Annotated in this window: 51 protein-coding genes and 1 pseudogene (1 of these 52 running past the window's edge); 23 read left to right on the forward strand and 29 right to left on the reverse strand. The window is 62.9% G+C overall.

What is annotated here, in order from left to right:
• The first annotated feature begins 11 nt into the window (after positions 1-11).
• Together nrdE and nrdF are read left to right on the forward strand one after the other, a co-directional pair.
• Entirely contained in the window at positions 12-2,159 is a 2,148-nt protein-coding gene (gene nrdE, locus ACSVHC_RS19920) for a class 1b ribonucleoside-diphosphate reductase subunit alpha (protein ID WP_437770348.1), read from the forward strand.
• A 118-nt stretch (positions 2,160-2,277) separates the two neighbouring features.
• A complete protein-coding gene (gene nrdF, locus ACSVHC_RS19925) occupies positions 2,278-3,252 on the forward strand; it encodes a class 1b ribonucleoside-diphosphate reductase subunit beta (protein ID WP_059389329.1) in 975 nt (324 codons plus the stop codon).
• A 261-nt stretch (positions 3,253-3,513) separates the two neighbouring features.
• Here the strand turns inward: nrdF and ACSVHC_RS19930 are convergent, their stop codons facing one another.
• Positions 3,514-3,822 carry a hypothetical protein gene (locus ACSVHC_RS19930; protein ID WP_437770347.1) on the reverse strand — a complete coding sequence of 103 codons (309 nt, stop codon included), beginning with the start codon at positions 3,820-3,822 and terminating at the stop codon, positions 3,514-3,516.
• A gap of 90 nt (positions 3,823-3,912) precedes the next feature.
• Positions 3,913-4,746 (reverse strand): sulfurtransferase, encoded by an 834-nt coding sequence (locus ACSVHC_RS19935; RefSeq protein ID WP_437770346.1) that lies wholly within the window; start codon positions 4,744-4,746, stop codon positions 3,913-3,915.
• On the opposite strand from ACSVHC_RS19935, the gene ACSVHC_RS19940 reads away from it, so the two are divergent.
• From ACSVHC_RS19940 to ppgK, 10 genes and pseudogenes are all read left to right on the forward strand, one after another.
• On the forward strand, positions 4,714-5,133 hold the full coding sequence (locus tag ACSVHC_RS19940) for a hypothetical protein (protein WP_437770345.1): 420 nt from the start codon (positions 4,714-4,716) through the stop codon (positions 5,131-5,133). The genes ACSVHC_RS19935 and ACSVHC_RS19940 overlap by 33 nt on opposite strands.
• Before the next feature lie 498 nt (positions 5,134-5,631).
• Positions 5,632-5,784, forward strand: a pseudogene (locus ACSVHC_RS19945) (MarR family transcriptional regulator); the annotation flags it as partial.
• 21 nt (positions 5,785-5,805) lie between these two features.
• Complete coding sequence (locus ACSVHC_RS19950; RefSeq protein ID WP_437774032.1) at positions 5,806-6,846, forward strand: ROK family protein; 1,041 nt, start codon at positions 5,806-5,808, stop codon at positions 6,844-6,846.
• Positions 6,843-7,808 carry a carbohydrate ABC transporter permease gene (locus ACSVHC_RS19955; RefSeq protein WP_437770344.1) on the forward strand — a complete coding sequence of 322 codons (966 nt, stop codon included), beginning with the start codon at positions 6,843-6,845 and terminating at the stop codon, positions 7,806-7,808. Before ACSVHC_RS19950 ends, ACSVHC_RS19955 begins: the two co-directional genes overlap by 4 nt.
• Positions 7,801-8,616, forward strand: coding sequence for a carbohydrate ABC transporter permease (locus ACSVHC_RS19960; RefSeq protein ID WP_437770343.1), 816 nt, complete (start codon positions 7,801-7,803; stop codon positions 8,614-8,616). The genes ACSVHC_RS19955 and ACSVHC_RS19960 overlap by 8 nt, the downstream gene beginning before the upstream one ends.
• A 41-nt stretch (positions 8,617-8,657) precedes the next feature.
• Positions 8,658-9,908: an ABC transporter substrate-binding protein gene (locus ACSVHC_RS19965; RefSeq protein ID WP_437770342.1), complete on the forward strand. Its 1,251-nt coding sequence runs from the start codon at positions 8,658-8,660 to the stop codon at positions 9,906-9,908.
• A gap of 96 nt (positions 9,909-10,004) precedes the next feature.
• A complete protein-coding gene (locus ACSVHC_RS19970) occupies positions 10,005-11,192 on the forward strand; it encodes a glycoside hydrolase family 15 protein (protein ID WP_437770341.1) in 1,188 nt (395 codons plus the stop codon).
• On the forward strand, positions 11,189-13,441 hold the full coding sequence (locus tag ACSVHC_RS19975; RefSeq protein ID WP_437770340.1) for a glycoside hydrolase family 31 protein: 2,253 nt from the start codon (positions 11,189-11,191) through the stop codon (positions 13,439-13,441). The genes ACSVHC_RS19970 and ACSVHC_RS19975 overlap by 4 nt, the downstream gene beginning before the upstream one ends.
• A gap of 39 nt (positions 13,442-13,480) precedes the next feature.
• Complete coding sequence (locus ACSVHC_RS19980; RefSeq protein ID WP_437770339.1) at positions 13,481-14,479, forward strand: aldo/keto reductase family protein; 999 nt, start codon at positions 13,481-13,483, stop codon at positions 14,477-14,479.
• 77 nt (positions 14,480-14,556) lie between these two features.
• Positions 14,557-15,348: a polyphosphate--glucose phosphotransferase gene (ppgK, locus tag ACSVHC_RS19985; protein ID WP_437770338.1), complete on the forward strand. Its 792-nt coding sequence runs from the start codon at positions 14,557-14,559 to the stop codon at positions 15,346-15,348.
• 16 nt (positions 15,349-15,364) lie between these two features.
• Here ppgK and ACSVHC_RS19990 read toward each other — a convergent pair whose 3' ends face one another.
• The 9 genes from ACSVHC_RS19990 to ACSVHC_RS20030 form a co-directional block, all read right to left on the reverse strand.
• Positions 15,365-16,036 (reverse strand): DNA alkylation repair protein, encoded by a 672-nt coding sequence (locus ACSVHC_RS19990; protein WP_439181243.1) that lies wholly within the window; start codon positions 16,034-16,036, stop codon positions 15,365-15,367.
• 121 nt (positions 16,037-16,157) lie between these two features.
• The gene (locus ACSVHC_RS19995; RefSeq protein ID WP_439181244.1) at positions 16,158-17,765 is read right to left on the reverse strand and encodes an HNH endonuclease signature motif containing protein; all 1,608 of its coding nucleotides are present in this window, start codon (positions 17,763-17,765) and stop codon (positions 16,158-16,160) included.
• Positions 17,766-17,841: 76 nt separating this feature from the next.
• Positions 17,842-21,027: an efflux RND transporter permease subunit gene (locus ACSVHC_RS20000; protein WP_437770335.1), complete on the reverse strand. Its 3,186-nt coding sequence runs from the start codon at positions 21,025-21,027 to the stop codon at positions 17,842-17,844.
• A 1-nt stretch (position 21,028) separates the two neighbouring features.
• Positions 21,029-21,493 carry a hypothetical protein gene (locus ACSVHC_RS20005; protein WP_437770334.1) on the reverse strand — a complete coding sequence of 155 codons (465 nt, stop codon included), beginning with the start codon at positions 21,491-21,493 and terminating at the stop codon, positions 21,029-21,031.
• Complete coding sequence (locus ACSVHC_RS20010; protein ID WP_437770333.1) at positions 21,490-24,645, reverse strand: efflux RND transporter permease subunit; 3,156 nt, start codon at positions 24,643-24,645, stop codon at positions 21,490-21,492. The genes ACSVHC_RS20005 and ACSVHC_RS20010 overlap by 4 nt, the downstream gene beginning before the upstream one ends.
• A gap of 273 nt (positions 24,646-24,918) precedes the next feature.
• Positions 24,919-25,911, reverse strand: a complete 993-nt coding sequence (locus ACSVHC_RS20015; RefSeq protein WP_437770332.1) for a hypothetical protein — start codon at positions 25,909-25,911, stop codon at positions 24,919-24,921.
• A 419-nt stretch (positions 25,912-26,330) separates the two neighbouring features.
• A complete protein-coding gene (locus ACSVHC_RS20020; protein ID WP_439181245.1) occupies positions 26,331-28,922 on the reverse strand; it encodes a response regulator in 2,592 nt (863 codons plus the stop codon).
• A gap of 1 nt (position 28,923) precedes the next feature.
• Positions 28,924-29,094: a PAS domain-containing protein gene (locus tag ACSVHC_RS20025; protein ID WP_439181246.1), complete on the reverse strand. Its 171-nt coding sequence runs from the start codon at positions 29,092-29,094 to the stop codon at positions 28,924-28,926.
• Positions 29,095-29,234: 140 nt separating this feature from the next.
• A complete protein-coding gene (locus ACSVHC_RS20030; RefSeq protein ID WP_437770329.1) occupies positions 29,235-30,125 on the reverse strand; it encodes a ribonuclease Z in 891 nt (296 codons plus the stop codon).
• A 104-nt stretch (positions 30,126-30,229) separates the two neighbouring features.
• On the opposite strand from ACSVHC_RS20030, the gene ACSVHC_RS20035 reads away from it, so the two are divergent.
• Positions 30,230-31,204, forward strand: a complete 975-nt coding sequence (locus ACSVHC_RS20035; protein ID WP_439181247.1) for a dienelactone hydrolase family protein — start codon at positions 30,230-30,232, stop codon at positions 31,202-31,204.
• A 33-nt stretch (positions 31,205-31,237) separates the two neighbouring features.
• Here the strand turns inward: ACSVHC_RS20035 and ACSVHC_RS20040 are convergent, their stop codons facing one another.
• Positions 31,238-32,791, reverse strand: a complete 1,554-nt coding sequence (locus tag ACSVHC_RS20040) for a polysaccharide deacetylase family protein (RefSeq protein ID WP_437770327.1) — start codon at positions 32,789-32,791, stop codon at positions 31,238-31,240.
• 117 nt (positions 32,792-32,908) lie between these two features.
• Entirely contained in the window at positions 32,909-34,039 is a 1,131-nt protein-coding gene (locus tag ACSVHC_RS20045; RefSeq protein ID WP_437770326.1) for a PDDEXK nuclease domain-containing protein, read from the reverse strand.
• A 188-nt stretch (positions 34,040-34,227) separates the two neighbouring features.
• On the opposite strand from ACSVHC_RS20045, the gene ACSVHC_RS20050 reads away from it, so the two are divergent.
• The 5 genes from ACSVHC_RS20050 to ACSVHC_RS20070 are packed head-to-tail and all read left to right on the forward strand — an operon-like array spanning position 34,228 to position 38,947.
• The gene (locus ACSVHC_RS20050; RefSeq protein ID WP_236811241.1) at positions 34,228-34,422 is read left to right on the forward strand and encodes a DUF1918 domain-containing protein; all 195 of its coding nucleotides are present in this window, start codon (positions 34,228-34,230) and stop codon (positions 34,420-34,422) included.
• 37 nt (positions 34,423-34,459) lie between these two features.
• Positions 34,460-34,978, forward strand: coding sequence for a DedA family protein (locus tag ACSVHC_RS20055; RefSeq protein WP_437770325.1), 519 nt, complete (start codon positions 34,460-34,462; stop codon positions 34,976-34,978).
• A 32-nt stretch (positions 34,979-35,010) separates the two neighbouring features.
• The gene (locus tag ACSVHC_RS20060; RefSeq protein ID WP_437770324.1) at positions 35,011-35,814 is read left to right on the forward strand and encodes a thioesterase family protein; all 804 of its coding nucleotides are present in this window, start codon (positions 35,011-35,013) and stop codon (positions 35,812-35,814) included.
• A complete protein-coding gene (locus ACSVHC_RS20065) occupies positions 35,814-36,590 on the forward strand; it encodes a lipoate--protein ligase family protein (RefSeq protein ID WP_437770323.1) in 777 nt (258 codons plus the stop codon). Before ACSVHC_RS20060 ends, ACSVHC_RS20065 begins: the two co-directional genes overlap by 1 nt.
• Positions 36,591-36,646: 56 nt before the next feature.
• Positions 36,647-38,947: an FdhF/YdeP family oxidoreductase gene (locus ACSVHC_RS20070; protein ID WP_439181248.1), complete on the forward strand. Its 2,301-nt coding sequence runs from the start codon at positions 36,647-36,649 to the stop codon at positions 38,945-38,947.
• 16 nt (positions 38,948-38,963) lie between these two features.
• On the opposite strand, the gene ACSVHC_RS20075 is transcribed toward ACSVHC_RS20070, so the two are convergent.
• Both ACSVHC_RS20075 and ACSVHC_RS20080 read right to left on the reverse strand, forming a co-directional pair.
• A complete protein-coding gene (locus ACSVHC_RS20075; RefSeq protein WP_236811230.1) occupies positions 38,964-39,221 on the reverse strand; it encodes a mycoredoxin in 258 nt (85 codons plus the stop codon).
• A gap of 124 nt (positions 39,222-39,345) precedes the next feature.
• Complete coding sequence (locus ACSVHC_RS20080; RefSeq protein WP_437770321.1) at positions 39,346-39,735, reverse strand: hypothetical protein; 390 nt, start codon at positions 39,733-39,735, stop codon at positions 39,346-39,348.
• 205 nt (positions 39,736-39,940) lie between these two features.
• Between ACSVHC_RS20080 and ACSVHC_RS20085 the strand changes: the two genes are divergently transcribed.
• Positions 39,941-41,140, forward strand: a complete 1,200-nt coding sequence (locus ACSVHC_RS20085) for an MFS transporter (protein ID WP_437770320.1) — start codon at positions 39,941-39,943, stop codon at positions 41,138-41,140.
• Here ACSVHC_RS20085 and ACSVHC_RS20090 read toward each other — a convergent pair.
• From ACSVHC_RS20090 to trxB, 3 genes are all read right to left on the reverse strand, one after another.
• Positions 41,130-42,377 (reverse strand): APC family permease, encoded by a 1,248-nt coding sequence (locus tag ACSVHC_RS20090; protein ID WP_437770319.1) that lies wholly within the window; start codon positions 42,375-42,377, stop codon positions 41,130-41,132. The genes ACSVHC_RS20085 and ACSVHC_RS20090 overlap by 11 nt on opposite strands.
• A gap of 4 nt (positions 42,378-42,381) precedes the next feature.
• Positions 42,382-43,632, reverse strand: a complete 1,251-nt coding sequence (locus tag ACSVHC_RS20095; protein WP_437770318.1) for an Nramp family divalent metal transporter — start codon at positions 43,630-43,632, stop codon at positions 42,382-42,384.
• A gap of 169 nt (positions 43,633-43,801) precedes the next feature.
• The gene (trxB, locus tag ACSVHC_RS20100; protein ID WP_437770317.1) at positions 43,802-44,779 is read right to left on the reverse strand and encodes a thioredoxin-disulfide reductase; all 978 of its coding nucleotides are present in this window, start codon (positions 44,777-44,779) and stop codon (positions 43,802-43,804) included.
• A 66-nt stretch (positions 44,780-44,845) separates the two neighbouring features.
• On the opposite strand from trxB, the gene ACSVHC_RS20105 reads away from it, so the two are divergent.
• The gene (locus ACSVHC_RS20105; RefSeq protein ID WP_437770316.1) at positions 44,846-45,364 is read left to right on the forward strand and encodes a GNAT family N-acetyltransferase; all 519 of its coding nucleotides are present in this window, start codon (positions 44,846-44,848) and stop codon (positions 45,362-45,364) included.
• A gap of 38 nt (positions 45,365-45,402) precedes the next feature.
• Here the strand turns inward: ACSVHC_RS20105 and ACSVHC_RS20110 are convergent, their stop codons facing one another.
• A complete protein-coding gene (locus ACSVHC_RS20110) occupies positions 45,403-46,095 on the reverse strand; it encodes an NUDIX domain-containing protein (protein WP_437770315.1) in 693 nt (230 codons plus the stop codon).
• Between the two features lie 46 nt (positions 46,096-46,141).
• Between ACSVHC_RS20110 and ACSVHC_RS20115 the strand changes: the two genes are divergently transcribed.
• On the forward strand, positions 46,142-46,900 hold the full coding sequence (locus tag ACSVHC_RS20115) for a DeoR/GlpR family DNA-binding transcription regulator (protein ID WP_437770314.1): 759 nt from the start codon (positions 46,142-46,144) through the stop codon (positions 46,898-46,900).
• A 22-nt stretch (positions 46,901-46,922) separates the two neighbouring features.
• On the opposite strand, the gene ACSVHC_RS20120 is transcribed toward ACSVHC_RS20115, so the two are convergent.
• The 6 genes from ACSVHC_RS20120 to ACSVHC_RS20145 form a co-directional block, all read right to left on the reverse strand.
• Positions 46,923-47,519, reverse strand: a complete 597-nt coding sequence (locus ACSVHC_RS20120; RefSeq protein ID WP_437770313.1) for a TMEM175 family protein — start codon at positions 47,517-47,519, stop codon at positions 46,923-46,925.
• Positions 47,516-48,532, reverse strand: a complete 1,017-nt coding sequence (locus ACSVHC_RS20125; RefSeq protein ID WP_437770312.1) for a nucleoside hydrolase — start codon at positions 48,530-48,532, stop codon at positions 47,516-47,518. The genes ACSVHC_RS20120 and ACSVHC_RS20125 overlap by 4 nt, the downstream gene beginning before the upstream one ends.
• Positions 48,516-49,553 (reverse strand): LacI family DNA-binding transcriptional regulator, encoded by a 1,038-nt coding sequence (locus tag ACSVHC_RS20130; RefSeq protein ID WP_439181249.1) that lies wholly within the window; start codon positions 49,551-49,553, stop codon positions 48,516-48,518. The genes ACSVHC_RS20125 and ACSVHC_RS20130 overlap by 17 nt, the downstream gene beginning before the upstream one ends.
• A 47-nt stretch (positions 49,554-49,600) precedes the next feature.
• Positions 49,601-50,920, reverse strand: a complete 1,320-nt coding sequence (locus ACSVHC_RS20135; RefSeq protein WP_439181405.1) for an MFS transporter — start codon at positions 50,918-50,920, stop codon at positions 49,601-49,603.
• 276 nt (positions 50,921-51,196) lie between these two features.
• Positions 51,197-52,240, reverse strand: coding sequence for an NAD(P)-dependent alcohol dehydrogenase (locus ACSVHC_RS20140; RefSeq protein WP_437770310.1), 1,044 nt, complete (start codon positions 52,238-52,240; stop codon positions 51,197-51,199).
• Between the two features lie 123 nt (positions 52,241-52,363).
• Entirely contained in the window at positions 52,364-53,926 is a 1,563-nt protein-coding gene (locus ACSVHC_RS20145) for a CehA/McbA family metallohydrolase (protein WP_437770309.1), read from the reverse strand.
• A 233-nt stretch (positions 53,927-54,159) separates the two neighbouring features.
• Here ACSVHC_RS20145 and ACSVHC_RS20150 point away from each other — a divergent pair, with 233 nt between their 5' ends.
• Positions 54,160-54,402, forward strand: coding sequence for a hypothetical protein (locus ACSVHC_RS20150; RefSeq protein ID WP_439181250.1), 243 nt, complete (start codon positions 54,160-54,162; stop codon positions 54,400-54,402).
• Positions 54,403-54,509: 107 nt separating this feature from the next.
• On the opposite strand, the gene ACSVHC_RS20155 is transcribed toward ACSVHC_RS20150, so the two are convergent.
• The 4 genes from ACSVHC_RS20155 to ACSVHC_RS20170 all read right to left on the reverse strand — a co-directional run bounded on the left by ACSVHC_RS20155 (position 54,510) and on the right by ACSVHC_RS20170 (position 57,038).
• Positions 54,510-55,124, reverse strand: a complete 615-nt coding sequence (locus ACSVHC_RS20155) for a DUF305 domain-containing protein (protein WP_437770307.1) — start codon at positions 55,122-55,124, stop codon at positions 54,510-54,512.
• A 136-nt stretch (positions 55,125-55,260) separates the two neighbouring features.
• A complete protein-coding gene (locus ACSVHC_RS20160; RefSeq protein WP_437770306.1) occupies positions 55,261-55,719 on the reverse strand; it encodes a hypothetical protein in 459 nt (152 codons plus the stop codon).
• Between the two features lie 93 nt (positions 55,720-55,812).
• Positions 55,813-56,643, reverse strand: coding sequence for a slipin family protein (locus tag ACSVHC_RS20165; protein WP_437770305.1), 831 nt, complete (start codon positions 56,641-56,643; stop codon positions 55,813-55,815).
• Between the two features lie 209 nt (positions 56,644-56,852).
• The gene (locus ACSVHC_RS20170; protein WP_078108763.1) at positions 56,853-57,038 is read right to left on the reverse strand and encodes a hypothetical protein; all 186 of its coding nucleotides are present in this window, start codon (positions 57,036-57,038) and stop codon (positions 56,853-56,855) included.
• Positions 57,039-57,136: 98 nt separating this feature from the next.
• Here ACSVHC_RS20170 and hrpB point away from each other — a divergent pair, with 98 nt between their 5' ends.
• Positions 57,137-57,671, forward strand: partial view of an ATP-dependent helicase HrpB gene (gene hrpB, locus ACSVHC_RS20175; RefSeq protein ID WP_437770304.1) — the start only. The gene runs 2,180 nt beyond the window's last position; only the first 535 of its 2,715 coding nucleotides appear in the window; it begins with the start codon at positions 57,137-57,139; its stop codon lies off the right edge, out of view.

A 57,671-nucleotide genomic window follows, 5' to 3' on the forward strand; every position in this document is an offset into this window, starting at 1 on the left:
CCAAGGGCGCTATGGACACCGCCAAGGTCAAGAAGCCATTGCCGGAGGCCTACAAGGGCCTTGGCTACCATGAGCTCAACGCGATGTTGAACCTCTATGGTCCGAACGGAGAGATCCAGTTCGAAGCCGACCGCGAGGCCGCGCACCAGTACTTCCTGCAGCACGTGAACAACAACACCGTCTTCTTCCACGACCTGGAAGAGAAGCTGGACTACCTGGTCAAGAACCAGTACTACGAGCGCGAAACCCTAGATCAGTACACGATGAACTTCATCCGTGAACTCTTCAACCGCGCCTATAAGAAGAAGTTCCGCTTCGAGACCTTCCTCGGCGCCTTCAAGTTCTACACCTCGTACACGCTCAAGACGTTCGACGGCAAGCGCTTCCTGGAGCGCTACGAAGACCGTGTCTGCATGGTTGCCCTGCACCTTGCCCGCGGCAACGAAGAACTGGCAAGCCGCCTCGTCGACGAGATCATCGACGGCCGCTTCCAGCCCGCCACCCCCACGTTCCTCAATGCCGGCAAGGCCCAGCGCGGCGAGCTGGTCTCCTGCTTCCTGTTGCGCATCGAAGACAACATGGAATCGATCGCCCGCGGCATCAACTCGGCGCTGCAGCTGTCCAAGCGCGGCGGTGGCGTGGCCCTCTCGCTGACCAACATCCGCGAGCACGGCGCCCCGATCAAGCAGATCGAGAACCAGTCCTCCGGTGTCATCCCGGTCATGAAGCTCCTCGAAGACAGCTTCTCCTACGCCAACCAGCTCGGTGCCCGCCAGGGTGCGGGGGCCGTGTACCTGCACGCCCACCACCCGGACATCTACCGCTTCCTGGACACCAAGCGTGAAAACGCCGACGAGAAGATCCGCATCAAGACGCTGTCCCTCGGCGTCGTGGTCCCGGACATCACGTTCGAACTGGCCAGGAAGAACGAGGACATGTACCTCTTCTCCCCGTACGACGTCGAACGCGTCTACGGCGTCCCCTTCTCCGACATCTCGGTCACCGAGAAGTACTACGAGATGGTGGACGACTCCCGGATCAAGAAGACCAAGATCAGCGCCCGCGAGTTCTTCCAGACACTCGCGGAGATCCAGTTCGAGTCCGGCTACCCGTACATCATGTTCGAGGACACCGTAAACCGGGCCAACCCGATCGCGGGCAAGATCACCATGAGCAACCTGTGCTCGGAGATCCTGCAGGTTTCCACGCCTTCCATCTACGCCGAGGACCTCAGCTACGAGACGGTGGGCAAGGACATCTCCTGCAACCTTGGTTCGATGAACATCGCCAAGACCATGGACTCCCCGGACTTCGGCCTGTCGATCGAGACGTCCATCCGCGCCCTCAGCGCGGTGTCGGACATGTCCTACATCAACTCGGTGCCGTCCATCGCACAGGGCAACGCCCAGAGCCACGCCATCGGCCTTGGCCAGATGAACCTGCACGGCTACCTTGCCCGTGAGCACGTCCACTACGGTTCCGAAGAGGGCCTGGACTTCACCAACATCTACTTCTACACGGTGCTGTTCCACGCTCTCCGCGCTTCGAACAAGCTGGCCATCGAGACCGGTCAGCCCTTCGCCGGCTTCGAGAACTCCACGTACGCGAGCGGCGAGTTCTTCAACAAGTACACCGAGCAGGAATGGACCCCGGAGACTGAGCGCGTCAGCGAGCTCTTCGCCGGCATCCACATTCCGACGCAGGACGACTGGCGCGAGCTGAAGGCTTCCGTTATGGAGCACGGCATCTACAACCAGAACCTGCAGGCCGTGCCGCCCACCGGTTCCATCAGCTACATCAACAACTCGACGTCGTCGATCCACCCGGTGGCCGCCAAGATCGAAATCCGCAAGGAAGGCAAGATCGGCCGCGTCTACTACCCGGCTCCCTACCTCGACAACGACAACCTGGAGTACTACCAGGACGCGTACGAGATCGGCTACGAGAAGATCATCGACACCTACGCTGCCGCCACGCAGCACGTGGACCAGGGCCTGTCCCTGACGCTGTTCTTCAAGGACACCGCCACCACGCGTGACATCAACAAGGCGCAGATCTACGCATGGCGCAAGGGCATCAAGACGCTCTACTACATTCGCCTCCGCCAGCTCGCGCTGGAAGGGACCGAAGTTGAGGGCTGCGTTTCCTGCATGCTGTAACCGATAACGGTTGTTTATTTGCGGCAGCCGCCGCGCCTTAAAACTGAAGAGCACGACGCCGGGTGAGCGCCCGGCGTCGTACGCTTACCTTAAAGAACACATACGTTAAGGGGACGAAATGACCGAAAAGGTCAAGCTGCTTAGCCACGTCGAAGCGATCAACTGGAACCGCATCCAGGATGACAAGGACGTGGAGGTCTGGAACCGCCTGGTCAACAACTTCTGGCTGCCGGAGAAGGTGCCGCTGTCCAACGACGTCCAGTCCTGGCACACCCTGACGCCGGACGAGCAGCAACTCACCATGCGCGTATTCACGGGCCTGACCCTGCTGGACACCATCCAGGGCACGGTTGGCGCTGTTTCCCTGATCCCGGACGCGATCACCCCGCACGAAGAGGCCGTCTACACGAACATCGCCTTCATGGAGTCTGTGCACGCGAAGTCGTATTCGTCGATTTTCTCGACCCTGTGCTCCACCAAGGAGATCGACGACGCCTTCCGCTGGTCCCTCGAGAACGAGAACCTGCAGAAGAAGGCGCAAATCGTCATGGACTACTACCAGGGCGACGATCCCCTCAAGCGCAAGGTCGCTTCCACGCTGCTGGAATCGTTCCTGTTCTACTCCGGCTTCTACCTTCCGATGTACTGGTCTTCCCGTGCCAAGCTCACGAACACGGCAGACCTCATCCGCTTGATCATCCGCGACGAAGCCGTCCACGGCTACTACATCGGCTACAAGTTCCAGAAGGGCCTGGAGAAGGTCTCCGAGGAGAAGCGCCAGGAAATCAAGGACTACACCTTCGAGCTGCTCTTCGAGCTGTACGAAAACGAAGTCCAGTACACGCACGACCTCTACGACGGCGTGGGCCTGGCCGAAGACGTCAAGAAGTTCCTGCACTACAACGCCAACAAGGCCCTCATGAACCTGGGCTACGAGGCCATGTTCCCGGCCTCTGTCACCGACGTGAACCCGGCCATCCTGTCGGCGCTGTCTCCTAACGCTGACGAGAACCACGACTTCTTCTCTGGATCCGGGTCGTCTTACGTCATTGGCAAGGCTGTTAATACCGAGGATGAGGACTGGGAGTTCTAGTTTTTGTGTGAGCTGTCACTTCCATTAAAAGAAGCGCACCAGCCAGTTGGTGGAAGTCTTCCAACTGGCTGCAACTAAGCGGCCCTGCACGGCAAATCGTGCAGGGCCGCTTCGTGCGTTGTGGCTGAGATCGGAAGCTAGCCCGCGGTCGGGCCATTACGATGCGAATGTGACCGGGAATTGGCGGCGACCGCGTTAACAGATGGTGAGTAGGCCGAGTGTTTCGTCCGGGGCCGGCGCGATCTCTGATCGGATAACCGGCTAGTACTGCAGGAAGCCGCTCTGGACGGTCTGCAAATCAGTGGCCAAGGCCACCATTCCCGGGGTGGGTGGCTCCGGTTCGCCATCGATATTCCCGAAACTGTCGCCGAACCATTTGTGCCAGACTGTGGCTACGACCGCCGGGGTGATAGGCGTGCCGGCGGTTATCAGCGCCGCAAAGTCTTCCATCTCTGGGTCGTACTGGGTCTCCGGCGCTCCGCGGTCCATGACTCCGAGTAGGTCGTGGGCGCTCAGGCATTCGGTGATGGCGCTGCGCAGGCGGCCGTACTCGGGGATTGTCGTGTCCATGGTGTCAGTCTAGGAGTATGCCGAGCCACGTCACGGCTAGCGGCGGGCGTTGTTTCTCGAATCACCGAGGTTGACACGGCTTAGGCGGCCCTAATCGACCTCGACCGGCGGTCCTGAAGCATGTTGTGTCTCGACCGGGGTGTCGAGGCTAAGACCCCATTCGGCCCAGGATCCGTCGTAGACCCGGGCTCCCTCCCGTCCGAGAATTTCGGTGAGAACGTACCACGCGGTGGCCGCGCGGCCCCCGACGGTGCAGTAGGTGATCAGCTCGTCGTTTTCCTCAAGTTCGGTCACGTGCATCGCCTGGCGTAGCTCGTCGACCGGGAGGAAGGCGCCTTTCTGGTCGTAGAGATCGCCGAGGGGCCGGTGGACCGCCGTCGGGATGTGTCCGGCGCGCCCTCCCGGTTCCATTCCACCGGAGGGCCAGAACCGCTCACCGGCGTACTCGGGCTCGGAACGGACATCCAGAATCGTTGTTCCAGGGCGCCCGATGGCCTGCCGCACCGCCGGCATGTCGGCGAACAGCCTCTGGTTCCGTTCGGTGAGCTGGTATGGAGACTCTTCCACGCGGATCGGCGACGTGCCGTAGGGATGTCCTTCGAAGCGCCAGGCGTCGCAGGAGCAGTTGAGGATGCGGACATCGGCGTGTCCGTACAGCTTGAGCAGCCAGTAGCCGAGCGCCGGGGCGTAGCCGTAGCACACGACCGTCGTGGCCGGGCCTATGCCGGATCGGGCCAACAGCCGTTCGAAGGTTTCTCTGCCGACCGGGCGATACCGGCCGTCTTTGAGGTCGGTATAGATGTTCCACAGCACGGCGCCGTCGATGTGCCATTGGTTGTAGGCGGTCGCGGAAACATCCACTTCGACGACGCGGACCGCAGGATCGTAGAGGTGATTTTCCAGCCAGATGGGTTCGATGAGCATGTCCACACTCTGCGCGTTCCCGACGCGTGGATTGACCTCGAAGCTGCCGTGGAGGCAATACACCGAGCCGAGTCTGCCGTGGCTCAGCAGGACTGGGCCCGCGCCTGGGGTCCGGTTCTGGTCGCCTTGTTCGTCGCCGAACGCGGATTCCTGCCTGGTGAGGATGCCGATTGGATCGACCAGACCGGCAATCAGCTCGCTGAGGTCCGGCTGCGGGCACTGGAATGCTACGCCGCCGCCGAGCTTGGCATCGGTGGCGCCGAACTCGCCGGTGCGCTCCGGGCCGCCCGCCGGCACGTCGCACTGGACCTTCTGCGCGACCAGCTAGGTGTCTCGCCCGGCCCGAGGACCCGCGCGCTCTACCAGCAGCTTCTCGGCCGGACCTGATCTTCGGGAAGACACTCGTCCTCGGGACAGGCGTTCACCGAGATATGGTCGGCGGCATGGATACCGTCCGGGGGAGCACGCCGACGGAATAGCCATCCAAGGCGACAACTACCTCGACTGGACCATCTACTCTTTCCAGCCGGAGGTGGTGCTTCTTTCACTCGAGGAACTCGGCTATGAGTGCCCTGCGGAAGTCCGCTGATTCCCTGTTGGAAGAACTTCCAATGGACCTACATTTCGCAATTTTTGTGGGAACGGAGGCTAGTCGGCGACGCGTCGGATGGTTGGCCAAATAGGCAGACGCACCTGGCGCCCGGATCCGCCGGTTACGAGATAGTCGCCCTAGAAAGCGGCTCGGATCACAGAAGAGCGCGCGCTGCTCCGCACGAGGGAATCTTCTGCCCGGTTCAGGATGCAGTCTTTGAGTTTGAGAGACCCCTTGACGTGAGCTACATCATAGTTCTAATCTTCATTTAGTCATAAATAAAGGAGAATACAATGGTTCGGCCGAGCGGCAACGCTGACGTTACGCGGTCTGCGATCCTAGCATTTCTTGGCACCTCCGGAGGCGCTTCCCGGGCTGACTTGGCAAGGGCACTTGGCGTCTCCCCGGCTTTGATGACCCAGCTCATCAAAGAGCTCATCGCGGATGGCCTCGTGAGGGAGCTGTCAATGTCTCCCTCAAACGGCGGGCGTCCTGCCCGGATGCTGGGCCTGGCCACCGCCGCCGGGCGCGTGGTGGGCATGAAGATCTCGAAAGACCACGTCGCCTTCGTTGAAACGGAACTTAGCGGGCATGTAGTCCGGTCAGACAACAGGGCATACGACGCTTCCTCGATCACCTCGCTTTCCGACGTCGTCTCACTCGTCCATTCATTCGTGGGCGAAGACCGTGTCACCCCTCTTCTGGGAATAGGTGTCGGTGTTCCCGGATCGGTGGACGCACAGGGTAGTGGTGTTGTTGATTCAAGCCTCCTCGGGTGGCGGCAGGTACCGCTTGGAGCGGTTCTGAGCCGGGAACTCCATGTTCCGGTCCTGGTGGAAAACAATGTCAACGCCCTCGCTGTGGCCGAACGGCTCTATGGGTCAGGCCGCGAGCATGCCGAGTTTCTGGTGGTGACGATCGGCGAAGGCGTCGGTGCGGGATTTGTCACCGGCGGCGCCGTCGTGCGCGGCAGCAGGGGCGGTGCCGGCGAAATCGGTCACATACCGGCAGTGGCGGATGGACCTCTTTGCACCTGCGGCAACCACGGATGCATTGAGGCTCTGATCGGGGAAAAGACACTCGTCGCGCAGGCACGGCAATCCGGAATCATTTCGTCGTCCGCCACCATGGCGGATCTGCAAGAGCGCGCAAACGACGGCGACCCCCTCGCCCAAGATATCTTCCGGGAAGCCGGTCAGCCTCTGGGTCGAATCGTCGCTGGTCTCGTGCAGATCCTGGATCCGGAGATTGTCATTGTCAGCGGGGAAGGAACCCGCGCATGGCGCCACTGGGCAGCAGAATTCGAGCGATCTTTCCGGGGTGCCCTGACGGCGGACCGCCGGAGCATCCCCGTGATCGTCGAGTCCTGGGACGACGAGGCCTGGGCGCGCGGAGCAGCCGCGCTCGTCGCGTCTGCGCCCTTCTACAGCGAAGAAAGCTCAGGTGAGCAGGGGAGACAGGTTCGTGCCCGGCTCACCCACGTACCGGCGGAGGTCGGAGGATTGTGACCGCACTACAAGACTCGAGGTCCGGCAATCCCGGACCCACGGCAACTACGAAGCGCTACCGGGGACCCGGGATTCGGCGCAAAGCCACCGGCCCGCGTCTCAAATACGGGCTGACTGTCGCAGCGTTCCTCATCCCCAGCGCGTTGCCACTCTTGTTCTTCACCATCATTCCCATGTTTTCCGCGTTTTGGATCAGCCTGAACCAATGGAATCTAGTCGGCCCGATGAAATGGGTAGGCCTCGGGAACTACGGCAAGCTCATCGGCGACCCGGGCACGCAGGGCGCCTTCCTGCACACCATCTACTACATCGTCGGATACCTGCCGCTTGTGTACATCGGGGGGCTGGCCATAGCGCTTGCGCTCAATTCCAGGATCAAGGGACGCAGCATGATGCGCGGCCTTTACTTCCTCCCCGTGGTGACCAGCTGGATAGTCGTTGCACTGGTCTGGCGTTGGCTACTGAATCCCAGCACGGGAATCGTCAACTGGCTGCTTGGACTCATCGGGGTGACAGGGCCGGGGTGGTGGACAGATCCGGCATGGTCCATGCCTTCGATCATTGTGGCTTCGGCGTGGAAGGACCTTGGCTTTGTCATGGTGATTCTGCTGGCTGGCCTCCAGGCCATTCCGGAGGACTTGTATGAGGCCGCGACCGTCGACGGCGCCGGCCGGTGGAGGCGGCTGTTCAGTATTACGCTTCCCATGCTTTCCCCCTCGACCTTCTTTGTCATTGTGTTGTCGCTGATCAACGGATTCCAGGTCTTTGACCAGGTCTATGCCATGACCGGAGGCGGTCCCAACAACTCTTCGCAGGTGGTGGTCGAGCAGATTTACGACCTCACGTTCCGCTACGGCAGGGCCGGCGAAGCATCGGCCCTGTCATGGCTGCTGTTCCTTTTCATCCTGGTCATCACTCTGATTCAGGTGCGCGGTCAAAAGAAATGGGTCCACTATGCGTAAGCAGCGTCCCTCGATCACCCTGAACATCCTCGTCCTCGTTGGCGCACTCATGATGGTCTTCCCTTTTCTTTGGGCGTTCGTAACGTCCATCAGCCCCGGCGCAGGCCTCTCCGCGACGCCTCAACTTATCCCGGAGAATCCTTCACTGTCCGCCTACGCTCAGTTGCTCCAACGGCTCCCGTTTGCGCAGATCGTGCTCAACAGCCTGATCCTTGCCATCCTCACGACGGTGTTCCAGCTTGTCACCAGCTCACTGGCTGCCTATGTCTTTTCCAGGATGCCGTTCAAGGTGCGCAATGCAGTATTCGCGGTGTATCTGGCCACCATGATGATCCCGATGCAGGTGCTGGTCGTCCCGTTGTTTGTGGAGATGAAAAGTCTGGGCCTTATCGATACCTATCTAGGCGTGCTGTTGCCGGGGATCGCCAGCGCCTTCGGGGTGTTCCTGCTACGGCAGGCAATGAATTCCGTGCCGCAGGACCTGGACCAGGCCGCGACATTGGATGGGGCTGGCCACTTCCGGATCTTCGGCCTCATTGTTCTGCCCTTGGTTCGTCCGGCGCTGGCCACATTGACGGTGTTCGCGTTCCTTAACAGCTGGAACAGCTTCCTTTGGCCGCTGATTATCCTGCGCACTCCCGCAATGAAAACCCTTCCCGTGGCGTTGGCAGGACTGCAAGGCCAGTACACCACCCAGTGGGACATCGTGATGGCCGGATCAGTGGTCAGCGTCCTGCCAATGCTCGCCCTCTATATCTTCACCCAGAAGTACATCATCCAAGGGGTTGCGGGCACCGGACTCAAATAGACCGGATCGGCCAGTTTCCTCACCTATCAATGGAGATACACATGAACAAGAAGCCCCTGGCATCGCTGGGTCTAGCTCTCACCGCAATCCTGGCCATGTCAGGCTGTGGAACGGCGGCAAGCTCAAATGTTGCAAGCACCGAAAAAGTAACCATCAAATACTCAAACTTCACCTCGAACGGAGGCAATGAAAAGAACCTGGACACCATCGTTCAGGCCTTCGAGAAGGCCAACCCGAACATCACAGTCCAAGTCACTACGTTGCCCTACAAGGACTACGCCACGGCGCTCCAGACAGACCTGGCCGCCGGGACCCAAGCCGATACTTTCGACATTGAGTACGCGAACCTTCGTTCCTACGTGGCCAATGGGGCCGTCGCACCTCTGGAGGGAGTTGACGGTTCCAAATACAAGCAGTCCTTGCTGCAGTCCTACCAGTCAGACGGCAAGCAGTACGCACTGCCCAGTTCCTTCTCCGACGTGGTCCTCTACTACAACAAGGGACTCTTCGACTCCGCCAAGGTCGCCTACCCGACTTCCAGCTGGACCTGGGCTGATGAAACGGCCGCCGCGAAGAAGATCACTGACAGCGCCGCGGGTGTCTATGGAGACTTCCAGAACGTGAGCTTCTACGAGTTCTACAAGGCACTGGCCCAAACCGGCGGCAAATTCCTCAATGACGACGGCAAATCGGTCGCCTTCAACTCGCCCCAAGGCATCAAAGCGGCCGAATGGCTGGCAGGGAAGAGCGGAACCACCATGCCCACACCCGCCCAAGGCGCCGGGACCCCGGACGTCGACACGAAACTGTTCAAGGACGGCAAACTTGGCATGCTCCACAGCGGCATCTGGGTGGCCAGCAGCTTCGCCGATTCACCCAAAAGCTGGGATATCGCCGTCGAACCCGGAGACACGCAGAAGGCAAGTGCGGAGTTCTCCAATGCCATTGGTGTTTCTGCCAACTCGAAGAACAAGGCCGCAGCCCAGAAATGGGCCGAATACATGACCAGCTCAGACGTCATGGCACAGACCCGCATCAGCGCAGGATGGGAACTTCCCGCCACCTCCGATGACTCAGTCCTGAAGCCGTATCTCGCAAAAGACAAGCCGGCAAACCGCAAGGCCATTTTCGACGCCCTTGACAACGTCGCCCTCCCGCCGGTCATCGGCGACAACCAGCAGAAAATGGTCGACATCATCACCAATGCTCTTGGCGAAGTCGAAGCGAAGCGCTCCAGCGCGGCCGATGCCCTGAAGGGCGCCGCGGACCGAATCAACGCTCTGCTGAAATAACCGGGCATCGCCCGAACAAGGCCGGTGAGCGGGCCGCGGTAACACCGTGAGCTGCTGGCGGCACGGCGACCCGCTCACCATCTGAAAGAGAAGCCAATGATCGACAAATCAAAGCAAGGTTCAACGGTAATGCGCAACGGAGATCCCGCGGTCCGTTCGATAGTCCAGGCCGGCATCCGGCTCATCCTGGAACAGCAGACCCCTGGTGGCGCCTACCCCGCAAGCCCGTCGTTTTCCGCCTACGCCGGGTACTGCTGGTTCCGCGACGGCTCATATATCGCTGACGCCATGTCCGCCGCCGGGCACATCGAATCCGCCGAACGGTTCTTCGACTGGTGCTCGAACGCCTTGACTTCCCGTACGGGAAGGATCCGCCGTATCGTGGCTGAAAGCCTTGCCGGCAGGCCGGTTGCCGGCGACCAAATGCTTCCCACGCGTTTCACTCTCGACGGGGCCGAAGGAAGCGATGACTGGTGGGATTTCCAGCTCGACGGATACGGTACATGGCTTTGGGCCTTGGCTGAGCATAGCGCCCGCCATGACCGGCCACTCGCACGCTGGGCTGAGGCCATTGACCTCACAGTCGACTATCTTTCTGTCTCCTGGCAACGGCCCTGCTATGACTGGTGGGAAGAGTCGGCCCAGCACGTGCACGTGAGCACTTTGGGTTGCATCGCCTCCGGATTGGCCAGCATCGCCCAAAGCGGGCTGATCGAGGAGTCACTCTCAGAACGGGCCGCCTCGACCGCGCACCAGATCCGCCGTCGCGTCCAAGACGAAGGTGTCCAGGACGCCCATCTCACGAAATGGCTGGGAACAGACACGGTAGACGCTAGTCTCGTCTCGCTGATTGCTCCGATGAACTTCCTGTCCCCGCATGGTCCCTTGAGCGCAGGGACCATCGCGGTCATCGAGGAGCAGCTCACCGTCGACAACGGAGTTCACCGGTATCTTGCTGACACCTACTACGGCGGTGGCCAATGGCCGTTGCTTAGTTGCTTCCTAGGCCTGGCCCATGCCGCTTCCGGAAACAGGACCCGAGCCCATGAGCTCCTGGAATGGGCCGCGTCGACCGCCGGCGCAAACGACGAACTTCCCGAACAGGTCGACCATCACCTTCTTGACCCCGATCATCTTCAACCTTGGAACGAGCGCTGGGGTTCCTCGGCAAGTCCGCTGCTGTGGAGCCACGCCATGTTCATCCGTCTCGCCATCGCCCTCGGCCTCCCGTACGACACCGCCGATCTGACTCCGGCTCCAACAGCGAAAGAGAGCGCTAAATGATCCGCCACAAGCCATTCGGTTCCGGCCACCCGTATGTGGACGACACCGATCAGCGCAGCCCGTCCCATCCTGCAGCGGGGGAGCCCGTCACCTTGGGCGTGCGAACCTCCCCGGAACTGACCGACGTTATCTGCGAACTCGAAGTCACCGGTCGCGACGGCGCTGTCACGAAATTGATCCAAACCCTCGAACGAGTACCGGCAGCATCCCGCGGACAGGTGATCGACGGCGGCCACCTGGCATCCGCCCAAGCCAAACTCGCACGTTCGGCCAGCGGCTGGCAGGTAACCCTCGCGCCGGCGGAGCCCCAGACAACATACAAGTACCGATTCACGGCGCAGACCCGAAGTGGGGGAACTCAAAAGACGCACTGGTTTAGCTATAGTGCCGCCACCTGGGCGGCCGCCAGCCAGGCAGTTAACGTCATTGGGGGTGACCGCGTGATCGCCGACTCCGTCGAGGTGTTGCATGACGGTGTCCGGCCTTTGCGTGTTCGTTTCGCACTCCCGTTGGCCTTGAACGAGCGTGTCACCGGCTTTGGAGAACGTTTTGATGCCCTCGACCACCGGGGGTCCAAGCTGGACGCGGTCGTTTTCGAGCAATACAAGAGCCAAGGAGCGAAGCGGAGAACTTACTTACCCATGCCTTTCGCCCATGTAGTAGGCGGAGGCGGCTGGGGATTTCACGTCGAAACTTCCAGGCGGACCTGGTACGACATCGGCGCCTCCGACGAAAACCGCCTCGTCATTGAAGCCGAAGTCGGCCCCGAACCCCTGAACGGGGACACTCTTCTGAACGTGAGGTTCTTCGAAGGAACTCCGACGGCGGTCCTGAAGTCCTTCCTGTCTGTCGCCGGCAGCGCCAAGGAGCTTCCGGACTGGGTGTTCAAGCTCTGGGCGAGCGGAAACGAGTGGAATACCCAGGCAGAAGTCATGCGACAGATGGATCGGCACCGGGACACCGGGATTCCGGTCGGGTCCGTCGTCGTCGAGGCGTGGAGCGACGAGTCTACGTTCACGGCATTCCGCGACGCTGAATACGAACCGAATCCCGATGGTTCACCGCACCGTCTCAGCGACTTCACCTTCCCGGAGCATAGTGCCTGGCCGGATCCGAAGGCCATGGTCGATGACCTTCATGCCCGGGACATCCGGGTGGTTCTGTGGCAGATTCCGCTGATCAAAATGCGACCACACCCACAAGGACAGGCCCGATTCGACGCGGAGGCGGCGATTCGTGACGGTCGGCTCATCCGTGAGGAGGCCCCGGACGGCAGCCTGCGTCCATACCGTAACCGAGGGTGGTGGTTCCCGCTCAGCCTGATGCCGGACCTGACCGATCCGGAAGCCGCCCGCTGGTGGACGGAGAAGCGACGCTATCTCGTCGAAGAAATCGGCATCGACGGATTCAAGACCGACGGCGGGGAACACGCCTGGGGCGAAGAACTCCAGTACCTGAACGGAATGCGTGGAGACGAAGGAAACAATCTCTTCCCGGTGGCCTATTCAAGGGCTTATGGCGAATTGCTTGAATCCGCAGGCAAGGCCCCGGTCACCTTCAGCCGCGCCGGATTCACCGGTTCCCAGGGACACGGGGCATTCTGGGCCGGGGACGAGAATTCCACATGGGATGCATTCCGTTGGTCCTTGTTTGCCGGACTATCCGCATCAGCATGCGGAGTCTTGTACTGGGGCTGGGACTTCGCCGGCTTCTCCGGCGACGTCCCGAGCGCGGAACTATACCTGCGGTCAGCCGCCGCAGCAGTATTCGTGCCCATCATGCAGTATCACTCCGAGTTCAACCACCACCGGAAGCCATCGAGGGATCGCACTCCCTGGAACATTCAGGAAAGAACCGGAGATCAGACTGTCATCCCGGTCTTCCGTGAACTCGTCGAACTGCGCGAACGCCTCGTTCCTTACCTGGCTGAGCAAGCGCGGAAGGCTATCGATACCGGAGCCCCCCTCATGCGCCCGCTGTACTTTGACCACATCAAAGACGAAGAGGTATGGAAGCACCCCTTGCAATGGATGCTCGGTGAGGACCTACTTGTTGTTCCCGTCACCGATGAGGCGGTCCGCACCTGGACGGCGTACCTTCCAGACGGCAACTGGGTCGACGCCTGGACGGGGGAAAAATACGCAGGCCAGCGAACGGTCGAGGTATCCGCGCCGCTGAACCGCGTTCCTGTCTTCGTCAGGGCGGAAGCCTGGAACGAGATGAAGGACGTCTTCTTTCCAACCGCGTAATCAAGAACTGAACGGGACCAACAACCACGAAGGAAATCCTTGGAATACAGAAAACTTGGCCGGAGCGGCATGTATGTCAGCGAGATCGCCTACGGCAACTGGCTAACGCACGGATCGCAAATCGAGGACGACGCCGCAGCGCAGTGCGTGCATGCTGCGCTCGACGCAGGTATCAGCACCTTCGACACCGCCGATGCCTACGCCGAGACGCGTGCAGAAGCCGCCCTCGGTTTGGCGCTTTCCGGGGTCCGGCGTGAAAGCGTGGAGATCTTTACCAAGGTGTATTTCCCCACCGGGCCCGGAAAGAACGATCGTGGACTCTCTCGAAAGCACATCATGGAGGCTGTCCATGGAAGTCTCCGCAGGCTCAAAACCGACTACGTAGACCTGTACCAGGCCCACCGGTTCGATTATGAAACACCCCTTGAAGAAACGATGCAGGCTTTTGCTGACATCGTGCGCGCGGGGAAGGCCCACTACATCGGCGTCTCCGAATGGACGGTGGATGAGATCCGGTCAGCAGCCGCCTTGGCCAAGGAACTCAACATCGAGCTGGTCTCCAACCAACCCCAGTACAACATGCTGTGGAGGGTTGTTGAACCAGAAATCATCCCGGCCTGCGAAGAGCTCGGGATAAGCCAGATCGTTTGGTCCCCGCTTGCCCAAGGAGTGCTGACCGGCAAATATTCACCAGGGAAGGGCGCACCTGCCGGTTCCCGCGCCACCGACCAAAACGGAGGCAAAGACACGATGGCTAGGTGGCTGGGCGATGACGTTCTCACAACGGTCCAACGCCTTCAGCCCCTGGCAGCAAGCGCAGGAATTCCGCTGGGAACCCTCGCTTTGGCATGGGTGCTTCAAAACCCGAACGTATCCACAGCCGTCGTCGGAGCCTCCAAACCAGAGCAGATCAAGGAAAACGCGAAGGCCGCAGGGCTGACGCTGGAGGAGGCACTCCTGAAGGAGATCGATGAAATCCTCGAACCTGTCATTGAACGTGACCCTCGCAAAGTCGATAGCTGCCACAGCAGGCCTTGAGCACCGCTAGCGGTAGTAGCGATAACAAGCTGCCGCCCTCTAACAGATCAAAGAATCGGACCAATATGCCTGTAAACATGACAAGAGCGGGCCATTTCATTGGCGTTGACATCGGTGGCACCGGCGTCAAGGGCGGGATCGTCAACCTCGAAAGGGGCGAGATTCTGGGAAGCTGCGTTCGTTTGGCCACGCCCCAACCAGCGGATCCAGAGTCCGTCGGAGATGTTGTTCGGCAGCTCGTGGAGGAACTCACCGCAGGAAGCGAAGCGGGACTTGATTCAACTGTTGGCGTCACCTTTCCGGGCATCGTCCAGCACGGCACGTCCCGATCTGCGGCAAATATGGACAGGACCTTCATCGATTTCGACATCGGCACCCATTTCTCCGACCGCATTCGGCGGCCCGTTGCCGTCCTGAACGACGCCGACGCTGCAGGACTCGCGGAAGCCCGCTACGGCGCCGGCCGGGGAACTCGCGGCACCGTTTTGGTCATTACCCTGGGCACAGGGATCGGATCAGCCCTGATTTTCGACGGAAACGTCTTGCCCAATGTAGAGCTCGGTCACATTTCCATCGATGGCTACGACGCTGAAACCAGAGCATCCGCCGTCGCCCGTGAACGCGACGGATTGGGTTGGCCGGAATACAGTGTTCACCTGAACCGCTACCTTTCTGAGCTTGAGTTCATGTTCTCGCCCGAACTCATCATTGTTGGCGGAGGCATCTCCCAAAGAACCGATGACTACCTGCCTCTCCTCACGCTGAGGACTCCGGTCGTCCCGGCGAAGCTCAGGAACGATGCTGGCATCGTAGGCGCCAGCATTCAGGCGGCATCAACCGCGTTGGGCCGAGCTGCAACGATGGGCTGAGGATAGTTAAAAATTCCTACATAGCGTGCTGTCGGCGCACCATCTCAGTGATCCAAATGGGCGCGAACGGAGAGGTGCAGTTCGGGGGAGTCGGGTAATCCTTGAGCACACCCAAGCGCTCACCGATGTCGATAGCGCGGGCGCGGTGCTCGGCATGTTCGATTCCGATCTGGGCCAGGCAGTGATTCATGGCCCATTGAAGACGATCCGGGGCGTCTTTCATCTCCGCCTCGATGACGTCGAGCAGTCCCGCGAGGTCGAGGCCCTCGGGATTCTTGACCGCGCGTTCAGTGGTCAGTGCCCATCCGGCACTCGCGACCACTGGATCCGGATCGGGGAACCAGGCAAGGCGCAGCTCCTCGCAGTGCGGGTTCTTCTTCACCACGTAGTTCACGAGCCAGTCGTGAACCTTCGGCGTGCGGGCCTGGCGCAACATGGCGTCCAGCTCATCGTGCTCGAACGCCTTCGGGCGGCAGATCAGGATCGCGAGCAGTCTAGCCGCCGTGTCTTCCGTCGCCCAGAGCTGGTGTGCGACTTCCTGCTGCGTCTTCAACCGCTTCGCGAGCGCGCGCAGTTTGCCAAGGTTCACTCCGTGATCGTCACCGTGTTTCTCGTTCACTTCGCGGGCTCTCGGGTCCTCGAGCGCGGCAAGCTCGGCCACCAGTTCGTCCACTGTCGTCTCGGTCACCATGGCCTCCTGTTGATCACACTTGTGGGGTCGAGCCTACTAGGAGGCGTGACTGCGCTGCGCCGTTTACGAGGGTGTTCAGGCGCGGCCGCTTCTGTTGCCGGCGTGTAGTTCTGGTCGATCAGGTGCCTTCGAATGCGGCGTATTCGGGGAAGGAGTCGTCCAGGGGCACGGTCCAGCCCGGATCGCCTGACTCGGCCGGGTCGTCCATGGCGTTGACGTCCATGTCGTCGGGGTCGGGCCAGGGGTGTGCGGCAGTGAAGGAGTGCCAGTCGGGGAAGGGATCCGTGGGCAGGTCTTGGTCCGGTGGAGTGTCGGTGTCCGTCTTGGTGATCGGGAGGTGGGGTGGCCAGTGGGGTGGTTCCCAGTCCTGGTGTTCGGCGGGGTAGTGCCGTTTGGATGGTGAGGTCCAGCCCGGTGGATGGTTCTTGCTGGCCGGGGTGGGGGTCCATGCGGTGCGGTGTTTGAGGCGGTGGTGTTTGGGGCAGGGTTGGGCGAGGTTGGTGATGCCGGTGGTGCCTCCGTGGGCCCAGGCCAGGAGGTGGTCTGCGTCGTTGTCCAGGGAGTGGTTGTTGCAGCCGGGGAAGGGGCATTTGCCGTCGCGGAGCCGCAGCCATTGGCGCTGGGCTTTGGTGAGGCGGTAGCTGGTGCGTCCGATTTCCAGCGGGGCCCCGTCGCGGGGGTCGGTCAGGACGCGGTGGAAGGACTCTGCGCCGTCGGCGATCAGGCGGCGTGCGATGGAGGGCGGGATCGGCCCGTATCCGTCGAGCATGGCTGGTTCCTCGGTGGCGCCGATGAGGGACAGGACCGGGACGGTGACCAGGACCTGCGCCCGCGGGGACGGTACCCGCCCCGGTTCCATTCCGCCGTCCGGCGTGCCGCCGTCGGGCGTGTCACCGTTGTGGTTGGTGAGGAGCCAGGTGGCGGTGATGTCGGCGCGGAGCTGGGCGAGGGTCCGGGTTTCGTGGGGGCCTTGGAGGGCGCGGGCGGCGGCGGTGGTCCGTTCCCAGATCCCGGCCGCGGTGTCGGCGGGGAGGTGGGCGGAGAGCCAGGCCATGCCGTCGCGGTCCGGGAGGTATTCGACGCGCCGGTCCTGGGCGCTTTGGGTGTGGCGGTTTTCGATGCTGACGGGGTGGTGGCGTTCGCGCCAGGTGCGGGCTTTGGTCCGGAACCGGGACGGGACGAGGTCCCCGGCCGGGCAGCCGCGGGCGGGGTTGGGTGCGTCGGGGTCCAGGAAGTGGGCTTCCAGGCCGGCCGCTGCGGCCGGTCCCAGGCCGTCGGTTTCGTCGATGATGATCCGGGCGTGCTGCCAGGAGATCGTCCCGGACTGCAGCGCGGCCAGGGTCAGGGGCAGGCCCGTGGTCAGGGACCGGGATGCGGAGAGGAAGGCGGCGGCGGTGCGTTCGCTGACGGTCAGGACGCAGGCGAGTTCGGCGAGCAGGGCGAGCTCGTGGGCGGTGGATTCCTGCGGTGAGGGCGCCGGCGGCGCGAGGGCCCTGGCGGCCTGGACGTAGTCCGCGGCGAGCCTCGCTTTCAGGGCGGCGGTCCGGGCTTCCAGCCGGGCGATTTCGGCGAGGCCGTGCAGGCAACCTTCGGCCAGGCTCCTTAGCGGATCGGCGCTTTCGGGTGAATCCGCGTCCCGGGTGACGGCGGCAAGCACGGCAACGGAGCCGGCGACGGCCTCCACGGCCGCCCTGCTCTCCGCACTCCAGGCTGTCCTTCGATCCATACCCACAGCATCGCAGGAGGCACCGACAATTTAACGTTGGCGCCGCTGGGGGCGTGCGCGGGGCAGACACACTCGGCTAACCAGGTTCCTGCGCTCGGGAAGGAACCATCCGCCTGAATCCCCGGAAAAGGAAGGTGAGTCCCCTCCGTGAAGCTCCGCTCGGGGTAGTCGCTGCTTTTGCGAAGCGGAGGTAGAGCGAGGGGACAATGAACAAATTGAGCAGGGTGGACGTGACGAGTCCGCCAAGGATGACCACGGCCATGGGGTGTTCGATTTCGTGGCCCGGGATATTTCCCATGACCACCAAGGGCACCAGGGCAAGTCCGGTAGCCAAGGTGGTCATGAGGATCGGGGAAAGCCGTTCCGCAGCTCCGCGCATCACGAGGGCGCGGCCGAAGGCTTCGTCCTCGTTCCTTTCCAGGTGCTGGCAGTGGCTGATGAGCAGGATCCCGTTGCGGGCTGCGATACCCATCACCGTGAGGAACCCGACGAGTGAGCCAAGCGAGAGGACCCCGCCGGTCACGTAGGCAGCGAAGACCCCGCCGACCAGGGCGATGGGGAGCGTCAGCAGCGCGAGGAGGGCCAGCCGCCAGCTCCGGAACGACGCTTGCAGGAACAGGAGGATCAGGGCCAGGGCCGCCACGGCGAAGATCGCCAGGCGTTCGGTGGCTGCCTGGCGTTCCGTGTACTCGCCGAGGAGTTGGACGCTGTAACCCGGCGGCAGCTTCATCTCTTCGAGGCGTTCCTGTAGCGTGCGGACAACGGTCCCGAGGTCCGCCCCCTGATCGATAAAGGAACCGACCTCCACGCGGCGGGATCCGTTGGTGCGGTCAATGAGGTTGGGTGTCGATTGCACACTGACAGCGGCGACGTCGGCCAGCCGGACACGCTGTCCGCTGGGGGTATCGAGCGGCAGTTCCTCGATGCTGGTGACGCTGGCACGGGTCTCCGGTGTGCTCCAGACTTGGACGTCATACGCGCGTCCGTCCCGGAAGACGTCGCCTACCTCTTCCCCGGCCACGAGTGTCGCGGCTGCCCGCCTGACGTCGCCGGGTTTCAGTCCGTACTTTTGCGCCGCGGCAAGATCCACCTTGACCGTGATCTGCGGCACCTCGACTTCCAGGGAAATGTGGGGTTCATTGGTGCCCTGGATGTGGTCAAGGATGGATTTGATCTTCTGGGCCTGATCCCGAAGCACGTTGAGGTCATCCCCGTAGACCCGGACCAGGATTGGTTCGCTGGAGCCGGTCAGGACCTCTTCGATTCTCTCTTTCAGGTAGGTCTGGACGTCGCGGTGCAGGCCCGGATAGCCGTCGACAACCTCCTGGACAGCTGCCACCGTTTTATCGTAGTCAGCGTGGCGGTCGATGCTGATCCAGTTTTCCCCGGCGTTGACGCCGACAATCTCGTCTGCGGTGAATGCTTGGCCTATGTGGGTACCGCAGTTCAGGACTCCGGGCACCTTGAGGAGCTCCTCGCAGCCCCTCTGTGAGATGCGGTATTCCTCAGCTGCCGAAGTGCCGGGCTCTGAGACCCAGTGCATGAGGAAATCCCGTTCCTTGAAGGTGGGGAACAAGGACTGGCCCAGCAGGGGAGCGATCACCAGGCCCGCCAAGGCGACGGCACCGAAACCCGCGTAGCCGTAGCGGGGCCGGTTCATGGTCCGGGACAAGGCGGCGTGATATCCGCGTTTGAGCACCCGGACCAGGGGAGGGTCACGCTGCTCCAGTTTCGCCTTGCCGAGCAGAATCAGTGCCAGCGCCGGTGTCACGGTCAGCGCGACCAGCATAGAGGCGAGGACGGCCAGGGTATAGGAGACAGCCAGCGGCCGGAAAAAGACACCAGTCAGTCCGTCGAGGAAGAAAATAGGAACGGCCGCGACGACGATGATCAGGGTCGCGTAGACAATGGGACTTCGCATTTCCAAGGAGGCCCTGAGCACCACCGAGGCCGTTGGTTCTTCGCTGCCCAGGGCCCTATGTTGTCTGAGCCGGCGCATGATGTTTTCGACGTCGATGATCGCGTCGTCGACGACGACACCGACTGCGATGACCAGCCCCGCCAGGACCATGGTGTTGATGGAGCTCGCTGTGTAGTACAGCACGAGCGCTGCCGTCAGGAGGGAGAGCGGAATGGCCACGAGACTGATCAGCGCTGTGCGCCACTGGAAGAGGAAGGCGCCGAGGATCATGACCACCAGCAGGCACCCAAGGAGCAGTGCGAGGCTCAGGTTGGAAATCGCCTCCTCGATGAAGCTCGCCGGACGGAAAATCGTGGTGTCAAAGGTGATTCCACTCAACCCTGGCTGGAGCTGGCGGAGGGCGTCCTCAACTCCTTTGGTCACATCGAGGGTGTTTCCCCAAGGAAGCTTTTCGACGATAAGCATGAGCCCGTGACCATTGTTGATGACCGCGTCGCCGATGAGCGGCTGGTGGTCCTCCACGACTTTGGCCACGTCGCCCAGATGAAGCGCAACGCCGTCCTTTTCCCTGATGGTGACCTGTGCCAGGTCCTCGGGGCTGGAAACCGCCTGGACATGCTGGACGCCCATTCTCTGGTTCGGACTGTCAATGAAGCCCCCCGTGCCGATGAACCGGCCGGGGGAATACTTCAGCAGTCCGGCGTCGACGGCTCCGGCGGTGACTTCCATGACCTGGTTGAGCGAAACGTTTTCAGCCTTGAGCCGGTCCGGCTGCACCTGGACCTGCAGCATCTGGAGCCTTTCACCCCAGATGGCGACATTGGCCACCCCGGGCACCCGGAGCAACCGGGCGCGGATCGTCCAGTAAGAGAGCATGGACATCTCGATGAGGGACCGGTTGGAGGAGGTCATGCCGATCTTCATCACGCGGCTCGTCGACGACAACGGCTGAAGCATGACCGGCGGAGCCGCCCAGGTGGGCAGGGCGGAGGTCACTGCCGCCATCCGTTCAGAGACCACCTGACGGGCATTCAGCAGATCGGTACCCTGCTTGAAGACGAGCACGATCGAGGACAGCTGGGGCACGGACTTGGAGCGCAGCTCATCCAGGCCGGGCATGCCGCTCAGGGAAGCCTCGATGGGGACGCTGACCAGCTCTTCCACTTCCTGCGCGGTCAGGCCCAGGCAGGCCGTCTGGATTTCCACGCGCGGGGGTGCGAATTCCGGAAAGACATCGATGGACGCTGAGCTCAACTGTACGGAGCCCAACAGCATCACCGCGCAGGCCAGTGCAACAACCACCGTCCTGAATTTGAGGCTGATGCCTATGATCCAACGCATCTCAGTGGGCCGTATCGAATTCCTCGCCGAACAGCTCCTCGGCCCCCAACGTCACCACAACCGTGCCGACCGGCGGACCGTCCTTCAGCAAGGCGGCTTCGCCGGCGATTCGCTCGACGCTTACGGCCTGGCGGACATACACGCGTACGTCCGGATTTGTGTAGACCCAGGTCCTGCCTTGGCTGTCGTACAGGATCGCCCCGTACGGGACGGTCAGCTTCCCCTGCGGACCCGACGCCGCCATCCCGGTCTTCAGCCCAAGGCGTTCGACGGCGCGTTCCGTCAGGGTGATGCGGTGCAGGTCCGTCCCCGGGACTTCTTCCAGGGTGGCAGGGGTGTCTGCGGCAGGCACGGCCTCGGCTTGCGGCTGGGAACAGGCGGGCAGCGACAGCGTCAGGAACGCGGCCACCACCAGGGCGGCCAGGACCTTGGTGATGTGGCCCCGTCGGGAAGCTAACTTTTTCATGGTGCGTCCTCGCTCTGTGCCCGGAGCAGCGAATCGTTCCGGGGCGCGGTGCTGGGCGCCCGTTCCGGTCCGAATCGAAGCAGCAGTGCGGGCAAGACAAATAGCAGGAAAAGAGTCGTGGTGAGCAGCCCGCCCCAGATGATAACGGCGAGCGGTTGGATGATTTCCGTTCCGACCACGCCACCGATGAGCACGAGCGGCAGCAGGCCAAGAGCCGTCATCAGGGCCGACATCAGCACGGGCATCAACCGGTCCCGCGCGCTTCGGATCACGAGCGCGGGTCCATAGGCCGCGCTGTGCTCGGACGTCAATCTTCGGACGTGCCGTATCAGCAGAATGGAACCACGCACGGCGATGCCCAGGACGGCAGAGAAAGCAGGAAGCGAGATCAAGGAGTTGATTCCGCCCGTCATCCCTGCCGCGAGCACCCCGCCCGAGAGTGCCGCAACCAGGCCCAGGAAGACCGTCGCACCTAGCCGCCAGCTTCCCAGCGCGGTCTGGAGGAGCACGAGGATGCCAGCCGCAGCGACCGCCGCCAGGAGCCACAGCCACCGGGCGCTATTCTGCTGCTCTGCGTACTGGGTGAGGATTTCCGCATGGTAGGAGAGCGGGAACTGAAGCTGTTGGAGGCCCTTCTCGATGTCCTGCTGCACCTCGTTGAGAGCGCGCCCCTGAATTTCAGCCTTCACGTCGACCCGGCGCGAGGTGTCATCGTGCAGGATGACCGCCTCGTTCCCGACGATGTTGACCTGGGCAACGTCGCCGAGGCGTACGTGCCCGCCGCCGGGGGTGTCGATCAGCAGCTCGCGGACGCTGGTGAGGCTGTTCCTGGTGGACGGGGTTCCTTTGACAATCACCGAGAAGACTTTTTGTTGCTGGTAGATGTTGCCGACTTCGATCCCCTGCAGCAGGGCGGCGGCCGCGCGCCTGACGTCGCCGGGGATGACACCCGCCTTCTGGGCCGCGGCCAGGTCAACCTGGACCTCCACGATTGGTTGTTTCGCGGGCGCGTCGACATGGGGATTGACGACGCCGCCGGTCCGGGCCAGGATCTGCCGCACTTCCTCAGCCTTCTGGCGGAGCGTGGCCATATCCAGGCCGTAAACCCGGACGGTGAATCCGGGGTCGGCGGCCTGATGGATCTGGTCGATCTTCTGCTGCGGATACGTGGATACTTTGCTGGTCAACCCCGGATACCCATTCACCACGTGCTGGACTGCGGCAGCTGTATCGCGGTAGGAGGCCTCCGCGGAAACTGTCACCCACAGCTCCCCGGCGCTGATGTCACCCACCTGGTCCGAGGTGATGGCTCGCCCGACGTGTCCCCCCACATTGGCGACGCCGGGAAGTGCCCGGAGCTCTTGGGCGGCCGCATCAGTGATCCGGCTCATTTCCTGGTCTGATGTGCCAGCAATCGCATTCCACTGCACAACGAGAGTCCTGTCCGGCAGGACGGGCACGGTCGGCTGGCCGGTGGCCAGCTGGGGCGCGAGGGCAAGTCCGGCGACGGCGATGGCCGCGGCGCCCGCGAATACCCACCGGGCCTTTCCCGCCACCCTGCCCAAAGCACGGCCGTATCCGCTGTGTACCCGGCCCAAGGTGCGTCCTTCCCTTGCGGTGGTCCGGCTGACGGGCAGGACGAAGACCAGCGCCGCGGTGACAGTCAGCGCCACGATCATCGCGACAGCCAGCGTGAGCAGGTAGGAAAGGAGCAGCGGGCCGAAGAGCGCTCCGTCCTCGCCCGGTACGAAGAACACGGGCAGCACCGACAACGCCATGATCAGGAAGGAGTAGAGAATCGGCGTCCGCACTGCCCGCAGGGACCCCGTCACCAAGGTGCCGCTCGACTCCGCGACGCCGGATCCGGCGCCGGCCCTGCCAGCGCGGACAGCGCCATTGAGGTCTTCGGCGACGTCTCCGACGATGACGGCCAAGGCCAGGAGCATGCCCGCGAGGACCATGGTGTTCATCCCGTTGCCCGTCAGATACAGCACCAAGGCCGCCGCCGTCAGTGAGACCGGAATCGTGACCAGGCTGATGGCCGCGGTTCGCCAGGATCGGAAGAACGCGCCAAACATGGTGACTATCAGCAGCAGCGAGGCAATCAGTGCGACACCAAGCGTGCCGACCTCTTCCTGAATGAACGCTGCTTGTCGGTAGACGGTGGTATCGATCGTGACGCCGGACAGCCCGGGCTGGAGGGAATGGAGCGCATCATCGATGCCCCGGGTCACATCCCTCGTGTTCGTCTCCGGGAACTTCTCGATGACCAGGAGCAATTCGGCATCCTTGCCGGAAAGTGCATCCCCGATCAGCGGCTGGTGATCGGTCACGACGTGGGCGACATCGCCCAACACCAGTTTTCCGGCCGGCCCCTCCAAGCTGACTTGGCCCAGATCCTCGGGCGTGGTGATCGGCAGGACGTGCTGAACTCCGAGCCGCTGGTGGCCGGTCTCCAAAAAACCGCCGGTGCCGGGTGTGGACGCCTCAAGGTAACTCAAAGGCGACACCCACACGGCATTGCCCGTGGTGGTAATGACCTCGTCCAGCGTCACGCCCTTGGCCTCAAGTTCCCCAGGATCGACCAGGACCTGCAGTTGCTGGTCGCGGAGGCCCCAAATAGCCACGTTCGCGACGCCGGGCACCGCCAAGAGGCCGGGCTTCATGGTCCAGCGGGCCAGAACAGACAGGTCAATGGCGGACAACTCTTTGGAGGTCAGCCGAATCATCATGACCCTGCTCGTCGATGAGAGCGGCTGCATCAGGACGGGCGCGGCAGATACGTTCGGCAACGCGCGTGCCTGGGTCAGACGTTCAGACACAAGCTGGCGGGCCCGAAAAAGGTCGGTCCCAGGCTTGAACACCATCTGGATCGATGAAAGGCCCGGGACGGATCTGGAATGAATGGCTTCCACCCAGGCCACGCCGTTCAACAGGTCCGCCTCCATAGGGGAAGTGATCAGCTGTTCAACTTCCGCGGCGGATAGCCCCAGGGCCTCAGTCTGGATTTCAACCTGTGGAGGGGCGAATTCCGGGAAAGCATCCACTGCCATGCCCGGCAGGCTCGCGAAGCCGAAACCCAGGATTCCCACTGCCAAAGCCAGGACCAGAAACCGGAACTGGAGTACCCACCGGAGGATCGTGCTCATCATGGCCGGACACCCGGTTCCTGGGGTGGGACGGTGGAGAAACCGTAGCGGGGAGGAGACACCCCGGAATCGACTTCCGGTGAGTGCCTGCTGAAAAAGTTAGATCCCCGGTACCTGCCCACCACGCCGCTCCCTGGAACAGTGCCAAAGCGCCCCCAGACGTGTACGTCAATAATGAGCCTGGGGCAAACCCCGGGTCAACGCTCAATGCGAGGATTCTCAGGATAATGACAGGGAATTTTCCGTCTTTTCACAAGTGATAGTGGTATCGGCGCACTAGCCGCCGGGGCCCGGCGTCGCAACCTCGGCGCGGGGCGTCGTCGCGTAAACACTTGCACTGACCTGGTAGGCGTGCCCGTCCAATTCCAGTGCCTGCCGATTGATCTCACTCAGCGCGGAGTCTGCGAGCGACTCCGCTTTGACGAGGTCCAACGACTCCTGGTCCACACCGCCAACCGCTGTCACTTTCACCAGCCCCGTGCCCGCTGAATAGAGCTTTTGCTGGTGGCCCACAGATGGTTCCAGCGGATTGTATTCATCAACAATCAACACATCGTCGTAGCACGCGGTGGGGACGCATACCCGCTCGTGCTGTTTGAAGACAGTTCCACAATCCAGGAAGCCCACGTCGGGTGCATGGGCCTGCACGTACCCCGGGGTACCGGTCACCGGCTGATCCTGCATGGCGATCCCTGCCTGGGCCTTGGAAATGCCGCTAATGAAAGTGCGGGGGGCGCCGGTGAAAGTGCCGTTCTCGTACTCTTCCGGGTACTCCCCGAAGAGCCAGACCGCGCCCTTTTCCGTCTGGGCGAAGAAGGCCAGTTCGGATTCCACGAGCTGCCCGTCGAAGTAGTCCCGGTCCCACATCACGAGGGTCTTCACGCCGTCTATAACCTTTGTCAGTCCGGTCACGGAGTGGACCACTGTGCGCTCCGAGGTGCCATCGGCACTCTTCACCGTGCCCTTCGTCGTGTACTGCATGCCGGGCTTCAGCGGAAACCACTTGTTGTCAATCCTGGGCGTCAACTGGAAGGCGGAGCGGTCATAGTGGATGGCGGACCCTGCCCCGCAGAACGCCGCGGTGTCCGACGTCACTGTCGCGGTCGCCGTCGGCGAGGCAGATCCCGACGTCGGCCCTGTCGGCGTCCCGCTCGACGTGGCCGTGGAAGGCGTGCCGCTTGGCCCGGAACACGACGCCACCGCGGACATCGCCAGAACCAACACGAATGCGGATCCCAACGCTGTTAGTCGTTTGCTTGGCTGGAACATCTCGGCGTCCTTTCACAACAGGCTGATGAAAGGAGGACCGGAACAGCGCGAGAGAGTTTTCATGCCGCACCGTCCACGGTCCAACATTTCTCAATTGTGCTCCGGCAGGCGCAGAAAAAGAACAGACGGCGCACAAACCTGATGAGGCGAGCTTGGTTCCTGTGGGCAACCCCGGGGGGCCGGCGGCGTCTGGGGTAGAGAGCCCCGAGCCCCGGGCTCCAAGGGCACTCCCGCCGTCGGCCCCGTCCAACGCCGGTCCAGGAGGGCCGGCTGGTCTGTCTCAAGCCGCGGATGTATTCCTGTGTTAATTCAACATCTTTCCGGGCCCTGAAGCACGAGTGCCGCCTACTCGTTTTCCAAGGTACGCGCGGCCACACACGCGCAGAGCCCTACGTAAGCAGGGCTCTGCGCTTCCGCGGTCATTGCGTCCTAGATCCCTCCCGCTGGGGAACCCACCGGTTCAGGGCCGCATCTAGGGCAGCCAGATCGACCGGTTTGCTGAGGTAATCATCCATGCCGGCTGCCAGGCAGCGCTCGCGGTCTTCGTTCTGGGCTCCGGCGGTCATGGCGATGATGGGCAAGCGCACGCTGCCGTTTTCCCTCGCTCGAATGCTCCTGGTGGCCTCGAAACCGTCCATGACGGGCATGTGGCAATCCATGAGCACAGCCGCATAGGAGCGGGCGGCGATGGCGGTGACTGCCTCGGCGCCATCGGCGGCCAGCTCGGCTTCGTAGCCCAGTTTGGCAACCATTTCACGGGCGACGAGCTGGTTCACCTCGTTGTCCTCCACTACAAGGATCCTTCCTTTGGAAGGCCTGGCCGGCCTCGGGGCCTGTGCACGTGCGAACGCCGGCCTGGTCGCTGGCTTGCCAGTTACCAGCCGGATCAGGCGGTCGTAGAGTTCGGAGCCGCGTACAGGTTTCGTGAGCCATTCCCGGATTCCCGCATCAGTCATATCGGTCTTGGATACCTGGGGCGCGGACGTCAGCATCATGAGCCGGAGGCCCCGAAGGCCGGGATCGCTCGAGAGCTCGTAAGCAAGCTCAAGGCCATCCATGTCCGGCATGCACATGTCGAGCATGGCGACGTCGAAGGGTTTCCCCGCGGCGGCCGCCGCCCGTAACCGGTCGAGTGCCGTGCGCGCGTCGGCAACCGCGTCCGGCCGCAGCCCCCATGTGTTCAATTGCGATTCCAACACGAACCTGTTGGTGGCATTATCGTCGACCACCAACACGCGCAGACCCGCCAGCAGGCTCGGGACCGGACGCTCCGGAATCGGCCCAGGTTCCGTAGCCAGCGGCAATCGGAGAGAGAACCAGAACGTGCTTCCCTCACCAGGGGTACTGGTCAAACCGATGTCCCCGCCCATCACTTCAGTCAGACGCCGGCAGATGGCCAGCCCCAGCCCTGTTCCACCGTACCGACGCGTGGTGGAGGCATCCGCTTGGGAGAACGAATCGAACAAGCGCAAATGATCAGCAGCGTCGATACCAATACCGGTATCGCTGACCTCGAATCGCACAAGTGCGGTTCTTGCGTCCTGGTCCTCGACGTTCACCCGGATGGCGACTTCACCGGACGCGGTGAACTTCACGGCGTTCGAAGCCAGGTTCAACAGTATCTGCCGGATCCGGCCGGCATCACCAGCCAGCTGTGCGGGAACATCGGGGTGGCAGTACGCGATGAGTTCCAGCCCCTTGCTCTGAGCTGCTTCGGCCAGGAGCGAGGCGACTTCCTCCATGAGGTACTGCGGATCGAAGGAAGTGATGTCCAGGTCGATCTTCCCCGCTTCCAACTTCGAGAAATCCAGGATGTCGTTAATCAGGGTCAACAAAGCTCCGGCGGCAGTCTGAACCCCTTCGGCGAATTTGCGTTGTGTTTCATCCAGCGGCGTGTCCAACAAAAGCGTTGTCAGGCCTACCACTCCGTTCATGGGGGTACGGATCTCATGGCTCATCGTCGCGAGGAACTCGGACTTCAACCTGCTCGATTCCAGGGCCTCCTCCCGGGCGGCCAGCAGGTCAGCATCTGCGGCACGCCGGGCGGTTATGTCCTGGCCGATGGTCGCAATCCCGATGACTCCGTGTTCGCCTCGGATCGGGGAGACCGTCAGGGACACGGGCACTATGGACCCGTCCTTGCGCATCCGGTCTGTCTCGAAGCTGTGGGCCTGTCCGCCATGCTGGACGGCGGCCAGCACCTCGTCCTCGGCCTGGAGGTAGTCCGGAATGAGGAGCCTGACGTTCTGCCCGGTCGCTTCAGCGGCAGTGTATCCGTACAGCTTCTCCGCCCCGGGGTTCCAGCTGGTGATGAGGCCCGCGGGCGTCATACCGATGATCGCGTCAGCCGAAGACTCAACGATGGCGGCCAGGCCCTCCACTTGGGCGAGCGCCTCCCGCGCCTGGTCCTGTGCGCGCTGACGTGAAGTGACGTCACGGAAACTCCAGACCCGTCCCACGATCTCATCACCGACCTGTTGGGGCCGGGAATACCGTTCAAACGTCCGCCCGTCACGGAATTCCAACATGTCCAGGCTCTCCGCCCCCGGATCGGCGTACAGTTCCTGGACCTTGCCTATGAAGCCATCAGGATCAGTGAGCTGGTCGAGGACGAAAGCCAACAGCCGGCCGTCGTCGTGGGACTCCAGGAGATCCGCGGGGATGCCCCACAACTCGGCAAAGCGCTCGTTCGCCCCCGCGATAGTCCCGTCCGCCGCGACGACCAGAATGCCGTCGGCCGTGGACTCAAGGGTGGCACTGAGAAGGGAGAGGGCATCGCGGAGTTCGGCGTCAACGCGGACGCGGTCACTTACTTCCCGGATGGAGGCGACGAGTTGCATGGCCGGGGGGTCGCCTAGGGGAGCGAAGCTGACCTCAACGGGAAACTCTGTGCTGTCACGGTGGCGGCCGAACAGTTTCAGGTCAGTCCCGGCCCTGCGTACTCCAGGATCACGGGCAAAGAGATCCCGGATGGCTCCACCCTGGCCCCTGAACCGCGCCGGAAGCAGCATCTCATAGTGCTTGCCCAGCAGTTCGCTGCGCGAAACCGAAGAGCTGTTCTGAATAGGCGTTGCCGAACGTGATCTGACCGACCGCGTCGATCACGAGCAAAGCATCCGGCACGGCCTCGACCAGGCCCCTGAAAGAGCCGACGTGATCCGGCGGCCGAATTTCGTTTGTCATTTCGGCCCCCAGAGCTGAATAGATGACAAGCCCGCCCACATCGGCGGACGCGTGGGTGTGCCGGTGTGGCCCTCCCCACGGACAGATTATCCGGGAACCTACCTGAAAGCATCACAAAATTGCCAGGTACTTCGAGTCCGCTACAACCACCGCTGCCGCTTCGGGAAGGGAACCCGGTCCAGGTCGTTCGCGGCCATGACGGCAGCCGCGCCCGACCTCGCCCGGGCTTGCTCCGCCAGCAATCCGACGTCGGGATAGCGCGACGAGAAATGGGTGAGGATGAGCATGCCCGCTTCGGCAGTTGCAGCCAACGCCCCCGCCTGCCCGGCGGTGAGGTGGCGGTATTGCGTGGCGAGGGCGTCGTCGTCGTCGCTGAAAGTGGACTCAGCCACGAGAAGGTCAACGCCCTCGGCGAGTTCCTCAGCACCGTCACATGGCGCCGTGTCCATGACGAAGGCGAAGCTCTGTGCGGGCCTCGGCACGCTCACGTCTTCCAATCGCACGCCGCCCAGGCTCCCGTCCCGCTGCAGGAGGCTGATATCCGATCCGCTGATCCCCGCCGCCGCAAGCCGCTCCGGCAGGAGGCTGCGGCCCTCGGGCTCGACAACCCTGTAGCCGTAGGTCTCGATTCGATGGAGCAGCGGGCGCACCTCCACTCCTGCGGCGATAGGACCGGGTCCGCCGTGCGGATGAAGCCGAAGGTCGATGCCGGGGGACGCAACAGCCACGAGGGCGCGGATCATGTCCTCGCCGGACGCGGGATAGTGCAAGTGGATTGGATGCTCCACCCGGTCCAGCGCCATGCGCGAAAGTACGCCCGGCAGCCCGAAACAATGGTCGCCGTGGACATGGGTAATACAGATGCGCGTGATCTGGCTGGCCGAGACACCCGCTTGGAGCATCTGCCGCTGGGTGCCTTCTCCAGGATCGAAGAGCAGGCCCTCGCCATCCCAATGGAGCACGTATCCGTTGTGGTTGCGGGTCCTGGTCGGGACCTGGGAGGCGGTGCCGAGAACCACGAATTCACGCATGGAACCGAGTGTCTCATTACTTGGCGCCTACACCCACCATCCTGGCACCCTTGCCCGGTGACGGTCTTCGGAGGAGGATATGCGGCACACTCAGGAGGCCTGCCATGATCCAGCTCGGGAAATTTGAAAAGTACCTGGTCGAGGAATTCTTCGACGACTACCGCTCGGGCGACATGTCGCAGCGGGCGTTCATTCGCCGGTTCGCATTTATCACCGGGAGCATGGCCGCCGTCTCCTCGACGATGCTGCAGCTCGGATGCACTCCGGATGAGGTCCCGCGAAGCACCGATCCCATGCCGAGCCCCGAAGCTTCATCCGCCCGACCCGCGGCGACGGCGACTGCCGGGCCGGTACCGGGGGCGAAGAGTCCACTTTCCGTACCTGAGGGAGCCGCTGGCCTTGTGACCGCCACCGTCCGGTTCCCCGCCGGCGGAACCGGCATCAGTGCCTACCTTGCCAGGCCTGAGGGGGCAGATGCGGGACCGGCGGTCCTCGTCTGCCATGAGAATCGCGGACTTACCCCGCACATCCGGGACGTGGCCCGCCGGTTTGCCAAGGCCGGGTACGTTGCCTTGGCACCGGATCTCCTGAGTCGGGAGGGAGGCACACCGAGCGTGGATGCCGACGCCGTGCCCGGAGCGCTGACAAGGGCAGGGGCCGAGCGCCATGTTTCCGATTTTTCCGCGGCCTTCGATTACCTCCGGTCACTGGATTTCGTGGACGGGGAGCGGATCGCGATGAACGGCTATTGTTTTGGCGGCGGCATCACTTGGCAATCCGCGACCGAGATACCCGGCCTGAAAGCCACAGCGGCCTTCTATGGCCCCGCACCCGAGCTGGACAAGGTTCCATCCATCAAACCGGCCGTCTTTGGCGTCTATGCCGAACTCGACCAGCGCATCACCGGCGCAATGCCGGCACTTCGGGATGCGCTCGAAGCCAACGACGTCCGCCACAAGCTCACAGTCTATCCCGGCGTCGACCATGCCTTCCACAACGACACCAGCGAGCGGTACGACGAAACCCAGGCGAGAGCCGCCTGGCAAGACATGCTGGCCTGGTTTGGCGAGCACGTCTGAGTCCACGCCCTGTTGCTTCCCTATTTCACTGCTTCAATTTGCGATGATGGTTGCGCCACGGGTTGGCGACCACGTGATCAAGCCTCCTTGGTAATTCTGGGTGATGGAACCACCCGCTGAGGCGTACTCCTCGCTTGTCGGGTAGCCCAGGCGGCCGTTTTCCCAGCCTTGGGAGGCCCAGGCGGCGTCGATGGCTGCCCTGGTGATGTGTGCGCCGGTGGCCGGTGACCAGTGGATCTGTCCGCCTTGGAATGCTTGGTAGGCGCCGCCGTTCTTGAGTCCGGTGATTTCATTCGTCATGGGGTAGCCCAAGTAGCCGTTTTCCCAGCCTTGGGAGGCCCAGGCGGCGTCGATGGCTGCCCTGGTGATGTGTGCGCCGGTGGCGGGTGACCAGTGGATCTGTCCGCCTTGGAATGCTTGGTAGGCGCCGCCGTTCTTGAGTCCGGTGATCTCATTCGTTATGGGGTAGCCCAGGTAGCCGTTTTCCCAGCCTTGGGAGGCCCAGGCGGCGTCGTTGGCTGCCCTGGTGATGTGTGCGCCGGTGGCGGGTGACCAGTGGATCTGTCCGCCTTGGAATGCTTGGTAGGCGCCGCCGTTCTTGAGTCCGGTGATCTCATCGGTGACAGGCAAGCCCAAGGGGCCGTTTTGCGATCCCTGTGCTGTCCACGCGGCGCCAATCGCTCCGCCCGTGGTGTGCCCGCCCGCTGGTGGCGGTGGCGGTGGTGGCGGCGTCGCCGACTGCCCCAAGGCTTGGGCGACGGTCCGGACCGAGGTGGTTCCGTTGGCAGTCCGCGCAGCCAGCCAAGTGACGAACGTGTCAAAGAGCGTTGGGCTAATGGTCAGCGTGGGATCAGTTCCGACCGCGATGTGGTGGAAAGTCAACTCCATCCATCCGCCGGTGCTTTCGGCGTTGGTGACAAGGTCCTCCAGATTCTGGAGGGTCCATGTGCTGTCGACTTCGTCCGGGGCCTTGGTGACCAGGGGATTTGCCGGGGGAAGGGTCTCAGCGAACGGGCAGCTCGGGCAGCTGGCCGGCGAACGGATGTCGCCCAGCCCTCGTCCGCTGGCAAATCCACAGTTCTTTACCTCAGCTTGGACGGACGCATTTTCGGCGGCAAAAGGATAGGCGAAGTTGTTCACCTGGAATCCCCAGCTTTCCAGCGTCGACTTGCCGTTGCAGATTTCAGCGCTTGCGGCTGCGGCGGTGAGCGTGGTCAGATCCGGGTGAGTAACCGTGTGGCCCCCGATCTCGTTGCCGTCGCCCGCGATGGTGTGCAGATTCGCCTGCGTGAGATAACCCGGGGTGCCGATCCAACTGGTGGTAATGAAGAAGGTTCCCACCAGCCCGTGGGATTTCAACACCTGTTCGGCGGCAAGCTGGTTGCCGTTGCCGTCGTCGAAGGTCAAACTCACGATGGTGGGGGCTGCTGCCCTCGCCGGAACGGCGACTCCGCTGAGGGCTCCCGCGGTGAGCAGCAGGGCACCCAAGACGGCGACGATCCGCTTGTACTTTTTCGGGTTGCTTATCCGACGAAACCCGGCCGCTCGTGGGCCTTGCTTCCTGAAACGCTGATCCAAGCTGAGCATGGCTCCTCCACGAGACGAGGGCCCCCAGGCGGCGTATGAATGTAGGGTACGCCTTCAATCGCGCAGGTTGAACCTAAAAAACGGGCAGCGGCCGAATTCACAGCTTGCGTTCAGGTTCTACGGCAGGGCACGCCTTGCGGCCGCGACGTTTGCCGGTTCGTCAGCCAGTTCGGCCTCGAGGAGTTCGATGCTTGGCAGGCTTGAGGCGAGTTCCTCCGGCAGCGATTCGATGATTTTGCTTTGCCACTCCGACACGCCGATCGGCAGGTTGATTCCCCGCAACGCGTATTCGGCCACCACGTTGTTCTTCTCCTTGCAGAGCAGGAGCCCGATCGTTGGCTTGTCATCGGGATGCGCCAGCAGATCGTCCACGGCTGACATGTACATGCCTAGCTGGCCGACAAATCCAGGCTCGAACTTCACCGCCTTGAGCTCGATCACAACATAGCAGCGGAGCTTCAAGTGATAGAAGAGGAGATCGGCGAAGAACTCATCGCCGTTGATTTCCAACCTGACCTGCTCGCCGACAAAAGCGAACCCTTGGCCCAGTTCCAGGAGGAACTTCTCCACATGCTGGACGAGCTGAAGCTCCAGCTCCCGCTCGTTGCGGCGGTCAGTCATGGCGACGAAGTCGAACACATACGGGTCCCTGGTGGCTTGTTGGGCAAGGTCCGAGTCCGCCGGCATCATGGTGGTCTTGAAATTGGTAATCGCTTGCCCGGAGCGCTCGTGGAGGCGCGTTTCGATCTGATGGGCAAGAACGTTGCGCGACCATCCGTGTTCGACGGCGGCCGCTGCGTACCAGAGGCGGGTCGCGGCGTCGTCGAGCTTCTCAAGCAGCGCGATCTGGTGGTACCAGGGCAATGTTGCAAGCGGCGCTTGCAACATTGGGAACTCAGGCCAAGCCTGGGCGAAAGTCTTCATGTACCGGAGGTTGCGTGGCGAGAATCCCTTCGAACCAGGAAACCGGGCCTGTACGTCCGCCGATAGGCGGGTGACGACTTTGGAGCCCCAGCCTTGCTCAGATTCCCGCTGTGCCAGGTGCCGGCCGATGGACCAATAGGAGGCAAGCAGAGCCTTGTTCGCTGCGGAAATGGCCCGTGAACGTCCTGCGCCGACCTCCTTTGAGACACTGGCAAGCAGTTCGGGGTACCAGTCCGGCATGGAGGTGCGCGCGGGAGGAGCCGTGAACGACGCCGCTGCTGCCGCCGTCGTGGCCTGTTCCGTTTTCAGTTCTTGACTTGGCACTGGCTGCCCTCTTCTGTAGCGACTATGTACGGCGACGCGGTTTGTCAGCCATGTCGTCAAACGTAGGGGAGGGGACTGACACTTTAGGCGCTGCGACGTGCCACTGCCCGGCCAATTGGATGGGCCACCTGCGGCCTGTTCCCACGACGGCCCAACACTCGTAATCTGAATGCTGGGAGGTGGTTCCTGTGGAAGCAGCCCAGGGAGATCGGATCATCATTCATGGCAGGACGGTCGGGGCGGCCGACCGGCACGGCGAGATCATCGAAGTCCGCGGTGCAAACGGTGCTCCGCCGTATTTCGTGCGTTTTGATGATGGCCACGAGACCATCCTGTATCCGGGTGGTGATTTCACGATCGACCGCGCAGTCGGGAGTTCGTAACTCGCGGACCGGCCGCCGCGTTCAGCTAAGGTAAGACTTGGCTGCGGAGACGACCGGGGAGGGACGCGTGGACCAGATCCTGGACCTGCCCTTTGAAGTGGCGCTTGTGGCACTCTTCGCCATCGTGATGGTCCGGGTCAACACGACGTACTGGATCGGCCGCGGCGCGGCGGCTGGACTCGAACGCACGCGTTTCGCACGCGCCTTGCATCGCCCCAAAGCCGGCAAAGCACAGGCCTTGATTCAGCGCTTTGGCCCCTACGCCGTCGTGCTGACCTTCCTGACAATCGGACTCCAAACCGCTGTCAACCTGGCTGCAGGTGCTGCGAGAATGCCGCTCAGCCGGTATCTCCCTGCGGCAATCGTTGGCTCGGGCATCTGGGCCTTCGTCTACGCGACCATCGGCCTGGCGGCGATAGATGCCTGGCTCGCTGTTATGGCGGCCTCCCCTTTGGGTGCCGCTCTCCTGGCCCTCGCAATAGCCGGACTGGCAGTCTGGCTGGTCATGCGGCGTCGACGTCGGACGGCTGTGGCGCCAGAAGATACAGTGGTCTGAGTTCCATTACCGGACCGGCGAAAGGGCAGACGTTGAGTATTGAGCTTCCGGACCTTGCGGAAGGCGACTTCTACTACGAATCCCTCGGGAATGGGCGGTTCCGCTCAACCATCCACGCCCAGGGCGCATGGAATCCGCACGAGCAGCATATGGCGCCCGCATCGGGCATTATGGCTGATGCCCTGCTCCGCCATGAGCCGCGCGACGACGTCCGGATGGCCCGCCTCAGCTACGAAATCCTTGGATTGATCCCGGGCGGCGAATTCAACATCACCACAGCCACGGTCCGCCCCGGCAAAACCATCGAACTGATCCAGGCGGAACTCTCTGCGGCAGGACGCGTGGCTATCCGGGCCACCGCCTGGCGCATGGCAACCAGCGACACGAGTGCCGTCGCCGCCATTGAAGACGTTGAAATGCCGGCCCCGAACGAATGTAAGCCGTGGGACGGTGCGAGCGTGTGGCCGGGTGGCTACATCCGGTCCTTGGAAATGCGGATAGCGGAAGGACACCGGGCAGGCTCGGGCAAAGTCTGGATCCGTACGGAGCATCCCCTCACCGATGCGGCGGACAGCCGCGATGTCGCGAGGCTCGTTGGACTCGTGGACACAGCCAACGGTATTGCCGCGCGCGTTTCGCCGGGCAAGAACAGCTACATCTTTCCCAACCTTGACCTGCAGATCCACATGTACCGTGAACCTGCGGGCGAATGGCTCGGCCTGGACAACATGGTCTCCTTCGGCAATGACGGCATCGGCCTGACGTCCACGGTGCTTCACGACATCAGCGGCCCCTTCGGCCGCGCGGAGCAGATCCTCACGTTGAGGAAAAGCTGATGGTCGAGGACCTCGCCCGGGCACAGCGCACGCTCACGGTGGTGCGCCAGGAAGAGTCGCTCGGCGTCGCTGATGACCTGGACTTCGGGATCGAGCTCCTCAACCGTGCCCGCAGGGGGCTTCTGGCGCCGACGCTGCGGTTGTACCGGCCCCGCCCGACCGTGGCGTTCGGGCAACGCGATGCCAAGCTGCGGGGATTCCAGGCCGCGTCCGAGGCTTGCCGGGACTTCGGGTTCGAACCGTTGATCCGCAAGGCCGGAGGCCGGGCAGCGGCCTACCACCGGGGCACCTTGGTGATCGACCACGTGGAGCCGCACGCCGACGCGATTGCCGGGGCGAAGGCCCGTTTCTCCCTCTTTGGCGAGCTCCTCGCGGGCGCGCTCCGCAGCGTCGGCGTTCAGGCCGCCGTCGGGGAGATCCCCGGCGAGTACTGCCCGGGTGAGTTCAGCGTCCACGGCCTGGATCCGGATTTTCCAACACACCAGATCAAGCTGGTCGGCACCGCCCAGAGGGTGGTCTCCGGGGGATGGCTGTTCAGTTCGGTGATCGTCGTCGAGAACTCGGCACCCATCCGTGAAGTCCTCACTGCCAGCTATGGCGCCCTCGGACTGGAGTGGGATCCGGCCACAGCCGGGGCGGCCAATGACCTTTTGCCGCAGCTGGACGTACCCACAGTGGAGGACGCCGTCGTCGCGGCTTACGCAGAATACGCCGAACTCATCGACGGCGATTTCCAGAGCCTGCTCCCTGTGACGAGCACCAGTACGCCGTTGTAGACGAATACCGCCGGGACTACGCTTGAGGCCACAAACAAGTGGACCGAGGTAGAACAATGGACAAGAAGCCATCCGTTGTCCACGATTCCGACGCGGACCTCACCGTCGGACCGCCGAAGCGATCCGCCGCGGGTTTGCCCAGCCTGGTGGACTCCTTACCCCATGCGTTGAGCCAGATGGGACCGTCCCGCACCTGGAAGTCCCTGCTGGCCATGAACCAGAAGGACGGCTTCGACTGCATGAGCTGCGCCTGGCCGGATCCCCCGGAGCGGAAGCTGGCCGAGTTCTGTGAGAACGGCGCGAAGGCCGTCGGGTGGGAGGCTGATCCGCTCAAGGTTCCGTCCGGTTTCTGGGACGAGAACGACGTCGATTCCCTCGCCGGGCGCTCGGAATACTGGCTGGGCCAGCAGGGCAGGCTCGTGGAGCCCGTCTACAAACCTGCCGGTTCGAGCCATTACCGTCCCATCAGTTGGGACAATGCGTTCCGGATTGTTGCCCGTGAACTGAATGCCCTGGAATCGCCCGACGAGGCCACTTTCTACACGAGCGGCCGGACGAGCAACGAAGCTGCGTTCGTCTACCAGCTCTTCGTCCGGGCCTTCGGGACCAACAACCTGCCCGATTGCTCGAATATGTGCCATGAGTCCACGGGGCTGGCCCTCGGCGAGACAATCGGCGTGGGCAAGTCCGCCGTCAGCTACACGGACTTCGCCAAGGCTGAATTGATCATCATCATGGGCCAGAACCCAGGGACCTGCCATCCCCGGATGCTCACCGCCTTGGAAGAGGCAAAACTCGCCGGTGCCAGCATTGTCGCGGTGAACCCTCTTCCGGAAGCCGGGCTCATCAACTTCAAGAACCCTCAGCGGCCCCGTGGGCTGGTGGGCAAAGGAACGGACCTGGCGGACCAGTTCCTTCAGATCCGCCTCGCAGGGGACATGGCGTTGCTTCAAGCCGTCTCCAAGCGGGTCCTGGAAGCAGAGACGGCGGCACCGGGGGCAGTACTTGACCATGCGTTCATCGAGGAGCACTGCCAAGGACTCGAAGAGTTCCAAGCCCACATCGAAGAGCTTGATGAGCAGGACGTCCTCGCCGCAACGGGCTTGAAGGCGGAGGAAATCGATGAGCTCGCCTCCCGCTACCTGCGCGCGGAGAAGGTCATCATTACCTGGGCCATGGGCCTGACCCAGCACAAGAAGGCCGTGGCGACCATCAAGGAGATCGTCAATCTGCTCTTGCTCCGCGGGAACATCGGCAAACCCGGCGCCGGCCCTTCACCGATCCGCGGGCACAGCAACGTCCAGGGCGATCGGACGATGGGTATTTGGGAGAAGATGCCCGAACCGTTCCTCAACGCCCTGCAGCAGGAATTCGGCTTCGACCCGCCCCGGCACCCAGGCGTCGACTCCGTGGACAGCATCCGCGGCATGCGGGACGGCCGGATCAAGGTGCTCGTCGCGCTCGGTGGAAACCTCGTGCATGCGATGTCGGACACAACTGCGGCCGAGGCAGCCGTCCGCAAGACCCGCTTGTCCGTCCAGATCTCCACGAAGCTCAACCGTTCCCATGCCGTGGTGGGGGAACAAGCGATGATCCTGCCGACGATGGGCCGAACGGAAATAGACCGCCAGGCGAGCGGCGAGCAGTTCGTCACCGTCGAAGACACCGTCTGCGCGGTACACCGTTCGGCGGGAAGGCTGGAGCCGATCTCCGACAAAGTCTTGTCCGAAGTGGCGATCGTGTCCCGGATGGCCGCGACGGTACTCGGCCACAAGGTCCCAGTTGACTGGGCAGGCTTCGAGGCAAACTACGACTCAGTTCGAGAGCACATTTCCCACGTGGTGCCGGGCTTTGAGGACTTCAACCAAAAAGCCCGGAGCCGTGACGGTTTCGTCCTGCCCCATGGCCCCCGGGACGAGCGGAAGTTTCCCACCATCACGGGGAAGGCAATGTTCACGGTCAACGACCTTGAGACTATCCGGGTCCCGGAAGGGCGCCTGTTGCTCCAGACTGTGCGCTCCCACGATCAATTCAACACGACCACGTACAGCATGAACGACCGCTACCGGGGCGTGAAGAAGGGCCGCATGGTGCTTTTTGCGCACCGCGACGACCTGGCTGACTTGGGCCTTGCCGACGGCGGCTATGTGGACGTCCACAGCGAAGCCGACGACGGCGTGGACCGGGTCCTGCGTCAGTTGCGGTTGATCGCCTACCCCACAGCCCGCGGTTGCGTGACTGCGTATTACCCGGAAGCAAACGTCCTTGTACCGCTGGATTCGACCGCCGAAGGCAGCAATACTCCCGCGTCTAAATCCGTGGTGGTGCGCCTGGAACCAGCCGCACCACCTGGATAACTCAGGCTGCGGGGGTTCAGGCGGCGAGGCGCGCTTCGACCTCGGCTGCGGAAGGGTTGGTGGCAGCAGTGCCGTCCGGGAAAAGGACCGTAGGGACGGTTTGGTTGCCGCCGTTCAGCTTCTCCACGAGTTCGGCGGTGCCCTCAACCTCTTCGATGTTGACCTCGTTGTAGCCGATGCCCTTGGCGTCAAGCTGCTTCTTCAGTCGGTTGCAATAACCGCACCAAGTGGTCGAGAACATAGTGATGGTGCCGGATTCGGGGGTGAAGTCCACGGATTCTCCTGCCGTCGTTGTTTTGAACTACTCGCGTCAACGGTAACCCGGCAGGGGCTATTCCTTCGCGCGCATGTGTCACATGACACGCAACGGCGAATCGGGCATGGATTTGGCCGCCCGGCTAGAGCGACTCCTCGACGGCGACGCCGGACTGGAACTCGCGGCCGTCGGCTTCACTGAAGGCCGTCATGACGTGTCCCTTGCCAAGGCCGTTGATCGCCGAGAGGGGGAAATGGCCGGTAATGACGTTCCCCGAGTGTTCAACACCCTTGAGGTCGTAATTTTCTTCGGCGCTTTGGTCATGGTTGAACGAGAAGAAGGCAATCGCCTCCCCGTTCATGAACTCGATGCCCAGTCTTCGTTGAGAGGAATAGTCCGGAGTCGCCGCGACCAGACCCACGACAAAGGCGCCGGAACCAGGGATGTTGCCCTCGATCTCGAACTTCGCCACGAGCGTGGCTTCCGTGGCGGTAATGCTGGCCTGCTTCAGAAGTGCCTCATGGATGCTCATGGCTCAATCCTGCTCTGTGCGACCTCCGCAGTCCACCCCTGATTCGGGTTTTGTCAGAGCTCGTCGGTTGGCCGGATCCAGTCGGGCCGACGTCCAAAATCAGCCCTGACCAGCCGGAAGACCTGCTGATACAGGTACCGGCAGGGCCTCCCTCGCGGCCCGGAAGGCTTCTAGGGTGGAGGGCGTGGATAAACGGAATGGAAGCATGAAGCGTTTGCTCGTCCCCTCTGCGGCGCTGTTGTGGGGGCTCCAGTTCGCATTCCTCAACCCTGCCTTGGCGCTCCTGCTGGTGGCCCTCTTCAACGCCACCCCGGCCGAGGTGGGATGGGTCCTTGCCGTCTACAATGCCAGCGGCTTCGTCGCATCCCTTCTCGTGCCGGCTTATGCAGACCGCGCAAACGACTACCTGCGCCCCATGCTGGCCTGCGGCGTCCTGACCTTGGCGCTCTCCGCACTCCTCGCCGTGAGCACCTCGCTGCCGCTCGCCGTCGTGGGCTTGATCGTCCTGGGCGGCCCGGCGGGGGTCGGCAGCTCGCTGCTGTTCGCCCACCTCAGGCACTCAGGTGCCGGAGCGACCGATGTGGTGAACACGCGCGCAATTGTCTCGTTCGCCTGGGTGGCCGGGCCACCCCTCGCGACCTTCATCATGGGCGCCCTGGGCAATCGGGCCATCCTGCTCGCCCTCGGTGCGGTCGCCGTCCTCAATGTCGCCACCACTGCTGCCATGATTTCCCGGGGGCGTGCTGCCGCCGTCGAGGACCGGCCCAGGGCTCATGGCGAAGAGGATGGGCACCCGTTCTCGAAAACGGGGGTCGCCGCCGTCGTCCTCGGCTTTATCGCCCTGCAGGCAACTAACAGCGCCGCTGTGTCCATCATGGGGCTTTTCCTGACCCAGGGGCTCGGCGTGGACATCATCTGGGCGGGCATCGCGCTCGGCGTGTCTGCCGCGCTCGAGATCCCGGCGCTCTTCCTGATCGGGCGGCTGGCGCGCCGCTACTCGAGCCGGGCGCTCATTGCGTCGGGATGCGTGGCCGGGATCGCCTACTACGCGGCCATGGCGTTTGTCTCCAATCCGGCCACCCTGATTGCGCTCCAGGTCCTGAACGCCTGGTTCTTCGGGATCGTGGCGGGTGTGGGGCTGACCTTGTTCCAGCGGCTGATTCCGCGTCCGGGACTGGCCTCGGGCCTCTACACCAACACGAGGCGCGTCGGCGCGATCGTTTCGGGCCCGATCATCGCTTTTGGATCGACGACGGCGTTCGGCTACCAAGGCGTCTTCGCGACTTGCGCGGCTCTCACGGTCCTGGCCCTGCTTATCATTGGGTTGGCCGGGCGGCCCTCGCGGCGGATGCCGCCTAAGGAACAGCCTGCTGCCTCCGCGCCCGCGCATGACGCTATCGCTTGAGCCTGACCACGCGCAGGATGATGCCGGCCGCGAACATGAGCACGCCCAGGCCTGCCGATAGCGGCGGAAGCGTGGCCACGAGGACTACGCAAGCCAGTGCGCCGAACACTTGGAGCGCTTTGGGATATCGGCGGTCTTCGGCCGGCTGGGTGAACGCCGCAATATTGGCGACCAGGTAGTAGATGAGCACACCGAAAGAAGAGAAGCCGATCGCGCCGCGCAGGTCGGCGACCGCGACGATCACGCAGATCACAACGGCGAGAGTGACTTCGGCGCGGTGCGGGACACGGTAGCGGGGATGGACTGCGGCGAGCCAGTGCGGCAGGTCGTGGTGCCTGGCCATTGCCAGGGTGGTCCGGCCCAAGCCGGCGATGAGCGCCAGCAGGGCCCCGAGGGAGGCGACGGCGGCTCCCACGCGGACCACCGGAACGGCCCAGGAAAAAGTCCCGGCTCCGACCGCGGCAGCGAGCGGCGTTGAGGTTCCCGCCACACGGTCCGGGCCGAGAGTGGCGAGAAGGGTCACCGCGATGATCGCGTAGAGGACGACGGCGATGCCCAGCGCGATCCCTATGGCACGTGGAATGGCGTGCCGGGCGTCGCGGACTTCCTCTCCCATGGTCGCGATCCTCGCGTAGCCGGCGAAGGCGAAGAACAGCAACCCGCCGGATTGGAGGATCCCGTACCAGCCGTGTGCAAGCAGTCCATCGCCGGGGATGTTGGCCGGGGACGGAGCTGAACCGCCCCAGCAGGCTGCGACGCCAATGGCGAGGGCCGCCAGTACCGCGAGAACCAGGATGCGCGTGAGGCCGGCTGTGCGGGTCACCCCGTGATAGTTCACGGCGGCGAGGACGACGACGGCGGCGATCGCCACGGGACGTTCCCACCCCGGAGGGGCCGCATAGGCGGCGAAGGTCATGGCCATGGCCGCCGCGCTGGCGGTCTTCCCGATGACGAATCCCCAACCGGCCAGATATCCGGACCACGGTCCCAGCCGTTCACGACCGTAAATGTACGTACCGCCCGACGTCGGGTATGCGGCGGCGAGCTGGGCGGAGGACGTCGCGTTGCAGAATGCCACAGCAGCCGCGACGACGAGTCCAAGCAGCAATCCTGATCCCGCGGCGGCAGCGGCCGGAGTGAAGGCCGCGAACACGCCGGCGCCGATCATGGAGCCCAACCCGATCACGACCGCGTCAAAGGTACCCAGCCGACGGGCCAGGGCCTGGGGGTTGCTCATGGACCTAGGACTTCCCTGTGACGGTCAAGACGATGAGGACACAGTTGAGGCCCACAATCAGTGCGGCGCTGGTCCACCCGGCAATCTTCAATGCCGTGGAATCCGTGTGGATGCCCATGACCTCGCGCTTGCCGGTGAGCCGGATGAGCGGAATCAAGGCGAAAGGAATGCCGAAGCTCAGCAGGACTTGGCTCAACACGAGCGCCAGGGTGGGTTCGATGCCCGCGCCGAGAATGACGAGGGCAGGGACCAGCGTGACTACCCGGCGGAGCAGCAAGGGCACCCGGATCTTGAGGAGTCCGCCCATGACCGTTGCGCCGGCGTAGCATCCGACGGAGGTCGAAGCGAGGCCCGAGGCTAGCAAGCCGACGCCGAAAGCCACGCCGATGACTGGACCAAGGGCAGATGTCACGGCGGCATGGGCCCCGGCAATCGTGTCGGTTCCTTCGACTCCCCGCAGGCTGGACGCCGCCAAAAGGAGCATGGCGATGTTCACGACTCCGGCCAGCATCAAAGCGGCCGCGACGTCAACGCGGGTGGTCCTGATGAGCCTTGTCCGTACGGCGGGATCTTCCGAGAAACCATGCCGGTCACGGGCCAGGGCCGAATGCAGGTAGATGGCATGCGGCATGACGGTGGCGCCGAGCATGCTCGCAGCGAGGAGGACAGTGTCCGTGCCTTCGAACCGCGGCACCAAACCAGCCAATACTCCACCGGTCTCGGGGGGATTCACGAAGAGCCCCGAAACGAAACCGACGGCGATGACCGCCAGGAGCATCATGATGGCGTACTCAAAGGACTTCTGGCCCCGTGACGACTGGAGCGCCAGGAGCAACATGGATGCCACGCCGATGATGATTCCACCCATGAGGAGCGGCAGTCCGAAGAGAAGGTTGAGGGCTACGGCTCCGCCGATGACTTCGGCCATGTCGGTAGCCCCGGCAACTACCTCTGCCTGGACCCAGAACAGTCTGCGGCGGTGGGTTCCCAAGCGTTTGCCCAGGAGTTCCGGAAGGCTTTGTCCGGTGGCCAAGCCAAGTTTTGCGGACTGGTACTGCACCAGGACCGCCATGATGTTTGCCGCTACCAGGACCCACACGAGCAGGTAGCCGTAGTTGGCGCCGGCAGTAAGGTTTGCCGCGACGTTTCCCGGATCCACATATGCGATCGCAGCCACGAAAGCCGGACCCAATAAAAGCAGCCGGGACTTCCACCGGGTCTTGCTCGCCGGTCGCTCCGCGATAGTCGCAGCCATGGCTTCCTCAACATCGGGGATACGGACATGATGAGGATACCGTTAAGTTAGGCATGCCGAAAAGTGGGTTTTAGGTGCAGCTTGATAAGCGCGGCTCGCCCAACTGACTCGCAGTTGTTGTCGCTTTGAGCCCTCAAAACGACAACTAATGCGAGTCAGTTGGGTGGGTTCAAGCGTGGGTGGGTTCTTCCACAAGCGCCGTGGCGATGCTGTCCGCGTCGTCGAGCGCGGCGAGGTACCGCTCGGCATCCAGCGCCGCTGCGCAACCCGTGCCGGCGGCGGTGATGGCCTGGCGGTAACGGTGGTCCACCGCGTCACCGCAAGCGAAGACTCCGGAGAGATTGGTCACCGTGGTGGGGGAGTCCACTTTGATGTAGCCCTCGGCGTCGAGCTCCACTTGTCCCGCAACAAGGTCCGTTCGAGGGACATGTCCGATGGCCACGAATATGCCCGTAGCCGCATGTTCACGCGATTCGCCGGAACGTGTGTCGGCCAGGGTCACCCCGGTGACTTTGGTGTCGCCATGGATGGCGGTGATGGCGGAATTCCATGCGAAGCGGATTTTCGGGTTGTCCTTGGCCCGCTGGGCCATGATCCGGGAGGCCCGAAGCTCTTCCCTGCGGACGACGACAGTCACGGTCTTTGCGAACCGGGTCAGGAACATCGCTTCTTCCATCGCGGAATCACCGCCGCCCACCACGATGATTTCCTGCTCGCGGAAGAAGAAGCCGTCGCACGTGGCGCACCACGAAACGCCGTGACCGCTCAGTCTCTTCTCTTCGGGCAAACCGAGTTCCTTGTAGGCGGAACCGGTCGCAAGGATGACAGCCGGTGCCTCGTGGGTGTCGCCCGAGCCGGTGACCACACGTTTGAGGTGGCCACGCAGCTGGACTTCAGTGACGTCGTCGAACACTATCTTGGCGCCGAAGCGCTCGGCCTGCTCCTGGAGCCCATCCATGAGCTCGGGGCCATGGATTCCGGCGGGGAAGCCGGGGAAGTTCTCCACCTCCGTGGTGTTCATCAACGCGCCGCCGGCGGTGACCGATCCGGCAAGGACGATGGGGCTCAGGCCCGCCCGGGCGGCATAGATTGCCGCGGTGTAGCCGGCAGGGCCGGATCCGATGATGATCAGCTGTTCTTTGCTCATGGGACAAGTGCAACAAGGTCGAGGACTTCAATCAAGGGCTCGTCAATCCATGTGCATAATGGGTGGATGTCCAGCGAAGCCGGAGCCGTCCTGATCCGGCCCATGAGTCCCGATGATTGGTCCGAGGTCCGTGCGATTTTCACGGAGGGTATCGAGACCGGGCAAGCAACCTTTGAGGCGGCAGCTCCTGACTGGGAACAATTCGACGCGAGCCGCCTTCCTGATCACCGATTCGTGGCGGTTGCGTCCGGCCACGTGGTGGGATGGACGGCCGTTTCCATGGTGTCTGCGCGCCCGGCTTATGCCGGCGTCGTCGAACACTCCGTCTATGTCGCCGGTTCTGCCCGCGGTCGGGGTGTCGGAAGCTTGCTGCTGAAAGCGCTGGCCGCGTCGACCGAAGAGCATGGCATCTGGACCATCCAGTCGAGCATTTTCCCCGAAAACCAAGCCAGCATCCGCCTTCACCAGGCCAATGGCTTCACCATCGTTGGCCGCCGTGAACGCATCGCACGGATGAGCGCGGGCCCCCTCGCCGGCCAATGGCGGGATACGCTCCTGCTTGAACGGCGCTCACGCCGGGTCTGAAGTGCTTCGGCGAGCCGGGGATCGGACGCTTCGGCGGCTCATGGTACGTGGAAGAGGCTGTTGAGTGCTGCCCATTGGAGGAGCATGATCGACTTCCCGTCAACGATCCGGCCGTCGTCGATCATGGCGAGGGCATCGGCGAAGGGAATCTCGAGGGTTTCGATGTCCTCGCCCTCCGCGGCTACTCCGCCGCCGGGGCCTGTCTGGTCCGCCGGGGTGTAGGGCGCGACGTAGAAGTGCAGCCGTTCGGTGACCGATCCGGGGCTCATGTATGCCTCGAAGACGTGCCGCAGGGCTCCGACAACGACGCCGAGCTCCTCGCTTGCCTCACGACGGATGGCCGTTTCGGGATCATCGTCGTCCAGCAACCCGGCAGCAGTTTCGATCAGCATCCCGTCCGGATGATCGTTGACATAGGCAGGAAAGCGGAACTGCCGCGTGAGTAGAACCGTGCCCCTGCCGGCGTCGTACAACAAAATCGTCGCGCCATTCCCTCGATCGTAAGTTTCGCGTTGCTCCGTGACCCATCGGCCATCGCGGCGGCGGTAGTCGAACGTGGTGCGACGCAGCACGTGCCAACCCTCGGAAGTCACCTCGACGTCGCGCACCACCACGGCCGGATTGCGGTCAAGTCCTCGGCCGGCGTGGTCGAGACCGGTGCGGCCACGGTGGTCGGGCACATCAATTCCGGGACGCAACGTCGCGGGAGGGGCATCGTTTCTGGGAGTCATCCCGCTAGAATAGTGCATAAACGTGTAACTTCAGGAAGAAACGTGCATGCTTGCTGCCGAACGACTCGAGTATCTCCTCAAGCGCCTAGCGGCCGACGGCAAAGTGATCGCCAAGGACATCGCCCACGAACTTGGACTGTCCGAAGACAGCGTGCGCCGCGATCTGCGCGAGCTTGCCGCGGCCGGGCTGTGCCAGCGTGTGTATGGCGGTGCGCTGCCGGTTTCTCCCGCCATCGCCGACTACGCAACCCGCGTTACCGTTGAACCCGAGAGCAAGGGCCGCATTGCTGCCCTCGCCGCTTCGATGGTCCGGCCGGGTTCCGCCGTGATCCTCGACGGCGGCACCAGCACCCTCGCGGTGGTTCGCGCGCTGCCTGCTGAGCTCGACTGCACTGTGATTACCCACAGCCCGACCATCGCCTCGGCGCTTATCGACCACCCACTCATCGAAGTGTTCCTCCTCGGTGGTCGCTTGTTCAAACACTCCGCCGTGACGTGCGGGGCTGCCGCCGTCGAGGCGACCCAAGCCATATCCGCCGAGCTGTTCTTCCTGGGCGTCACGGGAGTCCATTCCGTCCACGGACTGACAACCGCCGACGCCGACGAAGCCGCCATGAAACGCGCCCTGGCGGCCCGGGCGGCCGATACGTACGTCCTCGCCAGTACCGAGAAGATCGGGGCCGCTTCGCGCTATGCGGTATTGCCCTTTGCCACCGTCGCCGGGATCATCACCGACGCGCCAGCCAAAGATCCGACCATAAGGGAGCTATCGCGCCTTGGCGTCCCCGTCCTTGGCGCTGGTTGATCCGGTGGTCCGGGGGGCCCCGCTACTCCGCTCGCTCCTGGTGCGCGCGGATGACAAAGTGTTCCACGCGGCGGTCCGGAATCAGCCAGATCAATGCCACGACGGTGTACGCGGCGACGGCGAGCAAAGGATGCAGAAGACAGAGGCCAAGGCCGGCCAGATAGATGAGCGGCGACGTCTTCCCCTTCCAGTCCCGGCCAATCGCCTGGGAGAGCGCGCCCTGCCGTCCCTGATGCCGGATCAACGATTGCTGCAGGACGAAGTAGGCAATGGCGGCGCAGAGCAGGTTGAACCCGTAAGCCAGCACAGGTACCTCGGCGAAGCCTGAGTCATCCATCCATCGCGTGCTGAACGGGAAGAGGGATATCCAGAACAACAGGTGCAGGTTCGCCCACAGTATCCGGCCGTTGACCCGATCCGCCAGATGGATCATGTGGTGGTGGTTGTTCCAGTAGATCCCCACGTAGACGAAACTGAGCAAGTAGCTGAGGAACGTGGGAAAGACGCTCAGCAAGGCATGCCAGCTCGGTTCCGGCGGAACCCGCAGCTCAAGCACCATGATGGTGATGACAATGGCGAGGACGCCGTCACTGAATGCCTCGAGTCGGTTCTTGTTCATCTTCCGTAGTCCCTGATTGCGTCGATGAGCGTTTTGACGAGTTTCCTGCTGTCCACTTGAGTCAGAACGTTGATTGATCGGGCGCTACTTGTATCAACGCCCACCGTGGGGCGTAAATTGCCGCGTACCCAACGAATACACCTTCCGCGGGTTAGCGCACCACTCAATTCGACGTCAACCATGTACTCCTTGCTGCGCGCGATGGATCGGTCAAGCAAGATTGCGACGGCCAAGGGGTCGTGGAGCCAGCAGCCGGGGATGCTGCGTGTTTCCGAAGAGTATTTCAGCCAGGCGCGGGTCCAAGGAAGAACACACCGGGCGAGGTCGTTGTCGACGTTCTCCAGCTCCGTCAAATCGTCGAGGGTGAGCATCGTCTGTTCCGAAGCGTCGAGGGGTACCAAGGTGATGGGAGCCCCGCTCCTGAGAACGATGCGGGCAGCCTCGGGGTCGACTCCGAAGTTGGTGTCTTTCAGCGTGCCCTCGGTGTTGAATGAGCCTCCCATGACAATGATCTCCGCCACTGCGCTTGCAAGTTGCGGGTAGAGGAGCATTGCCTGGGCGACGTTGGTAAGCGGTCCAATGGCAACGATGGTCACATTGCCCGGGTCTGCGAGGACGAGCTGGGCAATCTGAATCGCCGCGGGGGCCGTTAGTTCTTGTTCGAAGTCCCGAACTCGTGGCACGCCGTCCCAGAGACCGGCAAGCGAAGGGGCGTCGATGGGGGCGTCGAGGTAAGACCTCCACGGGCCGTCCGGTTCTTGAAGTGCGCGTTCGGCGCCGCAATAGATCGGAATCTGGAGTCCGAGGTCCTCCATCATGGTACGAGCCACCGAGTATCCGATGCGGCTCGGGGTATTTCCTGAAACCGTGGTGATGGCCGCGAGCTCTATCCGCTCTTCGGCGGCGATTGCGAGAGCAAGCGCGAGGCCGTCGTCGACGTTTGCGCCGGGGACGCCATTCCCTGGATCACAATCCACGATGATGCGCGTTCGTTTGCTATTGGTCTCTGTCAAAAGTGTTTCTTTCGTAGTCGCATCCGCAGGACGCTCGCCTCCGCAGATGGAAGTCGCATTCGATGGATTCGACGATGAAAGGACCGGAATCCAGAAGTAGTTTTATGGAGGCTTTGGCGATGGCTTTGGGGGGTTGTTCGACGGCCGTCAGTGTAGGGGTACTAAATGCGGAGTTGATCGTGCCGTTAAAGCAGACTACGGCCAGGTCCTGGGGGATGCGTACACCGATTTCGGCCGCTGCGGCAAGCAAACCGATGGCCTGCAGTTCGTTCGAAACGAAAACGGCGTCGGGTTGGACTGATCCGGAAAACATTGCCTTTGCGGCGACATATCCGCCGCCCCTGGTGTAGTCCGCTTCGAAGCTGAGACAGTCACTTGCGCAGAGGTTGTATAGTTCCAACGCTTGCTTCCAGCCACTAATACGGTCTTGGGAGTTTAGGTTCTTCTGTGGCCCTGAAATGATGCCAACAGATGTCCTGCCGTGATCCAGCAAATGTTTAGTGGCTTCGAAGGCTGCCTCTGTCTCATTGATGAAGACCGAGGCAGCCCCCGAGCCGGCTGGTGTTTTGTCGAGGACAACGACAGGGACGCCCGCTGCATGAGCTTCCCGCAGATCTATATCCCTGTCGACGCCATACCAGATAATGCCGTCTACCCGGCGCTCGATGAAGGTCCGCAAGATTTCACTTTCGCGTTCCTTGTTGTCATCGGAATCACCAAGCAGCAACATCCTGCCAGTGGAGAACATTTCCTTCTGTAAAGCGTGGGCTAGAGCCGCCAGGAAGGGGTTGCGGATGTTCGGGACGATCAAGCCATAAGTCTTAGTCGAACCTGCAGCCAGGGACCGCGCGATGGTGTTAGGCCGGTAGCCCGTTTCCGCGATGGCGTCCAGGACCTTCTGCCTCGTCGAGCTGGAAACCGGACGGGGGCCGTTATTGACCACATAGCTCACAACGGCTTCAGATGTTCCGGCTGCAAGCGCAACTTCCCTTCGGGTTACCTTGCCGATATCTCGTCGCATGGTGCCTATCTGTTTGATGTTCCTCCGGCGGTTACTCTAGCAATTGCTCAGACGGCATCCTCGAATTCATTGAGGTTACGGCCTTTGGTCTCAGGGGCATAAAAGGTTGTGACCAAGCCGATTCCGGCCATGAGGATGAAATACGCGGCAATCGGCCACCAGTGGCCGAACCCTGCCAGCAACGCGGCGGCCACCAAAGGGGCTGTACCGCCCGAGACGATAGAGCCGAGTTCCTTGGCCAAGGCCATCTGGGAGTAGCGGTGGTTGACCCCGAACAGTTCGACGCCGTACGCGGCCTGGACGCCGAAGATTCCCAACGATGCCAGGCACATGCCCACGATGATGACACACATGACGATTGCCGGGTCGCGCGTGTCCAGCAACGCGAAGGCAGGCACGGCGTACAGAACCAGCAGGAGGCAGAATACGCGGTAGCTGAGCCGGCGGCCGAAACGGTCCGAAAGGAATCCGGCTAGCGGGATCACGCCGAAACCGAGGATGGACGCAATGAGAACGGCCGACGTCGGGACGGACTTGTCGACAAGCAGGACCTTGGCGACGTACCCGATGACAAAGCTCTGAGCGAGGTAGGAGGGTCCGTTCTCGCCGATTCGGAGTCCAACCATGATGAAGAAGGCTTTGTGCCTGGACCAGAAGGAACCGGCCGGTTTGCTCGCCTGCTCCTCCGTCGAATTGTCCAAGAGATCCTGTTGCTTGAGGAACACAGGGCTCTCAGACATTGAGCGGCGGATAAGTAGCGCCGCTGCAGTGATGATGAAACTGCCGATGAAAGGGATGCGCCAGCCCCAAGACAGCAACTCCTGCTGGGGAAGCTGGATGATCATTAGCCAGATGGCCGAGGCGAGGAGCGTTCCGCTATTCGAGCCGAGCGCCACAATCGATGCCACCAGGCCACGGCGCTTTGCTGGTGCATATTCGGCGAGCATGACGGCACCGCCGGACAATTCCGCGCCGGCGCCGAACCCTTGGGCGAGACGGAGCAGGACAAGCAAGGCCGGGGCGGCGACACCGATCTGGTCATAACCAGGGATAAGGCCTATTAGGGTGGTGGAAACTCCCATGAGCGCCACCGTCGCGACAAGTACGAACTTCCGTCCGCGCTTGTCTCCGAGCCGGCCGAAATAGATGGCTCCGAGGGGCCTCGCAAGAAACCCAACGGCATACGTGGCGAAGCCGGACAAGAGGGCGATAACGGGTGAGCTTCCCGGGAAGAAAACGTTGCCGAAGATCAGGCCTGCGGCCAGGCCGTACAAGGCGAAATCCACGTACTCCATGGTTGTTCCTAGCCAGGTGGAGATGATTGCTGTTCTGAATCGGGCGCGGCCTTCGGGGGTTTGAAAGTGCAGGTCGGGTTCCGAGGGCTTTTTGAGATCGACAGTATTCATGGCACGTTCGGGTCCTTTGATGAGGTGACGGGGTGCGAGGTCTACGCGCGTAGAACACCTAGGACGGTAGTTGGCCACTGTAACCAAATGGGTACTGGCCGGTGAACGCTTACCAAAGGACAGCAAAAAGTCCCTGCGCGGCACGAGCGGGCGGCCGAAGCCACTTGCTCGTGCCCCGCAGGGACTTTACGGGGAGGGACGGGCCCCGCGCACTGACGTTACGCTTGCCCGTCCCGCCTAGCCCAATGTGGACGCGTCAATGACGAAGCGGTACCGAACATCTGAGGCGAGGACCCGCTCGTAGGCATCGTTGATCTTGTCGGCCGGGATGACCTCGATCTCGGCGCCGAGTCCATGTTCGGCGCAGAAGTCGAGCATTTCCTGGGTCTCGCGGATGCCGCCGATTGCGGATCCGGCGAAGGAGCGCCGTCCCGTGATGAGTGAGAACACGTTGACGGGCAGGGGTTCCGCCGGCGCGCCCACGTTCACCAGCGCGCCATCGAGCGCCAGCAACTGAAGGTAGGAGCTGATGTCGATCGGGGCGCTGACGGTGTTGATGATCAGGTCGAAGGTCCCTGCAAGCTCTTCAAAGGTGGCCGGCTCGCTCGTCGCGAAGTACTGGTCGGCGCCCAGCCGCAAGCCGTCTTCCATCTTCTTCAGCGATTGGGAGAGTACCGTGACGTCGGCGCCCATGGCGTGCGCGAGCTTGACGGCCATGTGCCCCAGCCCGCCGAGTCCGACGACGCCGACCTTCTTGCCCGGGCCGGCACCCCAATGCCGGAGCGGCGAATACGTGGTGATGCCTGCGCACAGCAGGGGAGCTGCGGCGTCGAGCTCTATTCCTTCGGGGATATGCACCACGAAGTCCTCAGTCACGACGACGTGGGTGGAGTAGCCGCCCTGGGTGATGGTCCCGTCGCGGTCGACTGCGCCGTAGGTCCCGGTCATGCCTTTGAGGCAGTACTGCTCCTCGCCCTTGCGGCAGTTCTCGCATTCGCGGCAGGAGTTGACCATGCAGCCGACACCGACGCGGTCGCCGATCTTGTGGCGGGTCACGTCGGAGCCGATTTCCGTGACAACTCCGGCGATTTCGTGTCCGGGCGCGAGTGGATAGGATTGCGGGCCCCAGTCGCCGCGGACGGTGTGGATGTCTGAATGGCAGATGCCTGCGTACTTGATCTCGATCAGCACGTCGTGGGCGCCGACGTCGCGGCGCTCAATAGTGGTAGGAACGAGGGCTTCGCTCGCGGACGGGGCGGCGTAAGCATTGACGGTCAGCATTTTTCTCCTGTTTGTGGACGGAGGATTGGCACTATCCATCCAACAGGAGAATTCCAAGGCGAGGGAGTCCCTGCTGGTAGGGGTACTGGCAGGGACTCCCTCACTGGATCGGACTGTTGTGGACTAGCTGGCGCCCAGGAAGATCGGGTTGGTCAGCGCTGCCATGGGACCGAGCGGGATGGCCGTTCCCATTTCCGTGCCGCTGCCGGACGTTCCGTCGATCTTCGGGTGCCGCACCTCTACGCGCACGTACGCCGCGAGCTGCGGGGTGGTAACCCAGGTGCTGGTTCCCTGGCCCGATGCGGGAAGCGTCACCTGCTGGGTCTGTCCTTCGTCCGTGATGAAGCGTACGACGCCGTTCGGCACGCCGGCGATTTTCGCCGTCACCGTGACCGGGGCGTCTCCCGCGACCTTGAGCCGGTCGCCCACGGTTGCGCTCTTGCCGCCCGAGGTGACCTGAAAGTCCACCGAGACGTCAGCCGACTCGGCGATCCAGTTCCGGCCATTGCGGATGCCGTCAAGCAGGGCATCGCGGGACAACGCTGCTGCGTTGACCACGTTGTGGGGGAACCCGATGACCTGCGGGACGCTGTGGGCGTCGCTGTTGCCCATCGCGGGGAGCCACCGGCCCCCGGTGCGAACGGAGTGGGCGAGCATTGAGTCCCACGTGTTGACGGAGGACTCATCGTCAATGGTCCACGGGCCCGTCCATACCTCTACTGCGTCGGCGTCGTCGTAACCGAACTTCCAGCGGCAGGCGACATACGGGCAGTACGGGTGGGCCGGAACAACAATGCCCCCCGAGGAGTGGATCCGCTGGGCTTCCTGCTCGAACCCCTTGTCGCGGGCCCGGTAGCGCCAGTCGATCCATTCGCCCGGCTCCAGGCCGAGCGCGAGGTAGTGACCGTTTCGCGTGGTGACTTCCTCGCCCGTGAGGATGAGGAGGTCGTTGCCGGCGAGCGGTCCCCAGACGCCGTGCGATGCCGGAGTGTTGTGGTCCGTGGAGATCATGAAGTCGAGACGCGCGGCGCGGGCACCGGCTGCGACTTCCTCGGGGGTGCGCTTTCCGTCCGAGTAGACGGTGTGCAGGTGCGCGTCGCCGCGGTACCAGGCTGCGCCGCGGCCGGCGATTTGCTGCGGCGGGTACTGGGGCTTGAAAGGAGCGACGTCGGGTCCGTACTCAAGGGTGACGTTCACGGTGTAGTCAAGGCCCTGCTCGGCTACCTGGTAGGGGCCGAGCACGACGTTCCAGGTGCCCTTTCCAATGGGTCCCGGCAAGTAGCCCGGCGTCGTTTCGCCGGCGCTGATGCTGAATTCGGTCCGGAAACCGCCGGACCAGCCGCGGAAACCCTTTCCGGCGAGGTCGGTGCCCTTCTCATCGAAGATTCCGATGTCGCAGGCGTTCCCGAGGAGGCCTGAGGCCACCTGGGGCTTGTTGTAGGTGTACGAAACGCTGATCTTGTTGACGCCAGCCGGGACCTCGATCGGCAAATAGACGAAATCTGCGGCGCCCGGATCCAGATGGCCGGTGATCGTCTTGGTCTTGCTGGTTCCGGTAGCGGCTGCCGCGAACGAAACCGGGGCCAGGGTCAAGGCCGCGCCGGTCAGTGCAGCCGCCAGGAAGCCGCGCCGGGTAGAGGAGAAGGAGACATTTTCGCCCGAATGGGCTTTGCATGGTGAAGTCACTCCCTCGATGTTGCCTACCGTTACTGAACAGTAGGCAACGGAACCAAGAACGCAGCATGAAACCAGGGGCGCAGGCAAGCGGCGTCCATTTAGTGGGCTGGTCATGTTTGGACCCTTGCCATGAGCGACGCCCGGCCTTACTGTTCTTGGCATGCACCAAGGGCTGGGGCGACGGCGCAAACCATTCCCATGTACCGAACGGACGGTGTTTTTAGATGTGCGATATTCCGGGATTGATCAGTCGCCTTGAGGCCGAAGACCTCGCACGATTGCGCGAGGCAGGCAAAGAAAAGCCCTTGGCGCCGGGGATGATCGCCGCGATAGATGCCGCGGCCGGCGGGCCAGGCGAAGGCCGCGGTTACTACGTTGTCAGTGGTTCCCTGTATCCGGTCGACGCCAGGGAATACCACCTCAGGGAAGATGTGGCGGAAGCGCTGCTCGCGGCGGAAGATACCTCCGTAGGCGTCACGATATAGGCCCGGAAGACGCCCTCGTCCAGGCCACCGGCACCGGCCCACACTGGAAAACCAGGTGGGCCGGTGCTTTGGGATACAGGGTGTTTTGGGATACAGGGCGCTTCGGGCTACAGAGCGCCCAATAGCGCCTGCATTTCCTTGATCTCGGCCTCCTGGGCCGTCACAATGTCCTTGCCGAGTTTGAGGGCATCGGCGTTCTTACCATCCGTGCCTTCCTTCTGTGCCATGGCCACGGCCCCTTGGTGGTGGGCGATCATGTGGGTCAGGAACAGCCTGGCTGCTTCATGGCCTTGGGCGGCCTCGAGTTTCTTCAAGTCCTCGTCGCCCACCATGCCGTTCATGCTGTGGGCACCCGACATCCCGGCCGGCTCGTTCCAGTCCTTGAGCCAGCCCGTCATCTTCTCGATCTCCGGGCCTTGGGCTGCCTTGATCCTGCCGGCTAGCGCAGTCACTTGGGCAGGGAGTCCGGTCTTGGCGAGCGCGAGGTCGCTCATCTGCACGGCCTGGGCATGGTGGGGGATCATCATCCGGGCAAACTGTGCGTCCGCCGCGTTGTGGCCTCCAGCAGCGGGCGAACCGACGCTCTCCGTGGCTGAGCCAGACGGGGAGGCACTTCCGTGGTCCATTCCCGGCATGCTGCTGCCGCCGGTTCCGGCCGAGCAACCGGCAAGCGAGATGGCCGTGGCAACGGCAAGAGTGGTCAGGGTCAGGTTTTTTCTCATGGTTCTGGGGTCCTTCAATCAGTCAGCCTGCAAGAGGTACGGCTGCGTGGGACGCGCACAGCAAGCCCACCGCATGGGCGGCGCGTCAGGGTGGAGTCTTGTGCAGCGGGCCGGCAGCCCGGTGCGGCAATGGAATCTACGTGCGGCTGATGCAGAGATCGCCCGGGGAAGGACTTCCCGGGCGGTGCGAATAGCCGGGGACTTGGGCGCCAGCCTCGGCCGTGACCGCATTGGCATAGGGCGGGACGCCGGGTAGGGGTGCTGTCAGCGTGTTATGGCCCGGCGCAGGCACGCAGACGGCGTGCAGGGAAGACATCTCCGTGCAGGTGCCCGAGCTTGTGCAAGACGGTGCGGGTGGCGAAGCCGCGAGTTGAACTGCGGCTCCGTCCGGCATCGACGCACGTTCAGCGAATGTGTGGACCCCATGCGAAGGGCTCACGACGGCGGCCTGGCTCGCACCGGCGGTGGCGTGCATGCTGTGCCCACCCGCCATGACATGCATCCCGAGGATTCCGGCGATGATCGACAGCAGTCCTGCCAACAGGCCGATGCGGAGGAGGAAGGCGGTGGCGCGGCCCCGCAGGGGGTCGGTCATGGTCTTCCTCCTTCTGTGGCTTGTACGCTCGGTTCTCAGGCTATACGACGCGTTCAACGAGCGTAGACACGGTTCAGTTTCACCCTGCCGCCTTCACCCTGCCGCCATAGTCCGTCCCGTCATGGTCCTCGGGGGTTGCGCGGCTTTCGCGGCGGCCGCTTCGCGGGCAAGGAAAGCTCCGAGCTCGCCGATGGTGCTCATCAAGGGCGCCGGGAAGACGACTGTGGTGTTCTTGTCCACGCCGATCTCCACCATGGACTGCAGGTTGCGCAGCTGCAGGGCCAAGGGGTGGGCCATCATGGTGTCGGAAGCCATGCCCAGAGCAGCGGCGGCCAAAGACTCGCCTTCGGCGGCGATGATCTTGGCGCGCTTCTCACGCTCGGCCTCGGCCTGGCGGGCCATGGCGCGCTTCATGCTGTCCGGCAGCTGGATGTCCTTGAGTTCCACGAGGGTCACTTCGACGCCCCATTCCAAGGTCAGTCCATCGAGGATCTGGCGGATGTTGGCATTGATGACATCCGTCTCTGCGAGCGTCTCGTCGAGGGTGTGCTGGCCCACTACTTTGCGCAGCGTGGTTTGCGCGATCTGGTCGATTGCCGCGTAGACGTTTTCGATGGCGAGGACGGACTTGATGGCGTCCACCACCCGGAAATACGCGACGGCGGAAATGTCCAGGCTGACGTTGTCCCGGGTGATGATGCCTTGGGACTGGATAGGCATGGTGACGATCCGCAGGGAGACTTTCCTTAGCCGGTCGACGAACGGAATGATGATCACAAGCCCCGGCGTCCGGAGGCCCTGGACTCTCCCAAGCCTCAACAGGACACCGCGCTCATACTGCGTGACAATATGGACGGCCATCGCGAACCAGATGACCAGCAGGACAATCAAGACAATGAGCCAGGTGATGGCGTCCGCTGTCATGGCCGCCCACCGGCTTCGTCGCTAAGTGCTGACGCGTTCATGGCGGAGATCCTTCGGTGGCAGTGGAGGGAAAAGGGAGCCCAATTTCCGCAGCGAGGCAGGCGAACCCGCTCACGTTGTATCTCCAGTAAATACCTTGGATTCGCCGAGTTGTAGGGCCACAAATTGAAGGGAACGCCCCTCCGGGACGTTCCCTTCAATTTCGTGGCTTAGACCCTTTCGCGGGTCCGGTCGATAACCGGCTCCGGATCGTTCGTGAACTCACGGTGGCGGCGTGGGAAGGCCCAGAACATGAAGTCCTTCGCGTCCACCTTGGGCTCAGGGCGTTCCTCGGGTTCCTGTGAGGCATCTTTCCTGGTGTCCCGCCGGAAATCCTTGTTGTAGCCGTAGCACATCACAGACCTCCTTCTAGCAACTGCCCTTTAATCGTCCTCCCGATTCGGCAAGCAGTCCACCATTCAGGAGCGGATCAGCATATAGGCACAATGGAGGGGTGAAATCTCCACTCGTTCCCCGGAACGCCGCGCTCGCGTACCGCCCTTTCGACCTGGACACGATCGGCGTGGGACTCGTCTTCGGAGAATCGCTGGGGGAACTCGCGAACGCCCTCGGTGCGGGAGGAACGGCAGGAACCGCCGTCGTGCAAGCGCCTCCGGGGACCGGCAAGACGACGCTCGTGCCGCCTTTGCTTGCCAATATCGCGCTCGCCGACATCGCGGCCGGCGCCGTCATAGGGAAGGAGCGCCCCCGGGTGATCGTGACCCAACCACGACGGGTCGCAGCGCGCTCAGCCGCTCGCCGCCTCGCCGCCCTCGACGGCAGCCGCCTCGGCGAGCGCGTCGGTTACACGGTCCGCGGTGAAAGCCAGACTGTGCCGGGGACCGTCATCGAGTTCGTCACTCCGGGAATCCTGCTGCGCCGCCTGCTTGCAGATCCGGGGCTTGAGACCGCCAGCGCTGTGATCCTGGACGAGGTTCACGAACGCGGCCTGGAGACAGACCTGTTGCTCGGAATGCTCATCGAGGTCC

Origin of the sequence: Arthrobacter sp. KNU-44, from assembly GCF_051843155.1 — a bacterium.
In the GTDB taxonomy this organism is placed as follows: domain Bacteria; phylum Actinomycetota; class Actinomycetes; order Actinomycetales; family Micrococcaceae; genus Arthrobacter.

Bases quoted from the DNA above. Each gene is read 5' to 3' on its own strand.
- ACSVHC_RS20095 (WP_437770318.1), bottom strand. From the start codon at position 43,632: ATGGCTGCGACTATCGCGGAGCGACCGGCGAGCAAGACCCGGTGGAAG.
- ACSVHC_RS20130 (WP_439181249.1), bottom strand. From the start codon at position 49,553: ATGCGACGAGATATCGGCAAGGTAACCCGAAGGGAAGTTGCGCTTGCA.
- ACSVHC_RS20140 (WP_437770310.1), bottom strand. From the start codon at position 52,240: ATGCTGACCGTCAATGCTTACGCCGCCCCGTCCGCGAGCGAAGCCCTC.
- ACSVHC_RS20030 (WP_437770329.1), bottom strand. From the start codon at position 30,125: ATGCGTGAATTCGTGGTTCTCGGCACCGCCTCCCAGGTCCCGACCAGG.
- ACSVHC_RS20085 (WP_437770320.1), top strand. From the start codon at position 39,941: ATGAAGCGTTTGCTCGTCCCCTCTGCGGCGCTGTTGTGGGGGCTCCAG.
- ACSVHC_RS19965 (WP_437770342.1), top strand. From the start codon at position 8,658: ATGAACAAGAAGCCCCTGGCATCGCTGGGTCTAGCTCTCACCGCAATC.
- ACSVHC_RS19995 (WP_439181244.1), bottom strand. From the start codon at position 17,765: ATGGATCGAAGGACAGCCTGGAGTGCGGAGAGCAGGGCGGCCGTGGAG.
- ACSVHC_RS20040 (WP_437770327.1), bottom strand. From the start codon at position 32,791: ATGCTCAGCTTGGATCAGCGTTTCAGGAAGCAAGGCCCACGAGCGGCC.
- ACSVHC_RS20025 (WP_439181246.1), bottom strand. From the start codon at position 29,094: ATGACAAACGAAATTCGGCCGCCGGATCACGTCGGCTCTTTCAGGGGC.
- ACSVHC_RS20155 (WP_437770307.1), bottom strand. From the start codon at position 55,124: ATGAGAAAAAACCTGACCCTGACCACTCTTGCCGTTGCCACGGCCATC.
- ACSVHC_RS20035 (WP_439181247.1), top strand. From the start codon at position 30,230: ATGATCCAGCTCGGGAAATTTGAAAAGTACCTGGTCGAGGAATTCTTC.
- ACSVHC_RS20065 (WP_437770323.1), top strand. From the start codon at position 35,814: ATGGTCGAGGACCTCGCCCGGGCACAGCGCACGCTCACGGTGGTGCGC.
- ACSVHC_RS20080 (WP_437770321.1), bottom strand. From the start codon at position 39,735: ATGAGCATCCATGAGGCACTTCTGAAGCAGGCCAGCATTACCGCCACG.
- ACSVHC_RS20160 (WP_437770306.1), bottom strand. From the start codon at position 55,719: ATGACCGACCCCCTGCGGGGCCGCGCCACCGCCTTCCTCCTCCGCATC.
- ACSVHC_RS19975 (WP_437770340.1), top strand. From the start codon at position 11,189: ATGATCCGCCACAAGCCATTCGGTTCCGGCCACCCGTATGTGGACGAC.
- ACSVHC_RS20070 (WP_439181248.1), top strand. From the start codon at position 36,647: ATGGACAAGAAGCCATCCGTTGTCCACGATTCCGACGCGGACCTCACC.
- ACSVHC_RS20005 (WP_437770334.1), bottom strand. From the start codon at position 21,493: ATGAAAAAGTTAGCTTCCCGACGGGGCCACATCACCAAGGTCCTGGCC.
- ACSVHC_RS20010 (WP_437770333.1), bottom strand. From the start codon at position 24,645: ATGATGAGCACGATCCTCCGGTGGGTACTCCAGTTCCGGTTTCTGGTC.
- ACSVHC_RS20000 (WP_437770335.1), bottom strand. From the start codon at position 21,027: ATGCGTTGGATCATAGGCATCAGCCTCAAATTCAGGACGGTGGTTGTT.
- ACSVHC_RS20090 (WP_437770319.1), bottom strand. From the start codon at position 42,377: ATGAGCAACCCCCAGGCCCTGGCCCGTCGGCTGGGTACCTTTGACGCG.
- ppgK (WP_437770338.1), top strand. From the start codon at position 14,557: ATGACAAGAGCGGGCCATTTCATTGGCGTTGACATCGGTGGCACCGGC.
- ACSVHC_RS19970 (WP_437770341.1), top strand. From the start codon at position 10,005: ATGATCGACAAATCAAAGCAAGGTTCAACGGTAATGCGCAACGGAGAT.
- ACSVHC_RS20120 (WP_437770313.1), bottom strand. From the start codon at position 47,519: ATGAACAAGAACCGACTCGAGGCATTCAGTGACGGCGTCCTCGCCATT.
- ACSVHC_RS19930 (WP_437770347.1), bottom strand. From the start codon at position 3,822: ATGGACACGACAATCCCCGAGTACGGCCGCCTGCGCAGCGCCATCACC.
- ACSVHC_RS19950 (WP_437774032.1), top strand. From the start codon at position 5,806: ATGTCTCCCTCAAACGGCGGGCGTCCTGCCCGGATGCTGGGCCTGGCC.
- ACSVHC_RS20165 (WP_437770305.1), bottom strand. From the start codon at position 56,643: ATGACAGCGGACGCCATCACCTGGCTCATTGTCTTGATTGTCCTGCTG.
- ACSVHC_RS19960 (WP_437770343.1), top strand. From the start codon at position 7,801: ATGCGTAAGCAGCGTCCCTCGATCACCCTGAACATCCTCGTCCTCGTT.
- trxB (WP_437770317.1), bottom strand. From the start codon at position 44,779: ATGAGCAAAGAACAGCTGATCATCATCGGATCCGGCCCTGCCGGCTAC.
- ACSVHC_RS20115 (WP_437770314.1), top strand. From the start codon at position 46,142: ATGCTTGCTGCCGAACGACTCGAGTATCTCCTCAAGCGCCTAGCGGCC.
- nrdF (WP_059389329.1), top strand. From the start codon at position 2,278: ATGACCGAAAAGGTCAAGCTGCTTAGCCACGTCGAAGCGATCAACTGG.
- ACSVHC_RS20020 (WP_439181245.1), bottom strand. From the start codon at position 28,922: ATGCTGCTTCCGGCGCGGTTCAGGGGCCAGGGTGGAGCCATCCGGGAT.
- nrdE (WP_437770348.1), top strand. From the start codon at position 12: ATGGACACCGCCAAGGTCAAGAAGCCATTGCCGGAGGCCTACAAGGGC.
- ACSVHC_RS20105 (WP_437770316.1), top strand. From the start codon at position 44,846: ATGTCCAGCGAAGCCGGAGCCGTCCTGATCCGGCCCATGAGTCCCGAT.
- ACSVHC_RS20170 (WP_078108763.1), bottom strand. From the start codon at position 57,038: ATGTGCTACGGCTACAACAAGGATTTCCGGCGGGACACCAGGAAAGAT.
- ACSVHC_RS19935 (WP_437770346.1), bottom strand. From the start codon at position 4,746: ATGCTCATCGAACCCATCTGGCTGGAAAATCACCTCTACGATCCTGCG.
- ACSVHC_RS20110 (WP_437770315.1), bottom strand. From the start codon at position 46,095: ATGACTCCCAGAAACGATGCCCCTCCCGCGACGTTGCGTCCCGGAATT.
- ACSVHC_RS20015 (WP_437770332.1), bottom strand. From the start codon at position 25,911: ATGTTCCAGCCAAGCAAACGACTAACAGCGTTGGGATCCGCATTCGTG.